General features: G+C 71.0%; 45 protein-coding genes and 1 pseudogene (1 of these 46 cut by a window edge). 29 read left to right on the plus strand and 17 right to left on the minus strand.

Going from position 1 to position 57,671, the window contains the following annotated elements; genetic code table 11:
- Nucleotides 1-142: 142 nt before the first annotated feature.
- Nucleotides 143-727, minus strand: coding sequence for an Rv1733c family protein (locus ABTX60_RS23930; RefSeq protein WP_352099044.1), 585 nt, complete (start codon nt 725-727; stop codon nt 143-145).
- Between the two features lie 212 nt (nt 728-939).
- Here ABTX60_RS23930 and ABTX60_RS23935 point away from each other — a divergent pair, with 212 nt between their 5' ends.
- The 4 genes from ABTX60_RS23935 to ABTX60_RS23950 all read left to right on the plus strand — a co-directional run bounded on the left by ABTX60_RS23935 (nt 940) and on the right by ABTX60_RS23950 (nt 4,903).
- Nucleotides 940-2,097, plus strand: coding sequence for a WD40/YVTN/BNR-like repeat-containing protein (locus ABTX60_RS23935; RefSeq protein ID WP_352099045.1), 1,158 nt, complete (start codon nt 940-942; stop codon nt 2,095-2,097).
- 111 nt (nt 2,098-2,208) lie between these two features.
- Complete coding sequence (locus tag ABTX60_RS23940) at nt 2,209-2,886, plus strand: uracil-DNA glycosylase (RefSeq protein WP_352099046.1); 678 nt, start codon at nt 2,209-2,211, stop codon at nt 2,884-2,886.
- Nucleotides 2,883-3,869 (plus strand): N-acetylglucosamine kinase, encoded by a 987-nt coding sequence (locus ABTX60_RS23945; RefSeq protein ID WP_352099047.1) that lies wholly within the window; start codon nt 2,883-2,885, stop codon nt 3,867-3,869. Before ABTX60_RS23940 ends, ABTX60_RS23945 begins: the two co-directional genes overlap by 4 nt.
- A 110-nt stretch (nt 3,870-3,979) precedes the next feature.
- Entirely contained in the window at nt 3,980-4,903 is a 924-nt protein-coding gene (locus tag ABTX60_RS23950; RefSeq protein WP_352099048.1) for a sirohydrochlorin chelatase, read from the plus strand.
- 102 nt (nt 4,904-5,005) lie between these two features.
- Here the strand turns inward: ABTX60_RS23950 and ABTX60_RS23955 are convergent, their stop codons facing one another.
- Nucleotides 5,006-6,028 carry a lactonase family protein gene (locus ABTX60_RS23955; protein WP_352099049.1) on the minus strand — a complete coding sequence of 341 codons (1,023 nt, stop codon included), beginning with the start codon at nt 6,026-6,028 and terminating at the stop codon, nt 5,006-5,008.
- A gap of 220 nt (nt 6,029-6,248) precedes the next feature.
- A complete protein-coding gene (locus tag ABTX60_RS23960; protein WP_352099050.1) occupies nt 6,249-7,739 on the minus strand; it encodes an FUSC family protein in 1,491 nt (496 codons plus the stop codon).
- Between the two features lie 209 nt (nt 7,740-7,948).
- Here ABTX60_RS23960 and ABTX60_RS23965 point away from each other — a divergent pair, with 209 nt between their 5' ends.
- The 3 genes from ABTX60_RS23965 to ABTX60_RS23975 all read left to right on the plus strand — a co-directional run bounded on the left by ABTX60_RS23965 (nt 7,949) and on the right by ABTX60_RS23975 (nt 10,036).
- On the plus strand, nt 7,949-8,425 hold the full coding sequence (locus ABTX60_RS23965) for an Lrp/AsnC family transcriptional regulator (protein WP_031111300.1): 477 nt from the start codon (nt 7,949-7,951) through the stop codon (nt 8,423-8,425).
- Nucleotides 8,426-8,444: 19 nt separating this feature from the next.
- A complete protein-coding gene (locus ABTX60_RS23970; RefSeq protein ID WP_352099051.1) occupies nt 8,445-9,140 on the plus strand; it encodes an HAD family hydrolase in 696 nt (231 codons plus the stop codon).
- 131 nt (nt 9,141-9,271) lie between these two features.
- Nucleotides 9,272-10,036, plus strand: a complete 765-nt coding sequence (locus ABTX60_RS23975) for a DUF4142 domain-containing protein (RefSeq protein WP_352099052.1) — start codon at nt 9,272-9,274, stop codon at nt 10,034-10,036.
- 297 nt (nt 10,037-10,333) lie between these two features.
- On the opposite strand, the gene ABTX60_RS23980 is transcribed toward ABTX60_RS23975, so the two are convergent.
- Entirely contained in the window at nt 10,334-11,101 is a 768-nt protein-coding gene (locus tag ABTX60_RS23980; protein WP_352099053.1) for a LysR family substrate-binding domain-containing protein, read from the minus strand.
- 58 nt (nt 11,102-11,159) lie between these two features.
- Here ABTX60_RS23980 and ABTX60_RS23985 point away from each other — a divergent pair, with 58 nt between their 5' ends.
- The 7 genes from ABTX60_RS23985 to ABTX60_RS24015 all read left to right on the plus strand — a co-directional run bounded on the left by ABTX60_RS23985 (nt 11,160) and on the right by ABTX60_RS24015 (nt 17,827).
- Complete coding sequence (locus tag ABTX60_RS23985; protein ID WP_352099054.1) at nt 11,160-11,543, plus strand: DUF5997 family protein; 384 nt, start codon at nt 11,160-11,162, stop codon at nt 11,541-11,543.
- Between the two features lie 200 nt (nt 11,544-11,743).
- Entirely contained in the window at nt 11,744-13,072 is a 1,329-nt protein-coding gene (locus ABTX60_RS23990) for a sugar ABC transporter substrate-binding protein (RefSeq protein WP_352099055.1), read from the plus strand.
- Nucleotides 13,069-13,980 (plus strand): carbohydrate ABC transporter permease, encoded by a 912-nt coding sequence (locus ABTX60_RS23995; protein ID WP_352099056.1) that lies wholly within the window; start codon nt 13,069-13,071, stop codon nt 13,978-13,980. The genes ABTX60_RS23990 and ABTX60_RS23995 overlap by 4 nt, the downstream gene beginning before the upstream one ends.
- Entirely contained in the window at nt 13,977-14,921 is a 945-nt protein-coding gene (locus tag ABTX60_RS24000) for a carbohydrate ABC transporter permease (protein WP_351643472.1), read from the plus strand. Before ABTX60_RS23995 ends, ABTX60_RS24000 begins: the two co-directional genes overlap by 4 nt.
- Before the next feature lie 28 nt (nt 14,922-14,949).
- Nucleotides 14,950-15,858 (plus strand): 5-dehydro-4-deoxyglucarate dehydratase, encoded by a 909-nt coding sequence (locus ABTX60_RS24005; protein WP_352099057.1) that lies wholly within the window; start codon nt 14,950-14,952, stop codon nt 15,856-15,858.
- Entirely contained in the window at nt 15,855-17,105 is a 1,251-nt protein-coding gene (locus ABTX60_RS24010; RefSeq protein WP_352099058.1) for a glucarate dehydratase family protein, read from the plus strand. Before ABTX60_RS24005 ends, ABTX60_RS24010 begins: the two co-directional genes overlap by 4 nt.
- A 233-nt stretch (nt 17,106-17,338) precedes the next feature.
- Complete coding sequence (locus ABTX60_RS24015; protein ID WP_352099169.1) at nt 17,339-17,827, plus strand: hypothetical protein; 489 nt, start codon at nt 17,339-17,341, stop codon at nt 17,825-17,827.
- On the opposite strand, the gene ABTX60_RS24020 is transcribed toward ABTX60_RS24015, so the two are convergent.
- Nucleotides 17,793-18,230, minus strand: coding sequence for a hypothetical protein (locus ABTX60_RS24020; RefSeq protein ID WP_352099059.1), 438 nt, complete (start codon nt 18,228-18,230; stop codon nt 17,793-17,795). The genes ABTX60_RS24015 and ABTX60_RS24020 overlap by 35 nt on opposite strands.
- Nucleotides 18,231-18,462: 232 nt before the next feature.
- On the opposite strand from ABTX60_RS24020, the gene ABTX60_RS24025 reads away from it, so the two are divergent.
- Together ABTX60_RS24025 and adh are read left to right on the plus strand one after the other, a co-directional pair.
- Entirely contained in the window at nt 18,463-19,686 is a 1,224-nt protein-coding gene (locus ABTX60_RS24025) for a transcriptional regulator (RefSeq protein WP_352099060.1), read from the plus strand.
- A gap of 100 nt (nt 19,687-19,786) precedes the next feature.
- A complete protein-coding gene (adh, locus tag ABTX60_RS24030) occupies nt 19,787-21,304 on the plus strand; it encodes an aldehyde dehydrogenase (protein ID WP_352099061.1) in 1,518 nt (505 codons plus the stop codon).
- Between the two features lie 222 nt (nt 21,305-21,526).
- On the opposite strand, the gene ABTX60_RS24035 is transcribed toward adh, so the two are convergent.
- Complete coding sequence (locus ABTX60_RS24035; protein ID WP_352099062.1) at nt 21,527-22,015, minus strand: GNAT family N-acetyltransferase; 489 nt, start codon at nt 22,013-22,015, stop codon at nt 21,527-21,529.
- 109 nt (nt 22,016-22,124) lie between these two features.
- A complete protein-coding gene (locus ABTX60_RS24040; protein ID WP_352099170.1) occupies nt 22,125-23,507 on the minus strand; it encodes a DEAD/DEAH box helicase in 1,383 nt (460 codons plus the stop codon).
- A 433-nt stretch (nt 23,508-23,940) separates the two neighbouring features.
- Between ABTX60_RS24040 and ABTX60_RS24045 the strand changes: the two genes are divergently transcribed.
- The 6 genes from ABTX60_RS24045 to ABTX60_RS24070 all read left to right on the plus strand — a co-directional run bounded on the left by ABTX60_RS24045 (nt 23,941) and on the right by ABTX60_RS24070 (nt 30,913).
- The gene (locus ABTX60_RS24045; protein WP_352099063.1) at nt 23,941-25,161 is read left to right on the plus strand and encodes a metallophosphoesterase; all 1,221 of its coding nucleotides are present in this window, start codon (nt 23,941-23,943) and stop codon (nt 25,159-25,161) included.
- A 113-nt stretch (nt 25,162-25,274) separates the two neighbouring features.
- The gene (locus ABTX60_RS24050; RefSeq protein WP_352099064.1) at nt 25,275-26,015 is read left to right on the plus strand and encodes a class I SAM-dependent methyltransferase; all 741 of its coding nucleotides are present in this window, start codon (nt 25,275-25,277) and stop codon (nt 26,013-26,015) included.
- Between the two features lie 324 nt (nt 26,016-26,339).
- The gene (locus ABTX60_RS24055; protein ID WP_352099065.1) at nt 26,340-27,779 is read left to right on the plus strand and encodes a hypothetical protein; all 1,440 of its coding nucleotides are present in this window, start codon (nt 26,340-26,342) and stop codon (nt 27,777-27,779) included.
- Nucleotides 27,776-28,930, plus strand: a complete 1,155-nt coding sequence (locus ABTX60_RS24060; RefSeq protein ID WP_352099066.1) for an ARPP-2 domain-containing protein — start codon at nt 27,776-27,778, stop codon at nt 28,928-28,930. The genes ABTX60_RS24055 and ABTX60_RS24060 overlap by 4 nt, the downstream gene beginning before the upstream one ends.
- A 522-nt stretch (nt 28,931-29,452) precedes the next feature.
- Nucleotides 29,453-29,641 (plus strand): hypothetical protein, encoded by a 189-nt coding sequence (locus ABTX60_RS24065; protein WP_352099067.1) that lies wholly within the window; start codon nt 29,453-29,455, stop codon nt 29,639-29,641.
- Between the two features lie 72 nt (nt 29,642-29,713).
- The gene (locus ABTX60_RS24070) at nt 29,714-30,913 is read left to right on the plus strand and encodes a threonine aldolase family protein (RefSeq protein ID WP_352099068.1); all 1,200 of its coding nucleotides are present in this window, start codon (nt 29,714-29,716) and stop codon (nt 30,911-30,913) included.
- 135 nt (nt 30,914-31,048) lie between these two features.
- Here the strand turns inward: ABTX60_RS24070 and ABTX60_RS24075 are convergent, their stop codons facing one another.
- On the minus strand, nt 31,049-32,476 hold the full coding sequence (locus ABTX60_RS24075; protein ID WP_352099069.1) for an endo-1,4-beta-xylanase: 1,428 nt from the start codon (nt 32,474-32,476) through the stop codon (nt 31,049-31,051).
- A 481-nt stretch (nt 32,477-32,957) separates the two neighbouring features.
- Between ABTX60_RS24075 and ABTX60_RS24080 the strand changes: the two genes are divergently transcribed.
- Complete coding sequence (locus tag ABTX60_RS24080; protein WP_352099070.1) at nt 32,958-34,427, plus strand: non-reducing end alpha-L-arabinofuranosidase family hydrolase; 1,470 nt, start codon at nt 32,958-32,960, stop codon at nt 34,425-34,427.
- An 86-nt stretch (nt 34,428-34,513) separates the two neighbouring features.
- Here ABTX60_RS24080 and ABTX60_RS24085 read toward each other — a convergent pair whose 3' ends face one another.
- From ABTX60_RS24085 to ABTX60_RS24095, 3 genes are all read right to left on the minus strand, one after another.
- Nucleotides 34,514-37,210 (minus strand): RICIN domain-containing protein, encoded by a 2,697-nt coding sequence (locus ABTX60_RS24085; RefSeq protein WP_352099071.1) that lies wholly within the window; start codon nt 37,208-37,210, stop codon nt 34,514-34,516.
- Between the two features lie 379 nt (nt 37,211-37,589).
- The gene (locus tag ABTX60_RS24090) at nt 37,590-40,022 is read right to left on the minus strand and encodes a SpoIIE family protein phosphatase (protein WP_352099072.1); all 2,433 of its coding nucleotides are present in this window, start codon (nt 40,020-40,022) and stop codon (nt 37,590-37,592) included.
- A 277-nt stretch (nt 40,023-40,299) separates the two neighbouring features.
- Entirely contained in the window at nt 40,300-45,516 is a 5,217-nt protein-coding gene (locus tag ABTX60_RS24095) for a family 43 glycosylhydrolase (RefSeq protein WP_352099073.1), read from the minus strand.
- A gap of 273 nt (nt 45,517-45,789) precedes the next feature.
- On the opposite strand from ABTX60_RS24095, the gene ABTX60_RS24100 reads away from it, so the two are divergent.
- Nucleotides 45,790-47,688, plus strand: a complete 1,899-nt coding sequence (locus tag ABTX60_RS24100; RefSeq protein WP_352099074.1) for an SMI1/KNR4 family protein — start codon at nt 45,790-45,792, stop codon at nt 47,686-47,688.
- Between the two features lie 47 nt (nt 47,689-47,735).
- On the opposite strand, the gene ABTX60_RS24105 is transcribed toward ABTX60_RS24100, so the two are convergent.
- On the minus strand, nt 47,736-48,518 hold the full coding sequence (locus ABTX60_RS24105) for a class I SAM-dependent methyltransferase (protein ID WP_352099075.1): 783 nt from the start codon (nt 48,516-48,518) through the stop codon (nt 47,736-47,738).
- 249 nt (nt 48,519-48,767) lie between these two features.
- On the opposite strand from ABTX60_RS24105, the gene ABTX60_RS24110 reads away from it, so the two are divergent.
- Both ABTX60_RS24110 and ABTX60_RS24115 read left to right on the plus strand, forming a co-directional pair.
- A complete protein-coding gene (locus ABTX60_RS24110; protein WP_352099076.1) occupies nt 48,768-48,983 on the plus strand; it encodes a hypothetical protein in 216 nt (71 codons plus the stop codon).
- 113 nt (nt 48,984-49,096) lie between these two features.
- Nucleotides 49,097-50,200, plus strand: coding sequence for an AI-2E family transporter (locus tag ABTX60_RS24115; protein ID WP_352099077.1), 1,104 nt, complete (start codon nt 49,097-49,099; stop codon nt 50,198-50,200).
- A 231-nt stretch (nt 50,201-50,431) separates the two neighbouring features.
- Here ABTX60_RS24115 and ABTX60_RS24120 read toward each other — a convergent pair whose 3' ends face one another.
- Nucleotides 50,432-51,190: a DNA alkylation repair protein gene (locus tag ABTX60_RS24120; RefSeq protein WP_352099078.1), complete on the minus strand. Its 759-nt coding sequence runs from the start codon at nt 51,188-51,190 to the stop codon at nt 50,432-50,434.
- 69 nt (nt 51,191-51,259) lie between these two features.
- Here ABTX60_RS24120 and ABTX60_RS24125 point away from each other — a divergent pair, with 69 nt between their 5' ends.
- Nucleotides 51,260-53,620, plus strand: a complete 2,361-nt coding sequence (locus tag ABTX60_RS24125; RefSeq protein WP_352099079.1) for a helix-turn-helix domain-containing protein — start codon at nt 51,260-51,262, stop codon at nt 53,618-53,620.
- A 6-nt stretch (nt 53,621-53,626) separates the two neighbouring features.
- Here the strand turns inward: ABTX60_RS24125 and ABTX60_RS43250 are convergent.
- The 3 genes and pseudogenes from ABTX60_RS43250 to ABTX60_RS24135 all read right to left on the minus strand — a co-directional run.
- Nucleotides 53,627-53,737: pseudogene (locus tag ABTX60_RS43250) on the minus strand (DUF5701 family protein); the annotation flags it as partial.
- Nucleotides 53,738-53,770: 33 nt separating this feature from the next.
- Nucleotides 53,771-54,799, minus strand: coding sequence for a helix-turn-helix domain-containing protein (locus ABTX60_RS24130; RefSeq protein WP_352099080.1), 1,029 nt, complete (start codon nt 54,797-54,799; stop codon nt 53,771-53,773).
- 115 nt (nt 54,800-54,914) lie between these two features.
- Nucleotides 54,915-55,751, minus strand: coding sequence for an alpha/beta fold hydrolase (locus ABTX60_RS24135; protein WP_352099081.1), 837 nt, complete (start codon nt 55,749-55,751; stop codon nt 54,915-54,917).
- Nucleotides 55,752-55,933: 182 nt separating this feature from the next.
- Between ABTX60_RS24135 and ABTX60_RS24140 the strand changes: the two genes are divergently transcribed.
- Complete coding sequence (locus tag ABTX60_RS24140; protein ID WP_352099082.1) at nt 55,934-56,872, plus strand: aminoglycoside phosphotransferase family protein; 939 nt, start codon at nt 55,934-55,936, stop codon at nt 56,870-56,872.
- Nucleotides 56,873-56,898: 26 nt separating this feature from the next.
- Here ABTX60_RS24140 and ABTX60_RS24145 read toward each other — a convergent pair whose 3' ends face one another.
- Nucleotides 56,899-57,351 (minus strand): Lrp/AsnC family transcriptional regulator, encoded by a 453-nt coding sequence (locus ABTX60_RS24145; RefSeq protein WP_352099083.1) that lies wholly within the window; start codon nt 57,349-57,351, stop codon nt 56,899-56,901.
- A 111-nt stretch (nt 57,352-57,462) separates the two neighbouring features.
- On the opposite strand from ABTX60_RS24145, the gene ABTX60_RS24150 reads away from it, so the two are divergent.
- Nucleotides 57,463-57,671, plus strand: partial view of a LysE family translocator gene (locus tag ABTX60_RS24150; protein ID WP_352099084.1) — the 5' end (the start) only. Its footprint extends 418 nt past the window's final position; 209 of the gene's 627 nt are visible here — the first part of the coding sequence; it begins with the start codon at nt 57,463-57,465; its stop codon lies off the right edge, out of view.

Raw genomic sequence — 57,671 nt, forward strand, 5'->3', positions numbered from 1 at the left:
CGAGTGGGACGCCGACAGGGCCGGAGCCCGCCGATGGGCCCGAGTGGGACGCCGACAGGGCCGGAGCCCGCCGATGGGCCCGAGTGGGACGCCGACAGGGCCGGAGCCCGCCGATGGGCCCGAGTGGGACGCCGACGCGGTCTCACCCCGTCGTACGGCCCCACATCGGGCCGAAGCGGGCCCACTCCGCCTCCCACTGGTCGACGCGTCGACGCTCCAGGCGACCACGAAGGGCACGGCCGGCGACCAGGGGGACGGCGGCGGCGCAGAGGCCTGCCACGCCCCCGATCAGGGAAGCCCGTACACGGGCCTGGGACTCGGTGACGGGCCGGGTGACCTGACGGCCCCCCGAGTCGGTCCACACGGTGACCGGAGCCCCGACTGCGCTGCCCGCCGGCACCCGCAGCTGGCCGGAGTGCTCGGACCCGTCCGCGGCGGTCCACCGCGCCGTCGCCCACACCGTCTCGGCGCGGGACACACGGCCGTTCTCGGAGACCGCCCCGGGGGCGCGCTCGGCGAGCCGTGCCACGAGGGGGCGCCACTCGGCGCGTTCCCGGGCCAGTCCGTCCTCGACGGAACGGTTCACCGCCGTCCCGGCGAGCAGCCCCACGAACACGGTGAGCATCCACACCCCCAGGACGACCCAGGCCTCCACCCGGTCGCCACGGCGCTTGAGCGGATTGCGCCGCCAGCGCCACAGCCACACCTTCGGACCACGTAACGCCATCGAAGGCCTCCTCCTCACGAGCCCACGACCATTCCGCCGCTCTCCCCATACGGACGGCGGCGCCTGGATGCTCACTGCGCCTACCCGGCGCGACGATCTCCACGGTCGCCCCGCCCCGGCGAGCGCCCGGCCGAAGCGACCCGAGAAACCCGCGCCCGCCCGGCCGACACCCCGCTGACCTGGACCGGAACCCGTTTGGGAGGTGACTGTCAGTGGTCGGGTGCAGACTGGCCGGTGTTCGGGACGAGGGCGTCAACGACGACGCCGCGGAGGTGATCGGCATGACCGAGGTACTGCTCGCCGTGGGCACGCGCAAAGGCCTGTTCATCGGGCGCCGGCGAGGTGGCGGGGCCTGGGAGTTCGACGAGAGCCCCTACTTCAACGCGCAGGCCGTGTACTCGGTCGCCCTCGACACCCGGGCCGGGGCCCCGCGGCTGCTGGTCGGCGGCGACAGCGCGCACTGGGGCCCGTCCGTGTTCCACTCCGACGACCTCGGCCGGACCTGGACCGAACCGGCCCGCCCGGCGGTCAAGTTCCCGAAGGACACGGGGGCGTCCCTGGAGCGGGTGTGGCAGCTGCACCCGGCCGCCGCTGAGCCGGACGTGGTGTACGCGGGCACCGAGCCGGCCGCGCTGTACCGCTCGGAGGACCGCGGGGAGACGTTCGAGCTGGTCCGGCCCCTGTGGGAGCACCCCACGCGGTCGAAGTGGGTGCCGGGCGGCGGCGGTGAGGGCCTGCACACCGTGCTCACCGACCGGCGCGACCCCAAAGCGGTGACGGTCGCCGTCTCGACCGCCGGCGTGTTCCGCACAGTGGACGGCGGCGCCAGCTGGTCACCTTCCAACTCCGGCGTCTCCGCGGTGTTCCTGCCCGACCCGAACCCGGAGTTCGGCCAGTGCGTGCACAAGGTCGCGCGGGACGCGGCCCTTCCGGACCGGCTGTACCTGCAGAACCACTGGGGCGTGTACCGCAGCGACGACGCCGGCGCGCACTGGACGGACATCGGCGAGGGCCTGCCGTCCACGTTCGGATTCGCGGCGGTGGCGCATCCGCACCGGGGCGACACGGCGTACGTGTTCCCGATCAACGCCGACGCCGACCGCGTCCCGGCCGACCACCGGTGCCGGGTCTACCGGACTACCGACGCGGGCAAGAGCTGGGAGCCCCTTTCGGCGGGACTGCCCCAGGAGGACCACTACGGCACGGTGCTGCGCGACGCCATGTGCACGGACGACGCCGACCCCGCGGGCATCTACTTCGGCAACCGCAACGGCGAGGTGTTCGCGTCGGCCGACGACGGCGACAGCTGGCAGCAGCTGGCCTCGCACCTGCCGGACGTGCTGTGCGTGCGGGCCGCGCTCGTCGGCTGAGGCAAGGACGAGGGGGAGACGGGGACAGAGGAACAGGCGGGGGACGAGGGTGCACACAGGCATTGGCCACCGGTTGATCGGCGCTGTCCGTACAGCAGTAGGGTGACGCCCGTGGCACCACGACCCTTGCATGAAATCGTCGAAGCGGGCTGGGCGAAGGCCCTGGAACCGGTGGCCGAACGCGTCGCCGCGATGGGGGACTTCCTCCGTGCGGAGATCGCCGCGGGACGCACCTACCTCCCGGCGGGGCCGAACGTACTGCGGGCCTTCCAGCAGCCCTTCGACGACGTACGCGTCCTGATCGTCGGTCAGGACCCGTATCCCACTCCTGGGCACGCGGTGGGGTTGTCGTTCTCGGTGGCGCCGGAGGTGCGGCCGCTGCCCGGCAGCCTCATCAACATCTACCGCGAGCTGAACTCCGACCTGGGGCTTCCCCAGCCGTCCAACGGCGACCTCACGCCGTGGACGCGACAGGGTGTGCTGCTGCTCAACAGGGCGCTGACCACCGCCCCGCGCAAGCCCGCCGCCCACCGGGCCAAGGGCTGGGAGGAGGTCACGGAGCAGGCCATCCGGGCCCTGGCCGGGCGCGGCAAGCCGCTGGTGTCCATCCTGTGGGGCCGTGACGCCCGTAATCTGCGTCCACTCCTCGGTGACCTGCCCTCGGTCGAATCCGCCCATCCCTCCCCGATGTCGGCGGACCGGGGCTTCTTCGGCTCACGCCCGTTCAGCCGGGCCAACGACCTGCTGATCCGCCAGGGCGGCCAACCGGTGGACTGGCGCCTGCCATGACCGGGGCGCCGGAAGGTTCCGGGTTTCTCGCCGTGGACTCCGGCGGCTCCGGGCTCCGGGCCGTGATCGGGACCGCCGAGCGCGGACCGCTGGCCCGCCGGGCGTCCGGTGAGCCGGTGCGCACGGGCGAGCGGGGCATCGATCCCGAGCACTTCATGGCGCAACTCGTGCCGTTGGTGCGTGCCTTGACCGCGGAGGCGGGAGCGGTGGCGCTGACCACCGTCGCCGTGGGCGCGGCCGGGATGGCTTCCCTGGGGGACGGGCTGCGAGCCGAACTGCCCGGCGCCCTGGCCCGGGAGTGGGGGGTGCGCCGGGTCGCGCTGGCCGCCGATGCCGTGACCGCGTACGTGGGTGCGCTCGGGCCGCGCCCCGGTGCCGTGGTCGCCGGCGGTACCGGGCTGGTCGCGGTGGGCACCGACCTGACCGGCTGGCGGCGTGCGGACGGCTGGGGGCATCTGCTCGGCGACTGCGGAGGCGGTGCCTGGATCGGCCGGGCCGGCCTCGAGGCCGCGCTGCGCGCCCACGACGGGCGCCAGGACGGCTCGGCCCGCCTGCTGGCCTGCGCCGAGGAGGAGTTCGGGCCGGTCGCGGGGCTGCCCGGCGCGCTGTATCCCCGTCCCGACCGGCCCGCCGTGCTCGCCTCCTTCGCACCCCGCGTGGCCGCCTGCGCGGACGAGGATCCCGTCGCCGCGGACATCCTGCGTACCGCCGCCCGGCACATGGCGGACTCCGCGGCGGCCGTGTGCCCCTCCGGCGGCGAGCCGCGCGTCGCCGTCACCGGTGGCCTGTTCGAGCTGGGCGATCCGCTACTGGGGCCCCTGGACGGAGAACTGGCCCGGCGGCTCCCCAGGGCGCGGCGGGTTCCGGCCGAGGGCGATCCGCTGCACGGCTCCGTGCGCATCGCGGCCGAACTGGGCGCCGGTTCCCTCACGCTGCCCGGTGACGAGAGGATGCTGTCCGTGACCATCCGTTCGGGTGATTGATCCGATCGCGTCCGATCCGTACGTAACTCAATAGACAAAACGGGACGGATACCGCTCACCTGCACCCTCCCCGAACAGAGGAACCCAGGAAGCCAGTAACATGCGGCGCCATGAGTTCCCCCACTGGGCCCGCGGATGGCCTGCCCGTACGAATGCCGCGCCCCCGCCAGCCCGGACGGCATCGCCGTCCCGAGCCGCTGGTTGCTCCCGAGGGCGCGCCCGCGCTCGTCCTCGCCGTGCCGGGGACGCCCAGTAACACCACGCGCAGCCTCGCCGAAGAGGTCGTGAGCATCGCCCGCTCCGAGCTGCCCGGCCTCGACGCCCGTATCGGATACCTCGACGGGGACAACGCGGAGTTCCCCTCGCTGCAGGCCGTGCTCGTGCACGCGGCCGAGGAGCGCACGGCCCGTTTCGAGCAGGCCCGTGCCGCCGGCATGGACGTCAAGATGCCCGACGGCCCCGTCGCCGTCGTCGTGCCGCTGCTCGCGGGCCCGGACGGTTCGCTGCTGCGCCAGGTCCGCCAGGCCCTCATGGAGAGCCGTGTCGCCGCCGAGCTGACCGACGTCCTCGGGCCGCACCCGCTGCTCGCCGAGGCGCTGCACGTGCGGCTGTCCGAGGCCGGTCTGGCCCGTGCGGACCGCGCCCGGCTGTTCACCGTGGCGACGGCCGCGGACGGCATCATCCTCGCTTCGGTGGGCGGTGACGAGGCCGTGCAGGCGGCGGGCATCACCGGCATGCTGCTCGCCGCGCGTCTCGCCGTTCCGGTGATGGCCGCGGCCCTGGACCAGGAGGGCTCCATCGCGTCCGTCGCCGAGCAGCTGCGCTCCTCGGGCTCGCAGCAGCTGGCGCTCGCGCCGTACCTGATCGGCCCGGAGATCGAGCAGGTCCTGCTCGAGGAGGCCGCGAGGGAGGCCGGATGCTCCGCCGCCGAGCCGCTCGGCCCGTACCCGGCGATCGGCAAGCTGGCCCTGGCCAAGTACACGACGGCGCTCGGTATCGCGCCGCAGCAGGCGCAGAGCGCGCCCGTGCGCTGACACCGGGCGCCGCGCACGACATCGACAAGGCCCGCTCCGGTTCGGAGCGGGCCTTCTCCGTCGGGGGCGTCCGGCACGGTACGGGCGGCCGGCGACTCCCGCTCAGCCGAGGGTCACGTACGAGGCCGCCGTCACCCTGATCGAGCCGCCTCGCCGTGGGAGGCCCGTGAGCGGGTCGACCGCGAACCAGGTCACATCGCCGGAGCGCTCGTTGGCGACGTACAGGAAGCCGCCGTCGGCCGTGAGGGCGCGTGGCCAGTGGCCGCCGCAGGGAACAGTGGTGACGAGGCGCAGGCCCTCGCCCTCGACGGCGAGCACGGACAGGACGTCCTCGCCGCGGGTGGCGGTCCAGACGAAGCGGCCGTCGCGTGAGACGGCGATGCCCGAAGGGTAGGCCTCGCGCGCCGGTGCGCCGGGCAGGACCTGGGTTTCCGACAGCGGCGTGAGGGCGCCTTCCGCCGCGTCCCAGCGGCAGACGGTGACGGAGGGGCTCAGTTCGTTGACGACGAACGCGTGGCGGCCGTCCGGATGGAAGGCCAGGTGGCGCGGCCCCGAGCCGGGACGCAGGGCGGTCTCCCGGTGCAGGGTCAGGGCACCGTCGGTCAGCGCGCACACCCGCACCGAGTCCGTGCCCAGGTCCACGCTGACGGCCCAGCGGCCGCTCGGGTCGGGCTGCACCTGGTGGGCGTGCGGCCCCTGCTGGCGGGGCGTGTGCGGACCGGCACCGCTGTGCCGGAGCACGCGGGACGCGGACCGGGCGAGTGTGCCGTCGGGGCGGAGGGGGATCGCTGTGACGCTGCCGGATCCGTAGTTGGCGGTCAGGACGTGTCCGGCGTACAGGCTGAGGTGGGTCGGACCGCTGCCGTCCACCGGCACCGGCCGCCCGGCCTGCTCGGGTTTGTCCCCGTCCACCCGGTACGCGGCCACCGCGCCCTCGGCGGTCTCACTGACCGCGTACAGCGTCTGCCCGTCCGGCGAGAGCGTCAGGCAGGAGGGGTCCGGGACGGCGTTCACGGTGCTCAGCACGGTCAGCGCGCCGGTGTCGGCGTCGACCTCCGCGGTCACGATGCCGGGGCCGCCGGCCGCCGTGAACGACCCGATGAACGCCCGCCTGCCGTGCGCCACCGCAGTCCCCTCTCGTCCGCGCGGCCGGGTGGACCGCGCAGCCGATCATGCGCGGTCTAGACCAAACGGTCAAGGGTGCGTCGCCCGGTCGGACCCGGGCCCGGCGGAGCGCACATCGGCACCGTGCCGGCCAGGGGCCGCCTACGCCCGCGCGGTCCCGTCAGGCGCCCACCAGCGGTGAGCCCGACGGGGTGCGCCCGCCTACGCCCGCGCGGTCCCGTCAGGCGCCCACCAGCGGTGAGCCCGACGGGGTGCGCAGGGGGCGGGCCAGATCGGCCAGGGCTCGCTCCAGGCCGTGCAGATGGGCCAGAGCCGGTTCCGCGTGGGGCAGGCCGTCCGCGTGGACCGCGATGTCCCTGCCCTCGGTGAGGGCCTCCACAGCGGCCTCCACCCGCCCGCACGCCGTGGCGAGACGGGCGTCGTGGGAGGCCTCCGGGTCCGCCGCGACGGCGACCAGGCCACGGATCTCGCGGGCGCAGTCGTCGAGGAGGGCCAGCACGTGCCGGGCGCGCCTCTTGCGGCCGAGCATCGGGTTCAGCGGGTGCACGAGCGGGGCGACGGAGAGCCGTACCCGGGCGAGGAGCTGCTCCAGCTCCGCCACCCGCGGGGCCGGGTCGGCGTCCGCCGCGCCCGCCAGGCGCCGGGCGGTCTCCACGGCACAGGCGTGCACACAGCGCAGGGCCCGCCGGATCCAGGCGTCGGTGATGCTGTGGGTGGTCACGGGCAGGACGAGGATCACGGCCAGGGCGGCGCCGAGTGCCCCGACGCCGGTCTCGGCGAGCCGCAGGGCGAGCAGGCCGGGGCCGAGCACGCCGAGGAGGCCGTAGAGCAGTCCGGCGAGGAGGGTGACCCAGAGCATCATCCAGGTGTAGGACACGGCGGCGGTGTAGAAGATGCCGAACACGCAGACGGCGGCCAGCGCGGCCGTGAGGGCCGGGTCGCCGTGCACGGGCATGGCCACGAGCAGGCCGAGGGCGATGCCGATGACCGTGCCGAGCAGCCGCCGGAAGCCGCGGACCAGGGTCTCGCCGCGCGAGGTGGTGTTGACGAAGATCCACCAGGTGGCGCCGACGGCCCAGTACCAGCGCTGCCCGGACACCAGCTGCCCCACGACGAGGGCGAAGCCGGCCCCGGCGGTCGCCTGGATCGCCTGGCGGGTGGTCACCCGGGCCAGACCGGTGCCGCCCGGCGGGACGGGCACGGCCGGCGGGGGCAGACGGCGCTCGTAGCACCAGAGGCCGAAGCGCACCGCGCCGGCGGCGAGGACCGACAGCAGGACGGCGGCGTACAGCTGGGGCAGCTGGCCGGTCGTGGCGTGCAGGAACTGCGCCACGAAGAAGGTCATGAACGCGAACACGCCGAGGCTGTGCCCGCGCGGGCCCCAGCGGCGCGCGTACACGCCCGCGCCGACGACGGCGAGGAAGCCGAGGTCCCTGGCCACCGGGTGGTCGTGCAGCCCGGCCGCGGCAGTGAGTACGGGCAGACCGACGGCGGGCAGCAGAGCGGTCGTGACGGCCTGGCCGCGGACCGTGGCGTCGGTGACGGTGAAGAGGGCGAGCAGGGCGGCGAGACCGCCGGTGACGGCACCCGCGAGAGAATGCCGGGCGAGGCCGCACACGGCGACCGCGAGCGCGATGCCGAGCACGGCCCGCGTAGCGAACCGCAGCCGCGTCCGCCCCGGATCCGGAGCCATGAACACCCTTTTCAGCACCGCTTACCGCCCCTCTCGCAACACCGGCCATGAGCACGCATGAAGCACGCATGAAAAAGGCGCCGCGGGGTCCGCAGCGCCATCGACGCGTCCATATCAGCATCCCGATGGCCAGTGGCTCAACCGGCACCTTCTAGACTGGGCCATCGGTACAGCCCGAGCGGCCGGTGAACGGCCATGACAGAGCCAACGGACGAGGAGGAGGCGCCATGCCCGTGGACGAGCTCGACACCCGCATCCTGCGATTGCTGCTGGAGCAGCCGCGAACGAGCGTGCGCGAGTACGCCCGGATCCTCGGCGTCGCCCGGGGCACCCTGCAGGCCCGGCTCGACCGGCTGGAGCGCGACGGTGTGATCACCGGCACGGCACCGGCCCTCTCCCCCGCCGCGCTCGGGCATCCCGTGCTCGCGTTCGTCCACATCGAGGTCACCCAGGGGCATCTCGACGAGGTGGGGGACGCGCTGGCGGCGGTGCCGGAGATCGTGGAGGCGTTCTCGATCACGGGTGGCGGGGATCTGCTGGCCCGGGTGGTGGCCCGGGACAACGCGCACCTGGAGGACGTCGTCCAGAAGCTGATCAGCATGCCCGGGGTGGTGCGCACTCGTACCGAGGTCGCCCTGCGCGAGCGCGTGTCCCACCGGATGCTGCCGTTGGTGGAGTCGATCGGGCGGTCGGCCCGCGGGTGATCTTTGAGAGCATGGCGGCATGAGCAGGCTCCGCGGAATGTCAGTCATTTTCGATCTCGACGGAACACTCGTGGACAGCGAGCCGAACTACTACGAGGCGGGCCGCCGGACGCTCGCCGAGTACGGCATCGCGCACTTCACCTGGGCGGACCACGAGCGGTACATCGGCATCAGCACGCAGGAGACGGTCGCGGACTGGAAGGACCGCTACGGTCTGCCCGCCTCGGTCGAGGAACTGCTCGCCGTGAAGAACCGCCACTACCTGGAGCTGGCCCGCAGCGCCACGCGCGCCTACCCGGAGATGCGCGCGTTCGTCGAACTGCTGGCCACCGAAGGGGTTCCCATGGCCGTGGCCTCGGGATCGTCGCCGGAGGCCATCGCGGCGGTGCTGACCGGAACCGGGCTGGACACGCGGCTGCACACCGTGGTCTCCGCCGACGAGGTCGAGCACGGCAAGCCGGCTCCGGACGTCTTCCTGGAGGCGGCCCGCCGGCTCGGCGCGGCCCCGTCCGACTGTGTCGTGCTGGAGGACGCCGCTCCGGGCGCCGCCGCCGCGCACGCGGCCGGCATGCGCTGCATCGCGATCCCGTACGTCCCGGCCCAGGCGGACGCACCGGAGTTCGCGACCGCGGGACTGCTCCTGCCGGGGGGTCAGGGGCAGTTCACGGCACGGTCGGCGTACGACTGGCTCGCCGGCTCGGCCGACCTGTCCTGATCTGGCCTCTCCCGTCCCGTACATGAACCATGACGGGCGGGTGCTGCGAACTTTTTTGCGGCAGGGGTGATTGTTTCGCCCCCGGCGTCCGTACCTCTTGGTGTTGGGCCGTTCATATCCCAGGAGGCACGATGCGCATCTCGCGCAGCACGGCAGGAACCGCGTTCGTGGGCGGTGCGTTGATCCTTACGCTCACCGCGCTCGCCTACCCGAGCATGCTGGGCGTGCAGAACGCGGCTTCCGGCCAGGACCGCATCATCGCCAACACCCAGTGGGGTCCGCTGACCGAGGCGGACCGCGACTTCGTGGTGCGCGTGCGCGCGGCCGGACTGTGGGAGTACCCGCTGGGGCAGCTGATCAAGCAGCGGAGCACGTCGCCGGAGATGCAGGAAGTCTCCAAGCATCTGCTCGTGGGGCACGGCCGGCTCGACGCGGGCTGCCGCAAGATCTCCACGGACCTGGGCATCACCCTGCCGAACGAGCCCTCGCCTCAGCAGCAGCAGTTCGTGGCGACGGCCGAAGGCAGCACCGGCAAGGAGTTCGAGTCCACGGCCGTGACCATCATGCGTGTCGCACACGGGGGCATCTTCCCGACGATCGCCAAGATCCGGGCGACCACCCGGAACAGCCTCGTGCGGGAGCTCGCCGACACGACCAACGACACCGTTCTCGACCACATCACGGTGCTGGAGAAGACCGGCCTGATCAACCAGGAGCAGGTCAGCTTCCAGATCACCGCCCCGCCCAAGCTGCCCCAGGACCAGACGACACCGCCGCCGCCGCAGCAGGGTGCGCCGGTCCGCGTGCTGCCGATCCCCGAAGACCTGAAGGACTTCCAGACGGTCGCCCCCAATCCGTCCTACGGGGCGCCGGCGCCTTCTCCGTCGGCAGGCTGAGCAGGTACGGGTACGCGTCCGGGGCCGCGGTCCGTCCGCCGGCCCCGCACCGCTGACCACGGCCGGCCCGGCATCACGAACGACGGCCCGCAGCGACGGACGCGGCGGTTGTCGGCCCGTCATCGCCGGGCAGCGCATCGGGGACCACGACCGGACGGCCTGCGCGGGGACCACGACCGACGGCATGCCCGAGAACACAACGACGGCCGGGCACGGGCACGATGAACGACGGCGAGCCCCGGACACCACGAACCACGGCCGGTTCGGGCGCCACCGACAACGGGGCGAGCCCCGGTTCTACGAACGGCGGCGGGGCTTGCCGCGTCGGTTGCCCTTGGGAGCGCCGGTTCCGCTCTTGCCCGTACGCTTCGCCCCCGCCGACTTGCCGGGCACCGGCTTCCGCCGGGTGCCGCTCCGGGCCGCGTCCGTGGACTGGCCCCGCGCCGGGGGCTGCTGACGGCCCCGGGTGCTGTTGACCGTGCGGCCGCGGACGATGCCGATGAAGTCCTCGACCTGATCCGTCTTCTCGTCCTCGGGCCAGGAGAGGGCCACGCTCGACTCGGGCGCGCCCTTGAGGGGCCGGTGGGTGAGGTCCTTGCGGTGGTGCAGCCGGGCGAGCGACAGCGGGACCACGAGGACGCCGATGCCCGCAGCGACCAGTTCGACGGCGTCGGCGGTGGTGGCGGGCCGTTCGAGGGCGGGACGCCCGGGCAGAGTCTCCCAGTCGAGGACGTCGTCGAGCGGGTGCAGCACGATCTCGTCGGCCAGGTCTTCCGGCGCCACCTCGTCGACGGCCGTGACCAGGTGATCCTTGGGCACCACGACGACCGTCTGCTCGGTGTAGAGGGGAATCGCGCTGAAGACCGTCCGGTCCACCGGCGTGCGGACGAGGCCCGCGTCGGCGTCCCCGCCCAGCAGCCGCCCGGCCGCCTCCCCGGCGGGGACCTGCGTGAGGATCAGCGGGACATCGGGCTGCCGCTCGTTCCAGATGCGCACCCACTTGTCGGGCATCACCCCGGGGACGTAGGCGAGCCGGAACGAGGGGGTTTCATCCGAGCCTGTCACCTCGCCAGGTTACCGGGCGTGGTCAGCGGTCGCGCACACGCTCGATACCCTGGGAGCCATGACGTCGCACCAGAGCACCCAGACGATGAAGCCCGCGACCGCGGCGAAGAAGCTGGGTGTGTACCTCGAGGCCACACCCGCCGAGTTCCGGGAGGGTGTCGTCTCGCGCGCCGAGCTGAACGAGCTCCAGGCGAACCCGCCGCAGTGGCTGCAGGACCTGCGGCGCAACGGCCCGCACCCCCGCCCGGTGGTCGCCGCCAAGCTCGGCGTCTCCATCGCCGGTCTCGCCCGCGCGGGCGTCACCGAGCCCCTCACCACCGAGCAGATCGAGGCGTTGAAGCAGGAAGGCCCCGAGTGGCTGGAGCGGGAGCGCACCACCCAGGCGGAGGTCCGCAAGGAAACGGAACGGATCAAGAAGAAGAACGCCGAGCGCCAGGCCTGACCTCAGTACCCCTCGTTTTCGGACGGCCCCCACCGGATGACCCGGTGGGGGCCGTCGCTGTTTTCTCGGCGTTCCCGGGCGCCGTGTGGCATCGGTGAAATCTTTCGGCCATGTCTTGACATGGCGAGGAAGCGATCCGTAGCTTGGCCGATCATTTAGATTCGTGAAGCGGGTTCACGAATATGAACGGAGAACCACCCATGCGGGATCGCCGACGAAGTCTCCGCCTGGCTGCCACGCTCGCCGTCTCGGGGCTCCTGTTCGGAACGGCCGGCTGCGGCTCCGGTTCCGGCAGCGCCCGGGCCGGCGACCCGAACACCCTGGAGGTGTGGACCCGGAGCGATCCGGAGTCCGCCAAGACCTACGACCGGGTGTTCGCCGCCTTCACCGAGAAGACCGGCATCAAGGTCGACTACCAGCCGGTCATGAACTTCGACCAGCAGTTGCAGAGCCGCGCATCCGTCAAAGATCTGCCGGATGTCATGATCAACGACACGGCCCTGATGGGCAGTTACCAGTCCCAGGGCCTGCTCAAGCCCATCGCCCCGGCCTCGATATCCGGACATGACGAGATCACCGCCAAGTCCTGGTCGTCCACCGTGGGCCGCGACGGCAGGCACTACGGCATCCCGTACTCCCGCCAGGCCATGACGCTGTTCGTCCGCAAGGACTGGCGCGAGAAACTCGGCCTGCCGCAGCCGAAGACCTGGCAGGACACGCTGGCCCTCGCCAAGGCGTTCGCCACCCGCGACCCGGACGGGGACGGCAAGAAGGACACCTACGGCATGGTCGTCCCGGGCAGCGCGCAGAACGGCTACGTCGCCTGGTGGGGCGCCAGCTATCTCTGGCAGGGCGGTGTGCAGATCCTCCGGAAGGAGGGGTCGGGCTACCGGCCCGCCATGGACTCGGCGGCCGCCGTGCGCACCGTCACCTGGATGAAGAAGAACCTCTTCTGCGGCGACAGCGGTGTCATCCAGCCCAGCGCCCTCACCTCCGTCACCGCGAACACCACCAACTTCCAGGACGGCAACGCCGGGATGTACCTCACCGGCCCGTACAACATGTCCACGTTCGACAAGGCGCTCGGCAAGGACAAGTACGAGGTGCTGCCGGCGCCCACCGGCCCGGCGGGCAACAACAACGTCCTCGCCGACGGCGAGAACATCTACTTCGGCGCCCGGACCGGCAAGGCGAAGCAGGAGCGGACGCTCGCCGCGTTCCTCGTCTCCCCCGAGGGCCAGGAGCTCGCCATGACCGGCGACCACCAGCCCGTCGTGCGCATTCCCGTCAACTCCACCCTCGACGCGGCGAAGGTGCGCGACGACCCCCGCTGGAGCGTGGTGCAGAAGGCGTACGAGACCGCCTCCGTGCAGTTCCCCAACGCGCCGAACTTCGCCCCGATCAAGCAGGACACCGCCGACGCGCTCAACGCGATCTTCACCTACTGCGGCAGCGACGTCCGTGCCCGCCTGAAGGAACTCGACGACACCCTCGCCGGTGACCTCAAGGACCAGGAGCTGTTGAAATGACCGCGACCGCGACGACGCCCGGGCCGCGCAGATCCCGGGCCATCGGCAAGAAGGCCGTACTGCCCTGGCTGTTCCTCGCCCCGGCTCTGCTGCTGGCACTCGTCTTCAAGTTCCTGCCGATGGGCAAGGGCGTCTGGCTCAGCTTCTTCGACGTACGGCCCTTCCTCGGTGACAAGTGGGTCGGCCTCGACAACTACACGCGGGTCCTGACCGACCACCGCTTCCAGGACGCCATCGGCCACACCCTGGTCCTCGGCATCGGCATGTCCCTCGGCGGGATCGTCGTCGGCTCCGCGCTGGCGCTGCTGCTGGAGGGTCAGGCCCGCTCACTGAAGATCATCCGTACCGCCGTGTTCCTGCCCGTCGTCACCGCCACCGCCGTGGTCGGCGAGATGTGGCGGCTGATGTACTACCCGACGTCCGACGGCCTGATCAACAGCGGTCTCGGGCTGTTCGGGCTGGGACCGGTGCCCTATCTGGACAATCCCGACACGGCGTTGTGGGCCACGATGGCCATGGGCATCTGGATGCTCGCCCCGTACAACATGGTGATCATCCTCGCGGGCCTCGCGGGCGTGGACCGCTCGCTGTACGAGGCCGCCGCGATGGACGGCGTCTCGCTGTGGCAGCGCCTGCGCCACATCACACTGCCCGCCATCCGGCCCGCCCTCGGCATCGTCCTCACCCTCGCCGCCATCCGCGGACTGCGCGTCTTCACCGAGGTGTACGTCCTCACCGGCGGCGGCCCGGCCGGCTCCACCGACGTGTGGATGACCCGCGCCTACACCCTCGGCTTCACCCGTAACGACATCGGCGGCGCCTCGGCCGCCTCCGTGGTCCTGCTCTGCGTGACGCTGCTGCTCACCGTCACGGTCAACTACCTCCGCAAGAGGGGAGACGTGAAATGAGCGCCCCTGCCATCGAGCCCGTCCGGACCCCGGTGACCGCCTCCCCCACACGGAAGTCCGCCGGGAGGCAGCGCACCACCCCCGCCCGTTTCGACACCGCCCTCGGCTGGAGCGACCGGCCGGGACCCGCCTGGGTGCTGCGCGTCCTGCTCTGTCTGCTCGCCCTGGGGGTCTTCGCGGCACCGTTCCTGACGATCTTCTCCGGTTCCTTCAGCGAGAAGGCCAGCGGTTCGTCGCTGTCGTTCCTCCCCCACCATCCGACCCTGCTGAACTTCGAGGTCGCGGGCGAGCGCGGCATCTGGGACTACTTCGGCAACTCGCTGGTCATCGCGGGCGGCGGGCTGCTGCTCCAGCTCGCCGTGTGCACACTGGCCGCCTACGCGCTGGCCCGGCACAGGTTCCGGGGGCAGGCGCTGATCCTGACCCTGTTCATGCTGACGATGATGCTCCCCGAAGAGGTCATCGCCATCCCGTTGTCGCTGGTCCTCGGGCATGTGCCCGTGCTCGGCGTCGACCTCAAGGGCACGGTCTGGGGCGTGATCCTGCCGCTCGGTGCCTGGGGCTTCTCGGTGATGCTGCTGACGGAGTTCATGAAGGACATCCCGACCGAGATCGAGGAGGCCGCCCGCATCGACGGCGTCGGCGAGCTGCGGATGCTGTGGCAGGTCATCCTGCCGCTGTGCAAGCCCGCACTCGGTGTGGCCGGGGTGCTCGGCTTCATCATGATCTGGGACCAGTACCTGCTGCCCCTGATCGCCGCCAAGGACCCCACCGACTACACGGTCACCGTCGCCCTGTCCATCCTGCGCACCGACCCCGAGGTCGGCTCCGGGGTGGTGCTGGCCGGTGCGGTCATCGCCCTGATCCCCAGCCTGATCGTCTATCTGCTCCTGCAGCGCTCGCTGGTCACCGGCATCGCCGCCGGTGCCACCAAGGGCTGACACCCGACCCCCCAAGTTTGAGGGAGACATGAAGTTCCACGGAGTGCTGTTCTTCCCGGTCACGCCGTTCGCGGCGGACGGTTCACTGGACGAGGAACGGCTGGCCCAGCACATCGAGTCGGGTGTCGCCGCGGGCGCGGGAGGTGTGTTCGTCGCCTGCGGCACCGGTGAGTTCCACGCGTTGTCGGCCGAGGAGATCGAGCGGGCCACCCGGGTCGCCGTCGAGACCACGGCCGGACGTGTGCCGGTCCTCGCCGCGGCCGGCGGCCCCACCCCGGTCGCCCGCGACCAGGCCGCCCGCGTCGAACGCGCCGGCGCCGACGGCATCCTGCTGCTGCCGCCCTACCTCGTCAGCGCCCCGCAGCAGGGCCTGGTGCGCTACGTCGAGGAGGTCATCGCGGCCACGGACCTGCCGGTGGTCTTCTACCAGCGGGGCACCGCCCGGCTCACCGCCCGGACGGCCGCCGAGATCGCCGCCCTGCCCGGGATCGTAGGGCTCAAGGACGGCATCGGCGACATCGAGCGGATGCACCGCATCGTCCGCGCGGTGCGCGCCGTGCCGGGCACGGAGGATTTCCAGTTCTTCAACGGGCTGCCGACTGCCGAGATGACCGCGCCCGCCTACCAGGGCATCGGCGTGGAGCTGTACTCCTCGGCGGTGTTCGCCTTCGCCCCGGAGATCGCCCTGGCCTTCCACCGGGCTCTCGCCGAGGGCGACGACGCCCTCGTCTCGCGGCTCCTCGACGAGTTCTACGGCCCGCTGGTCGTCCTGCGCGACGAGGTCCCCGGGTACGCCGTGTCGCTGGTCAAGGCCGGTGTGACCCTGCGCGGCCTGGATGTCGGCGGCGTCCGGGCGCCGCTGCTCGACGCGACGCCGGAGCACATCGCCCGGCTCGCGAAACTCCTCGACCACGGCTTGGAGGTGGCCGCCGCATGAGTGCCACGCGTATCCGTGAACTGATCGTCACCCCGATCGCCTTCGGCGACCCGCCACTGCTCAACTCCAACGGCGTGCACGAGCCGCTCGCCCTGCGGATCATCCTCCAACTGGTCCTGGAGGACGGCACGGTGGGGATCGGAGAGTCCCCGGGTGGGGCGGCCCGCCTGGAGCGGCTGAACGCCGCCGCGAAGGTCGTCGTCGGCATGGACGTCTTCGACACCACCGCCGTGTCCGCCGCGATCGACGCGGCCCTGCTGCCGAACGTGCCGAGCTCTCACGAGCGCGGCTGGACCACCTCGGCGGTCGAGGTGGCCTGCCTGGACGCACAGGGCAGGCTGCTCGGCCGTCCGGTCAGCGACCTGCTCGGCGGGAAGGTACGTGACGCGGTGCCGTTCGCCGCCTACCTCTTCTACAAGTGGGCCGAGCACCCCGCGCTCGACGGCCGTGCGGCGATCGGCGACGACTGGGGCGAGGCCCTCGACCCGGCCGGCATCGTCGAGCAGGCCCGGCTGATGCAGGAGCGCTACGGGTTCCGGTCGTTCAAGCTCAAGGGCGGTGTCTTCCCGCCCGACGAGGAGATCGCCGCGATGCGGGCCCTCGCGGAAGCGTTCCCCGGGCAGCCGCTGCGGCTGGACCCGAACGTGGCCTGGACGGTCGAGACGTCGAAGTACGTCGCCCGTGAACTCGACGGCGTGCTGGAGTACTTGGAGGATCCGACCCGGGGCATTCCCGGGATGGCGGAGGTGGCGAAGGACTCCCCCATGCCGCTCGCGACCAACATGTGCGTGATCGCCTGGGAACATCTGAAGCCGGCCGTCGAGCAGGACGCGATCCAGGTGCTGCTCACCGACCACCACTACTGGGGCGGGCTGCGCCGCACCCGTGAACTGGCCGCCGTGTGCGAGGCGTTCGGGCTCACCCTGTCGATGCACTCCAACTCGCACCTGGGCATCAGCCTCGCCGCGATGACCCATGTCGCCGCCGCCATCCCCAACCTCGACCACTCCTGCGACACGCACTACCCGTGGAACTCCGCGGACGACGTGATCGTGCCCGGCGTGCTGGAGCTGCGCGACGGTCAGGTCGAGGTGCCCACCGGACCGGGACTGGGAGTCGAACTCGACCACGACCAGCTGGAGCGACTGCACCGGCGGTACGTCGACTCGGGGAAGCGCAGCCGGGACGACACCGGTTACATGCGGAGGTTCCGGCCGGAGTACGAACTCAAGCTCCCCCGCTGGTGACAACCGTGCGTGGCGCGCACGAAGTTGAACGCGATTGTCCGGAATCGCCTGCCCACTGCCCTCGTTCGACCGGGACCGGCCCGCCCCAAACGCCACACCGCGCCACCCCTTCCGACGCATAGAAATATCTACCAGCATGGCTACGGCCGGGCGGCACGCGGAACCCCGCGGGCCCTCGGCCCGTGTCCAGCGCGCGCCCGACCGCGGCGCCACCGACAGTGCCTGGGGTGGCCATGCAGAGCGTCATGTGGAAGCAAGCCGTCGAGTGGCTCGCCGCGGCCGCCACGGACCCCAAGGAATGCAAGCGGGAATGGGACTACGGTGCGGGGACCATGCTCGTGGAGGCCGGGCGGTACTGGGACGTGCTGAGCGTCCCCGACCGGCTCGGCCTGCTCGCGCTGGACATCCTGTGGCGCGATCCGCTGAAGGTGCCCGGCCCCACCCTGGTGGACTGCGCCGCACGCAGAGTGGGGTTCTTCCTGCCACCCGATCCGGTCAGCGAGTGGATCGGCTTCGGCGTACGGCACGTCGGCCGGGGCTCCTGGGTCGCCGTGCCGCCGCCGTACCGGCCGGCCGGACGGCTGGAGTGGCTCGTACCACCGGACGGAACCGGCACCCTGCACACCCCCGGCCCGCTCGAATCGGCCCTGCGGGAGGCCAGCGGAACCCTCGCGGTGCTGGCACCGGTCAGCGCGGAGCCGGTGGCGACGGACGGCTGGTGAGGCGGGCACCGGACGACGGTCCGGCCGCCCCCGGATGCCTGCCGGAGGAAGGACGGGTGCCTGCGGGTACGGCCGGGCCCGGGTGCCGGCCGGCCGCCGGGTGGGGGGTGGCGGCCGGGTGGCGGGCGGCGGCCGGATGGGGGGTGACGGCGACGACCGGGCCCATGTGCCGGCCGGCGGTCCACGAGGGGATGGCGGTCCAGGTCTCGCTGTCGGCCGGCGCGGCGAAGGAGACCCACTGTCCGTCGCGGTGCTCCGGTACCGCGTGGCCCCGGGCCTCCCACTCGGCGACCAGAGCCGCGTAGATCGGCGGATGTCCCGCGTATCCGCTGGTGAGTTCGGCGTACGAGTGGGGCACCGCGTCGTTCCCCGGACGGCGCCGCGCCGTCTCCGTGCTGTCCATGCCAGGGGAACGCGCCGCCGCGCACCGGTGGTACGCGGGCCGGACCCCGTCCGTCGGGTCGAGTGAACCCGTCACCCGGACGGCGGTACGGGGACACCGGACAAACATCCAGTCAGGCGGTCGCCCGTTCAGAACATCTCCCCCCGGGGCGGACGGAGTTCTCGACCGGGGCCGACGCGTCCGGTAACACTGACCTCACCCCGAGATACCGGTACGACGGCAGGGAGAGGCCATGTCACAGCGCCCTGACCTCACGCGGCGCAGGGCCGTGCTGGAGCACGAGTGGTCCCGCTGGGTGCCCCGGCTGAGCGTCCCGGGTACGCGGCCCGGTGGCTCCGCGGCACTGCGCCACGAGGTCAGCGAGTCCTGGGCGCGTTCGCTGGGCAGCGTCGACCCGGGCCGCGACAGCGCCCCCGTCACCGACGACGGCCGGGTGTACCAGCGCTGGACGTCGTCACCGCTGTACGGACCGGTCTCCGCTCTCGCCGGGGAGCTGCACAGCATCGCCGACGACGCCGGGTTCGTCACCGCGGTCACCGACGAGTCCGGCACCATCCTGTGGACCTGCGGCGGCCCGACCATGCGCCGCAGGGCCGAGCGGGTCAACTTCGCGCCGGGCGGCCGCTGGGACGAGCAGGCCATGGGCACCAACGCGCTGTCCCTCGCCCTGCGCACCGGCCGCCCCAGCTCCGTCTTCTCGGCCGAGCATCTGGTGTCGGCCCTGCACGGCTGGGTCTGCTACTGCGCGCCCGTGCACGGCAGGGACGGCAGCGTCCTCGGCGTACTGGACCTGTCCACGACCTGGGACCGCTCGCACCCCCTGGCCATGTCCACCGTCCGCACCCTGGTGTCGACGATCGAGGCCCGTCTGACCACGGAGACACCCGGCCCGGCCGGACTGCGGCTCACGTGCCTGGGCACCGAGCGAGCCGTTCACGAGGGACGGTCACTCCCCTTGCGTCCCCGGCAGTTGGAGATCCTCACCCTGCTCGCGCTCGAACCCGGCGGCTTCTCCCCGGAACGGCTGCGCGCGGCCCTGTACGGTGACCGGCCGGTCACGTCGTCCACCTTCAAGGCAGAGATCTCCCACCTGCGCCGGGCGCTGGGCGGCGCGATATCCCCCCGCCACTACGCCCTCACCGCTCCCGTGTCCTGCGACGCCGCCGACGTCCTGCGCGCGCTGCAGCAGGGCGACACGGACACGGCCCTGGGCCACTACGGCGGCCCGCTCCTGCCCCGCTCCGAGGCCCCCGGCATCGAGGAGTGGCGCACCCGGCTCGAAGTGGCGGTACGGGAGGCCGTCCTGGCGAGCACCCGACCGGAACACGCTCTGCGCTACGGCGAACGGGCCCCGTACGACGCGGAGATCCACGAGCACGCGCTGCGGCTGCTCGGCGCCGAAGACACCCGCCGCGCGATCGCGCGGGGCCGGCTGACGACGGCCCTGCGCGACTGACATCCGCCGCCCCGGGGCGCCAACCTCGCACCAACCTCCCGGAAGCACAGTGAGGGACGTGGCAACCGTCCCGCACCGCCCTTCACCGAGGAGAACCGCCATGGTGTACGCGCAGCCAGGAACCGAGGGAAGCATCGTCTCCTTCGCCCGCCGCTACGACAACTTCATCGACGGCGACTGGACCGCGCCGGTCGAGGGCCGCTACTTCGAGAACCCGACGCCGGTGACCGGCAAGGTCTTCTGCGAGGTCGCCCGTTCCACCGCGGCCGACGTCGACCTGGCCCTGGACGCCGCGCACCGGGCGGCCGACGGGTGGGGCCGCACGTCCACGGCGGAACGCGCGAACGTCCTCAACAGGATCGCGGACCGCATCGAGGAGAACCTGGAGAAGATCGCGGTCGCCGAGACGTGGGAGAACGGCAAGCCGGTCCGCGAGACCCTGGCGGCCGACATCCCGCTGGCCGTGGACCACTTCCGGTACTTCGCCGGAGTCGTCCGCGCGCAGGAGGGCAGCATCGCGGAGATCGACGCCGACACCGTCGCGTACCACTTCCATGAGCCCTTGGGCGTGGTCGGGCAGATCATTCCGTGGAACTTCCCGATCCTCATGGCCACATGGAAGCTCGCGCCCGCGCTGGCCGCCGGCAACTGCGTGGTCATCAAGCCGGCGGAGCAGACCCCGGTCAGCCTGCTCTACGTCATGGACCTGATCGCCGACCTGCTCCCGCCGGGGGTGGTCAACATCGTCAATGGCTTCGGCGTGGAGGCGGGCAAGCCGCTGGCGTCCAGCCCGCGGGTGGCGAAGGTGGCGTTCACCGGCGAGACGACGACCGGCCGTCTGATCATGCAGTACGCGAGCGAGAACATCATCCCCGTCACGCTGGAACTGGGCGGCAAGAGCCCGAACATCTTCCTGCCCGACGTCATGGCCGCCGACGACGACTTCCTGGACAAGGCGGTCGAGGGCTTCGTGATGTTCGCCCTCAACCAGGGCGAGGTCTGCACCTGCCCGTCCCGCGCCCTGATCCCCTCCTCCATCTACGACGACTTCATGGCCCGCTGTGTGGAACGCACCGAGGCGATCGTCGGGGGCGACCCGCTGGACCCGGCCACGATGATCGGCGCGCAGGCGAGCAACGACCAGTACGAGAAGATCCTCTCCTATTTCGACATCGGCAGGAAGGAGGGCGCCGAGGTCGTCACGGGTGGCAGGCCCCGCGCGGTGCCCGGCCTCGAGGGCGGGCACTACATCGAGCCGACCATCTTCCGCGGCACCAACGACATGCGGATCTTCCAGGAGGAGATCTTCGGTCCGGTCGTGTCGGTCACGACGTACGACTCGGTCGACGAGGCACTGAAGATCGCCAACGACACGCTGTACGGCCTCGGCGCGGGCGTCTGGACCCGCGACGGCAACACGGCCTACCGCCTGGGCCGCGAGATCAAGGCGGGCCGCGTCTGGACCAACTGCTACCACGCGTACCCGGCGCACGCGGCGTTCGGCGGCTACAAGAAGTCGGGCATCGGGCGCGAGACGCACAAGATGATGCTCGACCACTACCAGCAGACGAAGAACATCCTTTGCTCCTACAGCCCGAAGAAGCTGGGGTTCTTCTGATGCCGGACGGGCGGGGGCGGCGGCAGGAGGTTGCGTCCTTCCGCCGCCGGAGGACGAATGACCCGCAGGTCGATCGGGTTCGGCCTCCGTGAGTGTGCCGGCAGCACGAGTGACGACACAGGACCCGGGCCTCTGAGGAGGTCCGGGTCCCTGGGAGGGCCGTGTCACGCGGTGGCACTGCGCGCCGGCGCACGGGCTTGGCCGCCCGACCGGCACACCGCGTCATTCCGGAGGAATGCGAAACTCGAATTCGGGACGGTCCCACGGCACGGCGGGCGGGTTCGCGAACGCGGTCCCGGTCCGCACCGCACCGACGCGGTGGTAGAAGTCCTCGGCGGGAAGATGCGACACGACCTTGACACGGTCGAGCCCGGCGGCACGGGCCTCGGACTGCATGTGCGCCACGAGCAGCCGTCCGATACCCCGCCCTTGCGCTTCGTCGGCGACGAACAGCAGGTCGAGCTCCGGAGGAGCGAGGACGAGCGAATAGAACCCGAGGACCCGGCCTCCGGGCTCGTCGGCGCCGACGGCCACAAAGGCGCGGTGCGCCTCGATGTAATCAGGACCGACCCGGTAGCCCGCGACCGCGGCTGCGTACTTGCCCTCGTAGGCGCCCGAGCCACGCACGAGCCGTGTGAGCCGTTTGGCATCCCGCGCGACGGCCCTCCGTATCGTGATCGACCGGCTGATCGGAGAAGGGCGTGGACTCATCGGGAGAGTATTTCGCACCGGGAGCACCATCCGACGGCGGGTCTCCGGTCCCGCGTATCCGTCCAGCGGCGTAGGCGAGGACACCGCCCGGCAGTCCTGGAAGCCGGTCTCAGCCGCCGCGCCGCACTCGGGCCGCCTTGCGGGCCTCCGCGAGCTTGCGGGCCTCGCTGCTCTTGCGGGACGACGACCTGCCACCGGAACCGCTCTTCGCGTCCTTGGTGCTGCCCAGGCCGCCGAACGGGACGTTGTGGTTCCTGGGGCGCGGTACGGCCGGCCCGCCGTCGAGGGGCTTTCCGGAGGGGGCCTTGGCGCCGGTGATCCGGCTCAGCTCCGCCTCGCCGGACCGCACCTTGGTGACCTTGGGGGCGACGTCGGCGTCCGCCATGATGTGGCTCGTCTCGCGGCGCTGTCCCGACAGGACGAGTGTCACGACGGTGCCGGAGCGGCCGGCCCGGGCCGTGCGGCCCGCGCGGTGCAGATAGTCCTTCGGGTCGTCGGCCGGGTCGACGTTGACCACGAGGTCGAGGTCGTCGACGTGCAGGCCGCGTGCGGCGACGTTCGTCGCCACCAGCGCGGTGATCTGCCCGTTCTTGAACTGGGCCAGAGTCCGGGTGCGCTGCGGCTGGGACTTCCCGCTGTGCAGGGCGGCGGCTGCCACGCCGCTGGCCCGCAGATGACGCGTGAGCTGGTCGACGCCGTGCTTGGTGTCCAGGAACAGCAGGACTCGGCCGTCCCGAGCGGCGATCTCCGTGGTCACGGCGTACCGGTCCGGGCCGTGCACGACGAAGACGTGGTGCTCGATCGCGGAGACGGCGCTGGAGGAAGGGTCCACCGAGTGGACGGCGGGGTCGCGCAGGTAGCGCTGCACCAGCTGGTCGACGTCGCCGTCGAGGGTGGCGGAGAACAGCATCCGCTGCCCGTCGGGACGCACCTGGTCCAGGATCCCGGTGACCTGCGGCAGGAACCCCATGTCGCACATCTGGTCGGCCTCGTCCAGGACCGCGATGCGCACCCGTCCCAGTCGGCAGTCCTTGCGCTCGATGAGGTCGTGCAGCCGACCGGGCGTGGCGACGACGATCTCGGCGCCCTCCCTCAGCACGGCGGCCTGCCGTCCGATGGACACGCCGCCCACCACGGTCGCGAGCCGCAGCCGCAGCACCTGGGCGTACGGGGTGAGCGCCTCACCGACCTGCTGCGCCAGCTCCCTGGTGGGCACCAGAACGAGCGCCAGCGGCTCTTTCGGCTGCGCGCGCTGCCCGGCCGTCCGGGCGAGCATCCCCAGGCCGAAGGCGAGCGTCTTGCCGGATCCTGTGCGGCCCCGGCCCAGGACGTCCCGTCCCGCGAGCACATTCGGCAGCGCTGCCGCCTGGATGGGGGAGGGCACAGTCACACCCTGCTCATCGAGCGCCCGCAGAACCTCGGCCGGCAACCCCAGCTGGGCGAAGGACGCTGCCGTGGGCACTGCCGAAAGGGCACCCGACGCCTCGGACACATCGCCCTGCTGCCGGGCATCGGCACGTGTTGATTCGCTCACAGAGAGCCTTCCTCCGAAGGGACCGTACCGAGGAAGGCGCGGCACAGACGCGGCCGCCGATCAGAGACGCCCAACGGAGCACCAACACAGCGACACAGCAAAAGCGCAACGTTAGCACGGGGCACACCGTCCGGGCCTCCCGTACCGCGCCGCTCAGTCGAGGAACGGCAGCCGGGCCTGCCGGTGCGGAGCCAGGTGGTGCCCCGGGCACTCCCGACATCGACGCCGGCGCCCTGATCGCGGCCCATGCCAAGGGAGGCGTCTATGGCGAAGTCTTGCCACTCGCAGAGAACCCTCCGCCCTTGCGGGCCGCGCCCATGAACGCCGGTCGGCCGGGCCGAGCCGACCGGATACAGTGCGTGAGAAGGCAGTCCGGGCAGGGAGGGCAAGCGTGACCGACACCAGTGGCACCCGGCCTGCAGAGGGTGAAGCGCAAGCACCGCGGCAGAGCCGGCTGCACCGCCTGATGCGCTACCTCCCCCTGATCGCTCCCCTCCTGCTGTGGGCCGTGCCCTGCTGGGTGCTCCTGCACACCGGCCAGCATTGGCCGCTGCCTGTCACGCTGGTCGGCACCTCCCTGTTCGCCCTCGGCCTCATATGTATGCCGCTCGCGATGGTGCGCGGCCACGGCCGGCGCCAGCAGGACCGGGCGGCGATCACCGGTGACACCCTGCTGGGCACCGGCTGGGTTCTGTTCACCTGGTCCGTCCTGCTCGGCGTCCTCCTTCGGCTCGCCCTGACCCTGGCCGGCGTCGGCGAGAGCCAGGACCGGGCCCGAATCGTCACCTGGGCCGTCCTCGGCACAACCGCCGTACTGCTCGGCTGGGGGTACGCCGAGGCGCGCCGTGTGCCGCGGGTGCGCCGACTCGACGTGCAACTCCCGCGGCTGGGTCCCGGGTTGGACGGCCTCCGCGTCGTCCTCATCACCGACACCCACTACGGCCCGCTCGACCGCGCCCGCTGGTCGGCACGGGTGTGCGAGACGGTGAACACGTTGGATGCCGACCTCGTCTGCCACACCGGCGACATCGCGGACGGCACGGCCGAACGCCGCCGCGCCCAGGCCGCCCCACTCGGTACCGTGCGAGCCACCCGGGCCCGGGTGTACGTCAACGGCAACCACGAGTACTACAGCGAGGCCCAGGGCTGGGTCGACCTGATGGACGAGCTGGGCTGGGAACCGCTGCGCAACCGCCATCTGCTGCTCGAACGCGGAGGCGACACCCTCGTGGTCGCCAGCGTGGATGACGTCACCGCCGAGTCCTCCGGCCTGGCAGGCCACCGCGCTCACCTCGCCGGAGCCTTGAACAGCACCAACCCCGAGCTGCCCGTCCTGCTCCTGGCACACCAGCCCAAGTTCGTCGACCGGGCGGCAGCAGCCGGCATCGACCTCCAGCTTTCCGGCCACACCCATGGCGGCCAGATCTGGCCTTTCCACCACCTGGTCCGCATCGACCAGCCCGTCGTGGCGGGCCTGAGCCGACACGGCGCCCGCACCCTCCTTTACACCAGCCGCGGCACCGGCTTCTGGGGCCCGCCGTTCCGCGTCTTCGCCCCCAGCGAGATCACCCTGCTCGTGCTCCGCTCCCCGCACCTGCCCACCTCGCCGTAGCACCAGGGCTCGTCCGGCGGATCACGGGCCGAGCCAGGGCCGGACCGAGGCGAGAGCCGGCCAGTGCCGCCATCGTGTTGACCGCCCCCGGCCGGCAGTGCTGGAGTCGGCACGTGGACAGCATCCCCGCCAACCGGCGGCTCTGGAACCGGATCAGCAGCGCCTACCAGCACGAGCACGACCCGCAGATCGGCGCCGCGCCCCGGCTGTGGGGCATGTACTCCATCCCCGACGCGCACCTGCATGCCCTGGGCGACGTCACCGGCAAGCGCGTCCTCGAACTCGGCTGCGGCGCCGGCCAGTGGTCCAGGGCGCTCGCCGCCGAGGGCGCCACCGTGGTCGGGCTCGACCTGTCCGAAGCCCAACTCGCCGCAGCAGCCCGCGCGATGGGAGCGGCCCGCTACCCGCTGGTGCAAGGCGCCGCCGAACGACTCCCCTTCGCCGCCGACAGTTTCGACCTGGTGTTCTGCGACTTCGGCGGGCTCAGCTGGGCGCCCCCGCACCTGGCCGTCCCGGAGGCCGCACGCGTCCTGCGCCGAGGCGGGCGCCTGGTGTTCAACGTCGCCAGCCCATGGTTCGAAGCTTGCTACGACGAAGCCGCCAGCCGCGTGACCACCACGCTGCAGCAGGACTACTTCGGGCTGAACACCATCGCCGAAGACGACGGCGCGACCAGCTATCAGCTCACCTACGGCGGCTGGGTCAAGGTCCTGCGCGGCGCGGGTCTCCTCATCGACGACCTCATCGAGCCGCGGCCCGAACTCGGCACACCCAACGGCTACAACGAAACCGACCCACCCGACTGGGCACACCGCTGGCCGGCGGAACTGCTCTGGGTCACCCACAAGCCGTAGGTTCCGCCGCGCCGAGACGTGAAGGCATCCCCTCGCCCGACAGGCCCCAAGGTGTGCCACAGCCGGCCTGGCATGACCTCGTTCCCGTGCGCCCGACGCACCGCCGCCCAGGAGCAGTAGGTGACGCCCGGCTTGCCCTCTCCGGCGCTGCGCAAGGTGCCCGGCAGTGACGGAAGTCGGTGGAGGCCTTGTCGCCCGCTCTGTTACGGTCCTGAGGCCGGCCGCGGGACTTCGGTGCGACTTCCGGAACCTGCCTCTGAAGCAATGATTCGCAGCTCGTGCCCCCACTCCCCGGCCGGCATCGCACCCATGAGGATGATTCGGATGGACTCGTACGGGGACCTCATCGCGACTGACGATGTGCTGCTCTTCGTCAACGCGGCGATCACCTCGACCGGCCAGCGTGAGTTTCACAGCGACGCGGGCGAGCAGCGACTGTCCCTGGACTTCCTCCACGCGTACATGCTGGGCAACTACCGTGACCTCTACGCCGGAGTCCTTGCCCTCGACATCAACGACCACAACGCGGTCCTCATCATCCGCCGTCTGCTGGAGACCACCCGTGAGGCCACCGCCGACCAGCGTCGCAGCGAGGGACGTCTGATCGCGTGCCGTCTGGCGATGCTGCCGCCGCAACGCGTGTACGGGCTGTTCGACGCGCTGCGCCGGGCCAGGGTGAACAACCGCCGCACCCGCGCGATCATGCGTGACTGGCTGTCCGCCCGCCCGGACCTGGCGTTCGATGCCGTGAAGTACCGCAGCGGACTCAAGCGTGCGCTTCGCCACGCGCACCTCGCCCCCGCCGGCGAAGAGCTGGGACCGTTCGTCTTCGCGCCGCTGACCCGCAAGCGCTATGCGACACCCCTCCTGGAGACATGGCGCCGCGCACACTACGAGAAGGCTGCGCTGTACGAGCTGCCCTTCACGGCTGCCGAGGGCTTCGCCGCCCAGCACGGCATACCCCGGGACGTCTTCCTGCAGCGCATGGCTCCACGTATGACCCGCCTGGAGACCCTGCGGCTGCAGGAGTCCGCGCACCGGCGCGGGGCCACGGCTGTACAGGCCGACCTGACCCGAATGCCCCTGACCAGGCTGGCCGCCTATGTGCTGGCGCTGCCGGTCGAAGACCGCCTGCGCCGACGCCATGAGCTGACCCGCGCCCTGGAATCGGCCGCAGGCCGGGTGGCCGGCTCGCACAGGGGGAGCTGGGGCAAGGTCACCGCCGTCCTGGACGACAGTTTCTCCGCCTTCGGCTCGGCCCACAAGCGTCGTCGGCCGCTGGCCGTGGCCCTTGCCTGCCACTACCTGCTCGCAGCCCTCGCCGGCGACTACACCGGGTTGTGGACGTCGGGGCGGACCGACGCTCTGCTGAGCTATCCGTACGGGCCGACGCCGCTGGGGCGGCGGATCGTCGACGCGCTGGACACCGCCCCGTCCAGGCTGGTGATCGTCTCCGACGGATGGGACAACGCGCCCCCCGGCCTGGCGGCCGAAGTACTGCGCGTCTGGCGGACCCGGCTCGACACCGAGCGTCGCACCAGCATCGTGCACGTCAACCCCGTCTACGACGCGGCCGACTTCGACGTGCGCCGACTGTCCGCGACGGTGCCCACCGCGGGCATCCGTGACGCCGAGGACCTTCCCCCACTGGTGGAACTCGCCCAGTTCGCGGAAGGCCGGACGGGCCTGGCCGAACTGATCACTTACATGGACACCCGTGCGGCCCGCATACTGAGCGGCCACAACCACGAGCAGGCGCGATGACCACGCTGGACCTGACCGGACTGGCCACCCGCCCCTCCCAGGTCTGGGGCGCCGTCCGTCTGGTACCGCTCGTGCGTGACGAACCCGTCGACGATCTCCGTCTGCGACCCGAGCTCTACGGCGACGCGGCAGGTCTGGTCCAGGTCGGACCCCGCCATGCCTACGTCTCCTACGTCCCGCACGGATTCGTCGCCACATGGACCGATGACAGGACGCCGGCAGCGGCCTACGGCACCCAGATGTCCGCCGACGACAATGCGGCTCCCGCTGCCACGATGGGTTTGCGCTTCCACCACAGAATGGCCCGTCGCCAGGCCAAGGACCGGCTGCGGTTCCTGCCCATGCACCTGGCGCTGGAAGGCTACCTGGCACTGCACTTCGGCGGCCCCTCGATCGCCTGGGAAGAGTGGTCGCAGCGTGCTGTCCGCCAAGGGCTCTCCCCTCGCGTCGAAGAGGCGTACGTGGGCACCGCAGTACACGGGCTCGGCGACGCACTGCGCATCTTCGAGATCCATCCCGACCAGTGTGGCGTGATGCTCTACGTAGCCGACGCACTCGCGGCCGTGTTCGCCGTGCCGCATCCCGACGACTACCGCGCGCTCCACCCGACCCTGCTGCATGATCTGTACGGCGAACTGATCCACCACTACGCCACGCTCATGCCGCCGGTGCAGGAGTTCCGGGCGCGCCTTCCTGACGCGCAGATCCACTCCCTGGCCCACCTGCGCACGGCAATCGCCGACCAGGAACGCGCCTGGACGCATTGTCACGACACGACCATGGCCACTGGCCTGCTGGAGCACACGTACACCTGGCAGACGGTCTACCGGATGGAACGCTTCACTCTCTCCCGCTTCCTGCCGACGTTCCGTCCCAAGCAGGAGAACCACATCGGTGAGGCCATCACCGACGACAGGGGCAGGATCGCCTACCTCAAGACGTTTCGGCTGTCGGAGAACCAGGTCCGTCGCGGCCACCTTCTCAGCCGGCTGTCGGCCAAGGACTGGCATCTGGAGGACGCCGCAGCCGAGTTGGGCATCGACGAGGCTCAACTGGGCCTGCGGCTGGAGTCTGCGGGCTTCGGCTTCCTGCTCCGCCAGGATGTCCTGGACGCATACCGCAAGCAGGAGCGAACCCGGGATCAACGGTGAGTGAGCGCGCGGTCCCCGCGGTGCCCAGATCCCTCGCGGGTATCCGGCCAGATCGCTTCCCGGAGCCGAACAGGCGCCGACAGGGGCCCTCGTTCCGGGAAATGTGCGGCTCAGGTTCGCTCTCGCAGAAAAGTTTGCGGTGATCCATTGACCGGGACCGAGGCGCCCGGATAAAAAGATCACCTTCAGGATCGCGGCCGCGAGTCCGGTCCCTGCAGCTCTGCCCGGGGGATTTCGCCTGCTGGTCCTGGACACCGTCCTGGTGCTGCTGTTCCAGGTCACGGTCAGCAAGGGCGCGCGTACCCCGGCGGGAGCGGCACGTATGCTGCGCTGGGCGGGGTGGGCGCTGGGGGCTTCCTGCCTGGTCTTCGCGGTGAGCGGGGGGCACGGCGCGCTCCTGGACAGCGCGGCCCTGCTGGGCGGCGCGCTGGTGCTCGTCCTGGGCGAGCTGTACCAGGCGTCGGCGAGCTGGGCCTGTCCTTCGGACTCGCCCCGGCGGGCCGGCAGGGGGAATGTCAGGCGGTGTTCTCCCTGGGGCGCGGGTTCCAGCAGTTCGCCGGGCCGTGGCTGATGACCTCGCTGGTCGTCGGCGCGGCAGGGACCGGCCGGCTGCTCCTCGCGGCGCTCTTCGCCCTGCTCGGGCTCGCAGCGCCGCCGTTGGTGCGCGACCTGGAGAAGGCCCGCGCGCGGACGGAGCCGGCACCGGCCTGAACGGACCGGCCGGGCCCCGTCCGGACCAGATGTGTCACACCCGTCCGACCGAGACAAGTAAGCGAGCGCACCATGACCGTACAGCGACGACACGACCCGGACGAGCGCGGCTTCGCCAGCGACAACTACGCGGGCGTGCACCCCGAGATCCTTGCGGCGATCGCCCTGGCCAACGGCGGCCACCAGGTCAGCTACGGCGCCGACGTCTACACCGAGCGCCTCCAGGAAGTGGTGCGCGGCCACTTCGGCCCCACCGCACACACGTACCCGGTCTTCAACGGCACCGGCGCGAACGTGGTCGCCCTGCAGACCATGCTCGACCGCTGGGACGCCGTGGTCTGCGCCGAGTCGGCCCACGTCAACGTCGACGAGGGCGGGGCGCCCGAGAAGGTCGCCGGGATCAAACTCCTGACGGTGCCCACATGGGACGGCAAGCTCACCCCTGAGCTGATCGACCGTCAGGCACGGGGCTTCGAGGACGAGCACCGGGCCCGGCCCAGGGTCGTCTCGATCGCTCAGTCCACCGAGCTCGGCACCTGCTACACGCCGGACGAGATCCGTGCGATCTGCGACCACGCGCACGGCCTCGGCATGCTCGTCTACCTGGACGGCGCCCGGCTCGCCAACGCCGCTGCCACCCTCGGCGTGTCCCTGCGTGAGATGACCGCCGACGCCGGCGTGGACGTCCTCTCGCTCGGCGGCACCAAGAACGGGCTGCTCTTCGGCGAGGCGGTGATCGTGCTCAACGAGGCCGCGGTGCGCGGCATGGCCCACCTGCGCAAGACGAGCATGCAGCTGGGCTCCAAGATGCGTTTCATGTCGGTGCAGTTCGAGGCGCTGCTGGGCAGCGACCTCTGGCTGCGCTCGGCGGCCCGCTCCAACGCGATGACACAGCGGCTCTACGAGGCGGTGCGCGACCTGCCGGGCCTGGAGATCGCCCGCCCGGTGCAGGCCAACCAGATCTTCGCCGTCCTCCCGCCGGCCGTCACCGAGCGCCTACAGAAGCGTTTCCGCTTCTATACCTGGGACGAGCAGGCCGGCGAGGTCCGCTGGATGACCTCCTTCGACACCACCGAGGGCGACGTGGACGCCTTCGCGGCGGCGATCGCGGAGGAGCTGGCGGCGGAACGAGGCCAAGGGCCGGTGGGCGCGCTCACCACGGCCGAGCGCGAGGAACTGGTGCGACTGCGCCGTAAGGTCCGCGAAATGGAGGAGACGCTCGAAGCGCTGGGGAAAGAGCCCGCCTTCTCCGCGAACCGCAGGACGAAGTAGCCGGCGGTCAAAGCCCGGGAGGCCGGGCGAGCGCTCCGCCCCCCGGGCAGGAGAAGCACGGAGCTGGGCTTCTCCTGCACCGGGAAGTCGGGTTGCCCGGCGGCACGGTGGTGGGCCGGGCAACCCCAGGCCTGGTCAGGTGCGGGTCCAGCGCTGGTTGCCGGCGTTCGAGCAGGAGGAGAGCTGGATCAGGGTGCCGTTGGCGGTGCCGCCTGCGGTGGTGTCGAGGCAGAGGCCGGACTGGACGCCGGCGATGGATCCGTCGGAGTTGAGGCGCCATTTCTGGTTGTCGCCGCCCCAGCAGCCGTAGATCTGGACCTTGGTGCCGTTGCCGGTGCCGGCGGCGTCCAGGCACTTGTTGCCGTAGACCCTGAGCTCGCCGGCGGCGGTGTGCGTCCACTGCTGGTTGGTGCCGCTGTGGCAGTCCCACAGCTGGAGCTGGGTGCCGTCGGTGGTACTGGTGCCGGGCACGTCCAGGCAGCGGCCCGAACCGACGCCCTTGATCGTGCCGGAGTTCGAAGGGGGCGTGGAGGTACCGCCGTTGAGTGTGTTGAGGACGGCGGTGTAGGCGGGCTTCTTGCTTCCGTTGCCGTTGAACAGCAGCGGCGTTTGCTCCGATCGCCAGGAGTCGGTGTCGCGCACACCCCAGACGGTGATGCCGAGGCAGCGCGGGACGGCCAGGCAGTCGTTGGTCACGTTGGCGTACGTCGTGGCCGAGGCGCCCTGGATGTCGAGTTCGGTGATCGCCACGTCGACGCCGAGGGCCGCGAAGCTCTGCAGGGTGGTGCGGAAGTTGCTGTTGTAGGGGCTGTCGTTGTTGAAGTGCGACTGGAAGCCGACGCAGTCGATCGGCACACCGCGCTGCTTGAAGTCCCGGACCATGGCGTACATGGCCTGGGTCTTGGCCCAGGTCCAGTTCTCGACGTTGTAGTCGTTGTAGCAGAGCTTGGCGGCCGGGTCGGCGGCGCGCGCGGTGCGGAAGGCCACCTCGATCCAGTCGTTGCCGGTGCGCTGCAGGTTGGAGTCGCGCCGGGCTCCCGAACTGCCGTCGGCGAAGGCCTCGTTCACGACGTCCCACTGGGCGATCTTGCCCTTGTAGTGGGCCATCACGCTGTTGATGTGATTGATCATCGCCTGGCGCAGGGCGCCGCCGCTGAGGCTCTGCATCCAGCCGGGCTGCTGGGAATGCCAGGCCAGGGTGTGGCCGCGCACCTGCTTGCCGTTCTGCACCGCCCAGTTGTAGACGCGGTCACCGGCGGTGAAGTTGAACTGGCCCCGCTGCGGTTCGGTGGCGTCGATCTTCATCTCGTTCTCGGCCGTCACCGAGTTGAACTCACGGCCCGCGATCGTCGTGTACGCGGAGTCGCCCAGTCTGCCCGAGGCGATGGCGGTGCCGAAGTAGCGGCCGCTCTGCGCCGCCGCGGCGCCGAGCGTGCTCTCGGCGGCGTGCGCGGCCGGCGGCGTGACCAGTGCGGCGACCACACCGAGGCCGACGGCCAGCGCCGGGAGCAGGCCGCGGGCCTTCCGGCGAACAACGGTTCTGGGAAAGGGATACGAGCCCATGACTGTGCCTCCAGGGTGGGCATCACGGAAGGACTGAAGCGCAGCACGGTTCACCGGGCACCAACGGTCGGGGGACCGGGACGATCTCGACCGGAACGGACGGCACCCGGCCGGTCGTCGGGTGCCGTGACGGCGAGCGAAGGTGACGGGGTGGCGCAGGCTTGGTGCGCGGATCTGTCGTGCGGCACGGAAGTTCGACATCTCGAACGATGACCGGCCCCTTAGGCCAGGATGATTGAGGTATTGACGATGGATCGTCAATACACCTCGCAGAGGAAGATGCCGTGGAAGCTGAAGGGAAGGCGCTGTTTGTGGACAGATCGGCGACAGGCCTTGACCCGAGGGCTCCGCATTCCTAGCTTGTGCCTTCGAAGCTTGCGGGATTTCTTCGAATGTTTCGAGATTGCCCTCCCCCTCCCGGCACGCCCGCTCCGCGGTTCATCGGGGTCACCTCACCCCCACCCCCGAAGGAGGCCCTCTGATGTCGTTTCGCCACCCGTCCCCGGTCCGCCCGAGACGATTACTCGCCGTCCTCGCGCCCCTGTTGCTCGTGGCCGCCTTTCTCGGTGCCCAGCCCGCCGGCGCGGCGACCGTAGACCCCAACGCCTCGTATGTGCTGGTCAACCGCAACAGCGGCAAGGCCCTGGACGTCCACAACATGGCGACCGGTGACGGCGCCCGCATCACCCAGTGGTCCAGGAACGATCAGAACCAGCAGCAGTGGCAGTTCGTCGATTCCGGGGACGGCTACTACCGCGTCAAGTCCCGTCACTCGGGCAAGGTCCTGGACGTCCACAACCGGTCCACCGCGAACGGGGGCTCCATCGTCCAGTGGGCCGACCTGAACGGCACCAACCAGCAGTGGCGGCTGGCCGACAGCTCGGACGGCTACGTGAGGCTCATCGCGCGCCACAGCAACAAGGCCCTCGAAGTGCAAGGCGCCTCCACCGCCGACAACGCCAACGTCGTCCAGTACGACGACTGGGGCGGCAGCAACCAGCAGTGGCAGCTCGTCAAGGTCGGCGGCGGCAGTACCGGCCCGTGCGATCTTCCGTCGACGTACCGCTGGACGTCGACGGGCGCGCTGGCGCAGCCCAAGCCGGGGTGGGTCTCGCTCAAGGACTTCACCGTCGCCCCCTACAACGGCAGGCAACTCGTCTACGCGACGACGCACGACACGGGGACGCGCTGGGGTTCGATGAACTTCGGCCTGTTCGGCAACTGGTCGGAGATGGCTTCGGCGAGCCAGAACACGATGTCGACCTCGACCGTCGCGCCCACGCTCTTCTATTTCGCGCCGAAGAACATCTGGGTGCTCGCCTACCAGTGGGGCGGGACCGCCTTCTCCTACCGGACGTCGAGCGACCCCACCAACCCGAACGGCTGGTCGTCCCAGCAGGTGCTCTTCTCCGGCAGCATCGGCGAATCCGGAACAGGACCCATCGACCAGACGCTCATCGGTGACGGGACGAACATGTACCTGTTCTTCGCCGGTGACAACGGCAAGATCTACCGGGCCGGCATGCCGATCGGGAACTTCCCGGGCAGCTTCGGCTCGACCTCGACCGTGGTGATGAGCGATACGAAGAACAACCTGTTCGAAGCCCCGCAGGTCTACAAGCTGCAGGGCCAGAACCGCTACCTCATGATCGTCGAGGCGATCGGTGCGCAGGGGCACCGCTACTTCCGCTCCTTCACGGCCACCAGCCTGAACGGCTCGTGGACGCCCCAGGCCGCCACCGAGAGCAATCCCTTCGCCGGCAAGGCCAACAGTGGCGCCACCTGGACCAACGACATCAGCCATGGCGAACTGCTCCGCACCAGCCCGGATCAGACCATGACCGTCGACCCCTGCCGGCTGCAGTTGCTCTACCAGGGGCGCAGCCCCAACTCCGGCGGCGACTACGGCCTCCTGCCCTATCGTCCGGGTCTGCTGACACTGCAGCGCTGACGGCCCGGGAAACAGTGTCAGGCCGGGAAGCGGGCGACGCTTCCCGGCCTCACCGTGTGCTGCCCCCTACGTGCGGGAGCGTCTCGTCACTGGATCGTCCACGCCTGGTTGGACTGGTTCAGAGCCATCCACTGGTTGATGCCGGCCCCGTTGGCCGTCGAGTTGCCTCCGACCTCCAGGACCTGCCTGGACTCGAAGTTGCGGATGACGTATCCACCGCTGGTCGGCTCGAAGTACCACAGCTGGTTGTTGCCGCCGTTGTAGGTGTACTGCTGGAGGTTCGCCCCCTTGCTGTGACTCGAGTCGGCGATGCCCAGGACCTTCCCGCTGTTCCTGTTGACGATCTTGTAGAGCTGACCGCTGACCTTCACGATGTTCCACTGCTGGTTGGTGCCGCTGTTGCTCGGCCACTGGACGACGTTCGCACCGTCGGCGGTGGAGGCCTGATACACGTCCGCCAGCTGCCCGCTGTTGACGTTCTTGATCGTGTAGTACGTCGTCGGGTTGACGTTCGGTGTACCCGTCGCGTCCTCCAGGGCGCCCCCGGCCTGCTGCACGCTGAAGTCCGAGAAGAAGAAGTACGCGCCGTCGGTCTTGGCGATCCGCACGTAGCGGAACTTCTGGCGGACGTCGATGTTGCCCGTGAGCGTCGACGCCATCGGCAGGGTGGTGGCGTCCTGGCGTCCCAGCACGGTGTAGCTCGCGAACGACGGGTCGTTGGAGGCGCGGATCTCGAAGTCGCTGCGTGTCTCGGGCTGGTCGATGTCCTGGCGCATCGTCAGTGAGTACTGGCCGAGCTGGTATGCCTGGCCGAGGTCGACCTGCCACCAGGCGGAGGTGTCGGTACCGGTGGGTGACCAGCCGGTGGAGCTGTCGTTGTCGTCGGCTTTGGACGCCTCGTTGCCGGCACCGTACACCGATGAGGCAGAGGCCGGCTTGTTGTAAGCGAGGTTGAGCTTCGCCGACAGGGCCCGGTAGGCGGGTTCGAGACCGGATGCCTGGGTCACCGAGGTGCCGGTGGTCGAGTTGCCGGACAGCGTCACGTTGCTGCCGTTGTTGTTCTGGAAGACGAAGCCGTAGCCGTCGGTGCGTGACACGTTGTTCGAGACGGTCATGTTGTTCGACCCCTCGTCCAGGTAGATGCCCACCACCGCGGAACCGCAGGCGGCCGGGGACCGGACCACATCGTGTATGTAGTTGTTGTTGATCACCGTGCCCGGGTCGTTGGAGAGGTGGTAGATGCCGGCGGTGTCGCACAGCCGGTTCACGACATTGCCGATCCGGTTGTAGCTGACGCTGTTGTTGCCCAAGGCGTTGGCCGCGGACTGCCAGCCCCAGCCGAGCGAGATGCCGGCCCACGGAGTGTCGCTGATGTCGTTGTGGTTGATGGTGGTGCTGTTGACGAAGCCCGCGTTGATGCCGGCGGTGCCCAGGTAGTCCTCGCCGATCCGCGTGATCAGGTTGTTGTTGACCGTGACGTTCTTGACGACCTCGCGGGCGTCCTCACCGGCCGGGGACGTGGGCGGGTTGTAGATGGTGTGGTACTCCACGGTGGGGTCGGAGAACTTGCCCACCATGATCCCGTTGCCCGCGATGTCGTAGACGACGTTGCCGGTCACGTTGCTGCCGTGGACACCGTGGTGCAAATCGAGCGCGGTGGCCCCCATCTGCGTGAAGGTGTTGCCGGTGAAGGAGACACGATCGGCGTCCACCACATGGACCCCGGCCGGCGGACGGTCGACGTACTGGTGGTTGGAGGTGTCGGCCGAGAGGTTGAAGTTGCCGCCCTGGCCGTTGAGCAGACCGTTGCTGGTCGCTTCCATCCAGGTGGTCTGCGCGAAGGTGATACCCGAGAAGCGCAGGTCGTGGACCGGGGCATCCAGGCTGGCGCCCTTGACCTCCACGAGCGTCGGCAGGGTGGGAGCCTGCACGGTGGCGGTGGACATGTCCTCACCGGAGCGCGGTTTGTAGTAGACGGTCTGCGCGGCCGTGTCGACGTAGAACTCGCCCGGCTCGTTGAGGAATTCGTGGGCGTTCTCGAAGTGCAGCGGGGCGCCGTTGGCCAGGATCGGGTAGGGCCGCTGGAAGAGGATGCCCGCCTCGTGGTCCTGGATGGACACGTTGGCGGTGCCGCCCGCGGTGGTGAACGACTTCAACCGCAGGTAGTTCTCCGCCCACTGCAGTTCCAGGTTCATCTCGACCTGGCTGAGGTTGTTCCAGTTGGAGATCTGCGAACCGAGCACTTGGAGCAGCTTGTTGGTCTTGTCGTTGCCCTGGAGCTGGAAGTCCGAGCCGAGGTCGGGGTACCGGGCGCGGGTGGCGCGCACTCCGTTGACGTACAGCTGCCGGAAGTTGAGGCTGCCCACGGAGGCCTTGTACTCGCCGTTGCCGACGGCGGTCCAGCCGCTGATCTTCTTACCGCTGCCGATCACCGGCGTCTCGCCGTTGTACGCCTGGTAGACGACCGTGTGGCCGTTCGTGCCGGAGTCGCTCGTGCCGAGAGTGATCGGGCTGGTGAGTGAGTAGGTGCCGCCGCGCAGGTTCACGGCGATGTCGTCGGACATGTTGGAGTTGACGGCACGTACCGCGGACTGGGCCGCCTGGATGGTCTTGAAGGCAGCGGTGGGGCTCGTTCCCGAGTTGCTGTCACTGCCGTTGACGGGATCTACGTAGAAGTTCGCCGTGGCCGCGTGCGCGGTCTGGGCCGGCAGCACGGTCGCGCAGACGACGACGGTGGCCGCGAGTGCTTTGCTCAACCCCGCACTGATGCGTAGGGGTCTCATGTGTGGTGTCCCTCCTGGGATCCCCGTTGCGCCATGAGTTGCATTTATCGACGGAAGTCGGGGTCAGCGTCAAGACGATAGGCATGCCTATTTTTCGCTCAAGCAACACCAGTGACATGCGCCCGTGTCTCAGCCGGGTCGCCCGCCCCCTGCCCTACGAGGAAAAACAGCAGGTCAATCGACATGCCGCTGCGACAACTGACGCGTGCAGTCCAGTGAACCGGCCGCCCGCTCGACACCGCCGCCCGAAAAGAGTTCCATCGCGACTTCCGGAAGCGGAAAAATGAGTCGTACTCATTTACCCGTCCCTCGGCACGAGTTCCACGGAGGCGACAGCGACAGGGGACGCAGCCCCGCCGGACGACCCCCGCCGGGACCGTCAGTCCGGCAGGGGCTGTTCGGCCCAGATCGTCTTGCCCTCCGCGGTGTGTCGGCTGCCCCATCGCTCGGCGACCTGGGCGACGAGCAGGAGTCCGCGGCCCCCCTCGTCGAAGACCCGGGCGCGGCGCAGGAGCGGGGCGGTGCTGCTGCCGTCGGAGACCTCGCAGACGAGGACGTCGGAGCGGATGAGGCGCAGCTCGATGGGGGTGTTGCCGTAGCGGATGGCGTTGGTGACCAGCTCGCTGACGATCAGTTCCGTGGGGAACTCGAGCTCGTCCAGCCCCCAGGCGGCCAGTTGCTCGCTCGCCATGCGGCGGGCTCCGGCGACGGCCGCGGGATCCACGGGCAGGCTCCAGACGCGTACCCGGTCGCTGCCGAGACCGCGGATCCGCGCCAGGAGCAGAACGATGTCGTCGGCGGCGGGCTCGGCCCGCACCTTGCGCAGCACCTCCTCGCAGGTTTCCTCCAGGCCCGCGACGGGACGCCGCAGCGCCTCGCTCAGCAGCTCCAGTCCGACGTCGACGTCCCGGCCGGGGGTCTCGACCAGGCCGTCGGTGTAGAAGGCGAGCAGAGTGCCCTCGCTCACCTCGATCCGGGCGGCCTCGAAGGGCATGCCGCCCAGGCCGAGCGGGGGCCCGGCAGGCAGGTCCAGGACCTGCGTGGTCCCGTCGGGGTTCACCAGGACGGGCGGCGGGTGCCCGGCCCGGGCCATGTCGCACCGTCCGGCGACGGGGTCGTAGACGGCGTAGAGGCAGGTGGCCCCGACCTCTGCCGACGCCCCCTCCCCCGGCCCGCGGGTGTCCGGGCCCTCCTCCCGGTCGAGGCGGATGACCAAATCGTCCAGGCGGGTGAGCAGCTCCTCGGGCGCGAAGTCGGCGTCGGCGAGCGTGCGGACCGCGGTGCGCAGGCGGCCCATCGCGGCCGAGGCGTGCACCCCTTGGCCCACGACGTCACCCACCACCAGTGCGACCCGGCCACCGGACAGTGCGATGACGTCGAACCAGTCGCCGCCGATCTCGTCACCCGATCCGGCGGGAAAGTAGCGGTGGGCGAGTTCCAGCGCCGGCGCCCGGGGCGGCCCGGGCGGCAGAAGACTGCGCTGGAGAGTGATCGCGGTGTGGCGCTCGCGTGTGTAGCGGCGGGCGTTGTCGACGCTCACCGCCGCCCGTGCGGCGATCTCCTCGGCCAGGAGCAGGTCGTCCTCGGTGAAGGCGTCCGCGGTGCGGTGCCGCACCAGGTGCATCACACCCAGGGTGACGCCCCGGGCGCGCAGCGGCACCATCATCACCGCGTGGACTCCGAACCTCCGCACACTCTCGGCGCGGGCCGGGTGGGCCGTCGACCAGTCGCCCAGCAGCGGATCACCCATCCGGTACACGGCGCCCCGGCCCGTGATCAGCGCCCGAGCGGGTGGCGAGCCGGGCGGGCAGATGTCGATCCCACCCTCCGGGACCACGGATTCCGGGCACCCCGGCAGCACCGACCGCTGCGCGGTACGGCGGAAGACGACCTGGGTGCCGGCTGGTATCGGTTGCGGTTCATGGCCTCGGGCGACCGCCTCCAGCAGGTCGACGGTGACGAAGTCGGCGAACCCGTCCACCGCCACCTCGGCCAGCTCCTCGGCCGTCCGGGTCACGTCCAGGGTGCTGCCGATCCGCGTACTGGCGTCGTTGAGCACCGCCAGGCGGCGCCGGGCCCAGTACTGCTCGGTGATGTCGATCACCAGCGCGGACATGCCCAGCGTCTCCCCCGCCCCGTTCTTCAGCGGGGAGAGGAAGACCGACCACGCGTGATCGCGGATCTCGCCGGAGGCCCGGAAGGGCTGTTCCTCGCGGACGATCATCTCGCCGGTGCGCACCACCTCTCGTTGGAGGCGGTCGATCTCGTCCAGGGGCGGGGTGGGGTAGATCTCCCACAGGGTCTTGCCCCTCATCTCGTCCGTGGTGAGCCCCATGGCACGGCTCATCACCTGGTTGCAGGTCACGAACCGCGCCTCACGGTCATAGACGGCCACCGGCAGCGGAAGTTGCGCGAGCGTGAGGTCCCACAGCTCCGTGGGCTCCTCCTCGGTCGGCCCGGCGGGGTAGGTCACGGCGGCCGGGGTGACGACCCAGGCGGTCCTGCCGCGCGCGTCCACCAGCGGGGCGCCCCTGAGCTGCGCCTTGACGCGGCCTCCGTCCCGCTTCCGCAGTCCCACGTCACTCGTCCACGGTTCACCCGCGGCGAGGTGGCGCCGCATCGCCAGGGGCAGTTTCGCGGAGAGCAGGTGGGCGGCCGGACGGCCCACGACCTCCTCCGGCTCGTATCCGAGCATCCTCCCGGCTCCCGCGCTCCACACCAGCACGGCACCACGAGCGTCGATGACTACGGCGGCGTCCTCGGGCGCCGCCGCGCCCCCTTCTCCTGTGTTCGTGTCGGGTCGGTTGTCCATGGGGTGTCCCGACTTCGTTCCTGCCGCGCCCGGCACGGCCTGTGCCACCCGTCACGGGCGGTGCCTTCAGCATCCCGCCGCGGCCCGCCTCGCTCAACCGGCGGCGCCGGCTCCCGTCCGCGCCCCGGGCACGGACCGGTGCCGAGCCGTCCAGGGGGGCCGGGCCGGGCTCTGCCGGCGGCGGTGGCGCCTCGTGCGTCGCCATCGGAGCCGGCGCGCAGCACAAGGGCGCCTGACCAGGTCTGATTCCTGTCAGGCGCCCTTGTGCCCGGTCGGCCTAGCGCCGGTGGTTTCCGACGGTGATGACTCCCTTCGTCCCGGCACCGGTTCCGTTGTCGTAGAGGACGTCGCCGGTGGACTTCTTCCAGATCTTGATGCGGAAGGTGTCCGGGCCATCGGTGACGGTGGCCCGGAAGGTGTAGCCGCTCTTGCCGCCCACCGTGCCAGTGCCCTGGTAGACGGCCCGGGAGCCGTTCACCACGAGCCAGTCGGAGCCGGTCGAGCGGAAGGTGAGCCGCGCGGAGCCGAGGACGAACGTGGCCTTGCCGGTGGGGGTGGTGGCTCCCTTGCGGTACCGGACGCCCAAGGTGAACGCTGCCTTGCCGGTGAGCCGGGGCTCGGCGGGATAGGCACCGGCCGGCGAGGTGATCATGCCGGCGCCGGCAGCCGGCCCGGCGGCACGGTCGTAGACGATCAGCTCCGCGAGCGTGGTGGAGTCGGTGCCCTTGTCGTCATCGGTGACCGTGACGACGGGCCGGTGGATGCCCGCGTCGTCGTAGACGTGTGCGGCGCGGCAGCCGGAGCCGGTGACCGTGCCGGTCGTCGGCCGGCTGCCGTCCTTCCAGTCGACCGTGCAGGTGTGGCGGTCGCTCGTGCCCGGGTCGTCGAAGGACGCGGTGACGACGGCGGCCTTGCCCACCGAGACGGGCGAGCCGGGGCCCTTGGCGGAGGTGATCGACGGGGCCGCGTTGGAGACCTTGACGCTCGCGGTGTCGCTGCCGCGCCCGCCGGTCAGGGTGACCTGGAAGGTGCCGTCGTCGGTGCAGGTGAGGGTCGTGCGGGCCGCGGCGGGGTCCTCGACCGCGCACGGGGCGCCGTCCCGGACGGTCCACTTCGGCGTGCCCGCCCCGGAGACGGTGCCGGCGAGCGTGATCGCCTCGCCCTCCGTGCCCGTCGCGTCCGGCCCGGCGTGGACGACGGTGACCGGTTCGATGCCGCCGAGCGTCGGGACGACTTTCTCGATCAGGCCGTCGGGGCCGAACTCCAGCTTGTCGATGGTCGTTTCACGGTGGGTGCCGTCTCCACCGGGGATGGCGAAGCGGTGGTAGGCGATGTACCAGTCGTCGGTGTTGGGGACGTGGACGACGGAGTGGTGACCCGGGCCCTTGATGCCCAGGGACAGGTCCTTCTCCAGGATGACGCCCTGCTTGGTCCACGGGCCGGTGGGTGAGGGGCCGGTCGCGTAGGCGACGCGGTAGTTCTCGTCCCTGGTGTCGTTCTCCGACCACATGAAGTAGTAGGTGCCTTTGCGCTTGGCGACGAAGGTGCCCTCGTTGTAGCCGGTCGGGGTGATGTCCTCGACCTTCGAGGTGTCGAGGGAGGTCATGTCGTCGCCGAGCGGGACGACGTAGGCGCGCCCGTTGCCCCAGTAGAGGTACTGCTTGCCGTCGTCGTCGGTGAAGACCGCCGGGTCGATCATCTGGCCCCGGAAGTCACCTGCCTTGAGCAGCGGCTTGCCCAGGGCGTCCTTGAACGGCCCTGTGGGCGAGTCGGACACGGCGACGCCGATGTTCGCGTCGGCGCAGAAGTAGAAGTAGTACTTTCCGTCCTTCTCCGTCATCGCCGGCGCCCAGGCCCGGCTGTCGGCCCAGCTGACGTCGGGACCGAGGTCGAGGATGACGCCGTGGTCCTTCCAGTGGACCAGGTCCGTGGAGGAGTAGGCCTTGAACTGCGTGCCGCTCCAGCCCTCGAAGCCGTCGGTGGTCGGGTAGATGTAGAAGGTGTCGCCGAAGCGCACGATGTTCGGGTCGGCGTTCAGGCCCGGCAGGACCGGGGTCTTCATGACGAGCGCCGAGACCTTCCAGGTGCGCTTCTTGCCGTCCGCCCCGGTGACCTCGTACGTCACCGGCTTGGTGAAGTCACGCACGCTGCCGGAGGCGGGGCTGATCGTCGCGCCTCGGGCGAGGGTGAACTCCGGTGCCAGGGCGGTGAGATCGGTACCCGCCTTCATCGGCAGGGTGATCGTGCCGGCCGCGTTGTCGACGAGCGCGTCGACCTTGAGCGCCGGATGTGTCGCCTTGGCGATGCCCGCCGTGTTGCCGCCGAGCTCCATGACCTCGGCGCCCGAGAGGGCACGGTCGTAGATGCGGAAGTCGTCGACCTCGCCGCCGAAGGAGGGGTCGGCCGAGTACAGGGACTTGCCGATGTAGCCGCTGTAGTCCTTGGCCGCGTCGTACAGCTCGGACGGTTTGATGGTGGTCGTCGTGCGGGCCGCCTCGACACCGTCGGCGTAGAGGATCATCGTGCCGGTGGTGCCGTCCAGCGTCACCGTGACGTGCCGCCACTGGCCGGGTGTGAGCTGTGAGCCGGCCGTCAGCTTCGACTCGGCCGACCAACTCGCCTTGGTGATGGCCGAGTAGAGGCTGGAGCCGCCGTTGGACGGAGTGGCGAACAGGTACTTGTCGCTGTCGGGTCCGAGTCCGAACAGCCACTGGAAGCTGCTGCCGCCCTTCCACTTGGCGTACGTCGACACCGTCACGCTGCCGGCGCCCTTCAGCACGCCGTTGGGGATCTTCACGTACGGCGAGTCCGAGCCGCCGGACATCTTGAACGAGCCGCCCTCGACACCGGCGCCGAAGTCGGGGGTCCGCACATAGGTGCCGTGGTGTCCGTGCCCGCTGGAGTCACGGGCGATGCTGCCGCCGGTCTCGTCGAAGTCGTAGTGCAGCAGCAGGTCCGCCGGGACGTCCGGCCCCTCCTCGGACACGGTGACCTCGGCGTGAACCGGGATCGCGGCGCCGCCCGGCAGGCTGCCGGTGACGGTGAAGGTGCCGGCCTGGGCGTACTTCGAGGCCGGGACGTCGTCCCAGTCGACGGAGACGGGCCGCTTGACGCCGTCGGCGTACTCGGCGATCACCGTGGCCGGCAGGACCGGGGCGTCACCGACCCGGGTCTTCACCGACACGTCCTCGACGCTCTTCACGATCTGGTCGGGCTGGTAGGCGCGCAGCAGCCGGTCGTACTCGGCCTGGGTGACCGGCAGCACCGTGCCGTGACGGGGCTTGGCGGGCAGGTCGTAGCCGGTGGAGGGGGTCCAGGTGCCGGAGTCGAGGTCGGTCGTCTCGAACGGGATGTAGCCGCGGCCGCCGAACTCGTCGAGGAACGCGTACCACTTCTCCTCGGTGTTGGACTTGAACACCAGCGGTCCCTCGGCGGCGTTCATCGCGCCCTTGCCGATGCCCTCGGCGACCGGCGTCCAGGATGGGTTCAGGATCGAGTCGCTCTTCTCCTGGAAGACGAACTTGCTGTTGGGGGTGGAGGAGCTGCTGTTCCGCTCGTCCTTGGACAGGCGGTAGTACGTGCCGTCGTGCCGGATCATCGTGGAGTCGATGACCGAGTAGCCGCGGTCGATCCAGACCTTGGGCTCGCTGAAGGTGTAGAAGTCGCGGGTGGTGGCGTACATCATGCGGTTGTACGTGTCGCCGGAGTGGTCGGCGTCGTCGTACAGCTTCGACGCCCAGAAGACGACGTACTCACCGCGCTCGGCGTCGTAGAACGCCTCCGGCGCCCAGGTGTTGCCCGCGCTGTCGGGCGAGACCCTGACCAGGCGCTGGTTGGTCCAGTGGACCAGGTCGGTGGACTCCCAGACCATGATGGACTTGCTGCCGGTGCGCTGGGAGGCGTCCCAGTCGCCGTTGCCGTAGATCCTGAGGTCGGTGGCGATCTGGTAGAACTTGTCGCCCTCCGGGGAGCGGATGATGAACGGGTCGCGCAGGCCCTTCTCGCCGAGCGTGGAGGTGAGGACCGGCTTGCCGTCGTTGAGCTCCCGCCAGTGCAGGGGGTCGTTGCCCTTGCTGAGGGCGGCGTAGAGCTGCTCGCCGTCGGAGGTGCCCTCGCCGGTGAAGTAGCTGAACATGTAGCCCTTGAGGGGCGCCGCGGCGGGCAGTTCGGGGACCTTGGCCGTCATCACGCGCGTCGCTCGGGCCTCGCCCTTGGTGACGGTGGCCGTCAGTTCGACGGTGGCGGCGCCGTCGCCGTGCGCGGGGCGGTGAACCGCGCCGTCGGCGGAGACGACGTCCGGCTTCGCGGAGGACCAGGTGACGGCCGTGCCGTAGGTGCCGCTCTCGGGCAGGGTGAGGTTGCCGCGCGCGTCGTCGAGGTTGTGGACCGTGAGATCCTCGGCGGCCTGCCGGGTGGCGGCGTCGTCGTCGAGTGCCGGGCGGACCGTGACGTCGAAGGTCTTGGTGGCGGTCACGGTGCCCTTCCTCAGGGTCGCCGTGAGCGTGGCGCGGCCGTCCGGTGAGCCTGCCGCGGGGCGGGTCACCTTGCCGGTGGCGGACACCACGGACGGGTTGTCGCTGGTCCAGCCGATGGCGGAGCCGCCGGCCGCGCCCGTCCTGGGCAGGTCCAGGTCGGACGTGACGCCGCTGATGTCGCCGAGGCTCAGGGCCTCCTTGTCGGCGGCGACGCCCTGCGTGGCGACGGGGAGGGAGAGCTGCTCGACCTCCGAGCCGTCCAGGGCCCGGTCGTACACGCGGAAGTCGCGGATCCGGCCCTTGAAGAGCTTGTCGCCGTCGTAGACGGACTTGCCGATGTAGTTGGCCTTGGTGGTGCCGGATCCGATGGCGCCGGGCGTCGTGGTGACCGACGTGTTGCGGCCCACCTCGACGCCGTCCTCGTAGAGCACGCCCGTGGAGCCGGTCTGGGCGTAGGTGACGTGCTTCCACACGCCGCGGGTGAGGCTGTGGGAGTCGGAGGGCTTGGTGGTCTGCTCGGTCGACCAGTTGCCCGTCGCGACGGAGGTGCGGAAGGAGTTGCCCGTGGCGAACAGGTAGCCGTTGCCGCTGCCCGCGCTGGTGTTGCCGAAGCCGTAGAGGAAGTAGGGCGTGCTCTGGGCGGAGTCGATCAGCACGTCCAGGGAGACGGTGATCGAGTCCATGCCCTTCATGACGTCGTCCGGCACCTTGATGTAGGTGTCCGACCCGTTGAAGGCGAGGCCCTGACCGGATGCCGGGAAGTCGGCGGTGCCGCTGACCGTGCCGTCGCGGCCGTTGCCGGAGGCGTCGGTCACGGTGGCGCCGGTGCCGGCGTCGAGCTTGTACCACAGGGCCAGGCCCTCGGTGAGGTCCGCCGCTTCGGGCGCGGGTGCCTCCGGGGCCGCCTGCGCGGAGACGGTGGGGCCGGCGAGTGCGAGCAGCATCGACGCGGCGGTCAGTCCGGCGAGAGGACCCGCCCAACGTCTCGCGCGGCTGCGAAGTCGTGCGACGTGCGTCATGTCTTGTGGGGTCCTCTGCTGAGGCATGGCCGATGACGGGCAGGGCGGAGCGGTAGGTGCGTGCGGGGATGACGAGGCGACGGCAACTCCTGGCCGCGGGCCTCGTGTTACGTGCAGGTGAACGCGTGTTGCGAGAGTCTCGGCCGACGGCCGGGGCAGCGTCAAGAGGTTCCGAACAATGTCCGATGGGTCGAACAACTCTCCCCGGGGCGTCCGCCTTCGGCCAGGGCAGTCGGCGGAGCGTTGTCAGTGGCGGGTGGCAGCATCGGGCCCATGACGGACACCACGGCATTCGACTGGCGGTCCTTCCTGCTCAGGTGGAGTGGGGAGTGGGCGGATTCCCTGCCGGAGGACGAGACGCGGGGAGCGGACGACGAGGCCGCGCTTCAGGCACGGTGGCTGGGGTTCCCACCCGCGTCCGAGGAGCGGATAGCGGCCATGGAGGAGCGTCTGGGCCGGCGGATGCCCCCGTCGTACCGGCAGTTCCTCGCGGTCACCGACGGGTGGCGGCACGCGGGCGGGTTCGTGTGGCTGCTGGCGGGGACCGAGTCCGCGCGCTGGCACGCCAACGCGTCCGGGCTTTCGTACATGTTCGAGGAGCACCTGGACGAGGACGCCGGGCCCGAGGAGCGGCGGGAGGCGGACATCTGGCGGCGCGGGCTGCAGCTCGACGTCGAGTCCGACGCCACCTACGTCCTCATGGACCCCGAGGACGTGGACGAGGACGGCGAATGGGCCGTGTACACGTGGGCGAGCTGGCGTGCCGCGTCGCCCGAGCGACACGCGAGCTTCGCCGCCTTCATGCTCGAGGTGTACCGGGAGTTCCACAGCCTGCGGTCGCACGGGGGCGCGGAGGCGCCGGTGTTCGTGAACGACACGACACGCGCGCTGGACGCGCAGCTGGAGGAGGCCCGAATCGAGGCGCTGCGCGGCGGCTGGGAGCGGGCTCTGGAGGCGCTGGACGAGGCCAAGGGGTACGGCAGACCGCGGGCCGCCGGGCTGGGTGACCAGATCCGCCGCCTGCTCGGACAGACCCATATGGTGCACTTCGACGACCTGGTGACGAATCAGCGGTACGCGTCCGAGCTGCTGCCGGCGCTGGTCGCCGAGCACGCGGCGCACTCGTACCAGGACGATTCCAGCCTGATGTTCCATCTGCGCGGAGCCGACGAGGACTTGGTGTCATGGGCTCACGCGACGCTGGGTCAGATGCGCAGCGGCTCGTACCGGTACACGGCGGCCGGACCGTTCGGGGAGGCGGTCGAGCGGGCCCGGGAGTCGGCGCGCTGGGGCGACACCGACGGGGCGTGGCGGACACTGATCGACGCCGTGCCCCTGTGGGAGCCGCTGGGACCGGATCACCTGGCGCCCCTCGGCTGGCTGGCCGACCCCGTGCTCGGGCCGCTGCTGACCCCGGATCGGGGCCGGGAGCTGCTGTCCAGACCGAGGGGCGGGCAGTCGGGTGACACGCCGAGTCCGTCGGCCGGGCTCGACCCGGGCGGCCTGGCGTGGCTCGCAGAGCCCGACCCAGGCGACAACCGCACGTCCTACCGGTTCGTCCTGGTGGAGGGGGTGGAGCCGGAGGAGTTGGCCGGGCGCCTCGCGGACGGGGACGGGGACAGTAGCGCGCTGAGCGCACCCATGACCCGTTGGGAGGCGCGCAAGACGCGGCTGCGCGGCCGCAGGGAGTTCTCCTCCTACGACGACAGGGCTCTCATGGCGGTCGGCCGGGCCGGCGCCGGCTGGAGCTTCGCCTTCGACGGCGATCCGGCCCCGTTCGACCACCGGCGGTTCGTCTCCCCGGCCGCGTCCGCCGCCGCGGGAACCCGTGCCGTGGTGGTGTGGAGCGGTCTGAGGGCACGGCACGGGGAGCCGTTCTTCCACCTTTCGGTGGCGCGGGACGGTGCCGAGCAGTACTCCTTCACGTACGCGGACAGAGAGGTCCGGCCGAGCGGGGAGATACCGGGAGCGCTCGACCCGAGCCGGTTCTTCGGTGACCCGGAAGGCGGAGCCGGAGTGGAGCGGTCGCTGCTGGAGGCGGTGGCCGAGGAGTTCGGCGTCCGTCTGCCGCGTCATGCCCTCGTGAACGGGCGGCTGCACACGTTCGTCGCCCGTTCATGGACGCGCCCGCCCGGGGACGGAGAGACGTACATGGTGATCCGGGTGGGCTGAGGAGGCCCCTCCTGGCAGCCGAGGAGCCGGTGTCCCGCTGAGCGTGCTCAGCCGTCGCCCCTCGTGGCGACAACCGCCCAGGTACGGTGCGGGACTTGAATCACGTCGCCGGGGAAACGCTCGCGCAGCACCCGGCCGAGGGCGTCGTCGAAGCGTTCCACCTCGTCCGGCGGCAGGCAGGCGCCGACCCCGGCACTGGCCCGGATCCGGCCGCGCCACGCCTCGGGCGGGTACGGCACGGCCAGATCGAAGGAGAAGGTCTCGATGCCGGTGAAGCCCGCGGTGGCCAGGTCGGTCAGCCAGCGCGGGTACAGGCCGGTGCCGCCGCCCAACGTCCAGGCCGGGTTGAAGGAGAGGATCAACTCCTCGGTCGCCTCGACCACGTTGCCCGGCAGGGGCAGCCAGTCGAAGTGGGCGATGACCGCCCGGCCACCGGGACGCAGCAGCCGCGTGATCTCGGCCGCGGCCTTCGGCGCGTCGAACCAGTGCCAGCACTGGCCGGCCGCCACCAGGTCGTACGACGCGTCCGGCAGCCCCGTCGACTCCGCCGTGCCCACCCGGTAGTCGGTCCGCACCCCGGCTTCCCGGTCGAGCTTCCGGGCCTGTTCGAGCAGGGGTGCCGCCGGGTCCACACCGGTCACCCGCGCCCCCGCCCGCGCGAACAGCCGGGCCAGGGCACCGGTGCCGGTACCGAGGTCGAGTACGTCCTTGCCGGGGAAGGCGATGCCGTGCCGGTACAGGTGCGTGACGATCTGCGGTGGGAATCCGGCGCGGTGGCGGCCGTAGTCCTGCGCGGTGAGCCCGAAGTCAGGACGGAAGCTGCTGGTCATGTCGGGCTCCTGGGGGCTGTGCGTCGACGGGCACGGTCCACCCTGTCATCCGTGACCGGCGATCGCGAAGAAGAACGATCCGCTCCTCCCGGAAGGTCGCCGCACGCGTGCGCCCTCTGACCTGCCCGAAGCGCGCGGGTGGGCGAAGGGGCCAACGCGGTGTTCCCCGGCTGTGTCGAGCCGCCGGGGCGCGGCGGTTCGGCCATGCTGGGGCAGATCGCTCCCCTTCTCCTCGACAAGGAGCCCCGTATGCCGACGGACCAGCTCGGACGATTCCTGGCAGCTCTGGACCCGGAGCACCGCGAAGCGGTCGGTGCCAGGCCACGCCAGGAGCAGGAACGCCTCGCGGCGGCCTGGGAACGGGAACTGGAAGCGGACGACGAGCTCGACACCCTCGACGAACTGTCGCCCGCGGCTGCGGAGGCGGAGGCAGCCCGCCGCGTCCTGGAACGCGGCAGCGACTAGAGCGCACACGTACGGGCCCACACGACCGCCCTCTCTTCGGGCCGGTACCGGCCTTCGGGGGAATTCCGGGTCCGCTCCGCGGTTCGGCGGCCGGCGGGTGGTACGGGCATGAGATGCCGACGCCCTCCGATCCACCCGACTCGGCGCCGCCGCCGCGCCTGGACGACGCCGAGTCGCGCGTGCCGGGCGTGCTGCGGACCGCGGCCGCGTACGCGTGGCGGCTCATCGCGGTCGGCATCGTCGTCCGGGTCGCCTTCTCCGTGCTCGGGCAGTTCCACCGGGTCGCCGTCGCCGTCTTCCTCGGTCTGGTCGTCACGGCGGTGCTCCGTCCCGTGGCCGGTCTGCTGGCCCGTTTCGTGCCCCGGCCGCTCGCGGTGGCCGCCGCGCTCATCGGCGGCATCGTCCTCGTCCTCGGGGCGCTCGCCCTGGTGGGTGAGACCGTCGCGGACCAGCGGACCGGGCTGGAGAAGGAGTTCGTGGCGGGGATCGACCGGATCGAACGGAAGCTGGAGGAGCCGCCCTTCCGGCTTCCCGCGGACGCGTTCGACGATCTCCAGTCCCGCATCGGCAAGCTCCTGTCGGACCACCGTTCCACCGTCGTCAGTACGGCGCTCAGCGGCGCGAGCCGGCTGGTCGAGGTGCTGACCGTGCTCGCGCTGGCCCTGTTCTGCGCGGTCTTCTTCACGCACTCCGGCGACAAGCAGTGGCGGTGGCTGTGCGACCAGCTCCCCGAGCGGGCCCGGCAGCGGTTCGCGGTCGGGGCCGACGCCGCCTGGCGGACCTTCACCGGCTACACGCGCGGCATCCTGCTGGTGGCGGCGACCAACGCGGTCCTCGTGGGCATCGCGCTGTTCGCCCTCGGGGTGCCGCTCGCCGTGCCGTTGGCCCTGCTGGAGTTCCTGGCGGCGTTCATCCCGCTGATCGGCTCGCCCATCGCCCTGGCGATCGCGGCGGTCGTCGCGCTGGCGTCGAAGGGGCCGCTCATCGCCCTGGTGGTCGTGGCGCTGGTCGTGGTCATCGGCCAGATCGAGGGCCACGTGCTGCACCCCGTCGTGATGAGCTGGGCCGTGCGACTGCACCCGGTGGTGGTCGCCCTGGCGGTGGTCGGCGGGGCGGTCGCGGCCGGGGTGATCGGCGCGGTGGTGGCCGTACCGCTGGTGGCCGTGACGTGGTCCGTGTACCAGGCGCTGCGGGACCGTACCGGCGAGGCCGCCTGACTGCCTCGCGGGTGCCGCCGCTCGTGTCACCGAGCTCTGCCACGCCACCCCGAAGGGAGCGGCAGAGGCTCAGGCAGGGCCCGGGAGCCGCCGCGTCGGACGGTGTTCCTCCTACGCGAGTTCACGCACCGTCATCGCCGGGGACGTGCCGGCGGCCCGCCGCGGCCCCGGCGGCCCCGGCGGCCCCGGCGGCCCCGGCGGCCCCGGCGGCCCCGGCGGCCCCGGCCGACATCACCTGCGGGTCTCCTTGCCCAGCGCCATCAGGGAAGCCCGCGTTTCCGGATCCATCTTCTCGATCGCGTACCGGAAGGTGTCGCGGGCCATCCGGGTGTGCCACGTGCGCAGGAATGCGGCCACTTCGTCCTGATGGACCTCGGCGGTGACCTTGAGCAGCCATCCACAGCCCTTCCGCACGTAGACGTCCTCGTCGTGCATGAGCCGGACGCAGTTGTCGAAGACGTGCGACAGGGGCAGTTCGAACACCGTCCGCCCCACGGCTCTCCGGACGAACTTCACGACGGCCACGTTCGCGGCGCGTCTCGCCCAGGGCGACCGGGACGCGACCCAGCGCCGCGTCCGCGGGATCCGGTCGAGGTGCCCGCGGAAGAACGGGTACAGCAGCTTCAGGCACAGGTCGTCGCACTGCGCCCAGTTGGAGACATACGTTTCGAGCCAGTCCTCACAGCGGTCGAGGAGTTCGTCGCCCAGCCCGGCCCTCGCGACCTTGTGCAGCAGCGCGAAACCCAGCAGGACCTCTTCGTGGTGCGAAGCGCGTGACAGCACCTCCTCCGCGAGGGCCAGACGCGTCGCCGGGGGGATGTCCGGCCGCTCACGGAAGCAGTCGTTCGCGAGCTCGACGACGGAGGCGTTGCTCACGCCCAGGGCGCGGATCTCCTGCGGGAAGTACCGCTGCGTTCCGGCCGCGAAATCCGCGTCGCCCCGCTCTGCCAGGGACGCCAGGAGGTCCCCGGCGGCGGCTGTCACATCCATTACCTCGATCCCTCCGTCATGCCGGTCCCTCGGCCGCGTGACCGCCGGTCGTCCCCGTATCATCGCGCGGTGGGCACTGGGGTGGGGATCACGGCGCCGTTCGGCCGGCTGCTGCGCACGCTGCGGCAGAGTCGCCGGCTGACGATCGAGGAACTGGCCGAGGCGTCGGGAATCTCGGGGCGGGCCATCGGCGACATGGAGCGGGGCCGGAGCCGGCGTCCGCACCGGGGCACCATCACGGCGCTCGCCCAGGGACTGGACCTGGACGAGTCGGCGCACGCCGGCCTCCTCGCCGCCGCCCGCGCGGCCCGGCCCGGGGCGCGGTCCGCCGAGCCGGTCAGGGCCTCCCTCCACACGCTGCCACGAGGCGTGCGGGACTTCGTCGGCCGGCAGGCGGAACTCACCGAGCTGCGCGCGCTCGCGCGGGAGGCCGCAGAGGGCGCCGTGGTCGCTCCCCCGGTGGCCGTGGTGTCCGGCCCGCCCGGAAGCGGCAAGACCTCGCTGGCGGTTCGGCTGGCCGAGGAACCGTCGTCACCCTGCCCCGACGGGGCGTTCCTGGTGGACATGCGGGGTCTGGACGAGCGGCCGCTGTCCGCGGAACAGGCAGTGGCCGGTCTGCTGGGCGCGTGGGGCGTGGGGGACGCCGAGCTGGCCCGGCTGACCGCCGAAGAGCGGCTGGCCCGCTACCACGACGTCGCCGCAGGGCTGCGCGCCGTCCTGGTGCTGGACAACGCGGGCGGTGAGGCCCAGGTGAGGCCGCTGCTGCCGCGTGCGGGGCGGCTGCTCGTGGTGGTGACGAGCCGACGCACACTCGCCGGCCTGGAGGGCGTTCGACGCGTCGCGCTCGGGGCGCTGAGCCCGCGGGAGTCCGCCGCCCTGCTGCGTGTTGTCGTGGGCGCCGGGCGGGTGGACGCGGAGCCGGGGGCCGCGGACGTCGTGACCGAGCTGTGCGGGCATCTGCCGCTGGCGCTGCGGGTGGCCGCGAACTGGGCGGCCACCCGCACCAACTGGAGCCTCGAGCGGCTCGCCGGCCGGCTCGCGGACGAGGACCGCCGGCTCGACGCGCTCAGCGCGGGCGACCTGAAGGTCAACTCCGCCTTCGCGTTGTCCTGCTCCCGTCTCGCCCCCGAGGCCGCCCGGATGTTCCGGCTGCTGTCGCTGCTGCCGGGCGGGGACTTCAGCGCCGCCCCGACCGCCGTGCTCGCGGACGTTCCCCTGGCCGACGCCGAGGACCTCCTGGAGGAACTGCTGGAGGCGGGGCTGCTCATGACGTCTCGTCAGGGCCGTTACCGCCTGCATGACCTGCTGCGCCTGTACGCGGCTGCGCGCCGCCGCTCGGAGGACGGGCCGGCGGACGGCTCGGCGGACGGGGAGGCGGACGGGGAGGAGAGGTCGCTCGCCGCGCGGTCCCGGCTGCGGCACTGGCTGCTGGACACGGCCGTCCTCGCCGGCCGCTGGTACGAGCCGGACTACGGGATGCCGCCCGCGGACCCCGGCCGGCTGGTCGCGCTGGAGGACCGCGAGCAGGCGGCGCGCTGGATCAGGGCAGAGGGTGACACCTGGCTCGCCGCGTACCGTGAGGCCGCGGCGCACGGCGAGCACCGGCGGGTGGTCGAGGTCGCGGAGGCCATGCACTGGTTCTCCGACCACTGGGTGTCCTGGGGTCACTGGGTCGAGGTGTACGAGCGGGCCGCCGCTGCCGGGGCGGCCCTCCAGGACGCCGCGCTGGAGGCGACCCACCGCAACTACCTCGCCTGGGCGTACTGGGCCTGCGCACGCCGGCACGACGAGGCGGTGGAGGCGGCCACGAGCGCGCTGCGTCTCGCCCGGGCGGCCGGGGACGTCCTCCAGCACGCATGGGCCCACGCGTATCTCGGCTGGCTGCGGGACGCCGCCGACGACCTGTCGCTCGCGGCCGACCACTATCTGCGCGCCGCGGAACTGTTCACGGCGGCGGACGACGTCAACGGGTACCTCCAGGTCTCCTGCGGGATGATCCGGGTCCTGCGCGGGGCGGGACGCGCACAGGCGGCCGTGGAGACCTGTGGGGACATCATGGACGCGCTCGCGGACCCCCGCCACCGGGACCGGATTCCGCCCAACGTGAGGGAGTTCACCGTCCTGACCGCCCTCTACGCGGTGTCCTTCGTCCATCTCGACGAGGAGCGGTGGGAGGAGGCCGCCGAAGCGCTGCGGTCCATCCGTGGGCAGTTCGACGCCCGCGGATGGCACAAGCAGGCGGGCAAGGTCCACCTGCACCTGGCGCATGCGCTGGCCCGTCTCGGCGAGCGGGCCGAGGCCGCCGCAGAGTACCGTGCCGTGCTCGCGATGGAGGGCCAGGCTCCGGCGGACGTGCGGGACGACGCGTTCGCGGGGCTCGCCGAACTGGCCGCGGGCCGGCCGGCGCCGCTCACCCGGTTCGCGCAGTGACGGACCTCAGCCGCTGCGGCCCGTCGTGGAGGCGAAGCCAGCCAGGTGTGCCGGTCGTTCCCCCTCGGGGGCGTTGCGGCGCTCACGGCCGTCCCCGCCGGTGCCGTTGCTCATCCAACCGGACCCGGGCGAAACCGGACCCGGGCGAACTCATGGGCAACGAGCCGGTCCGCCAGGACGTTCCCGCCCCGCCGCGTCCGGCGACCCGTCGTCGCCCGCCCCTTCGCCGGACAGGCCGTGGAGCTGCCACTCGCGGGGCGTCGTCCCGTAGGCCGCGCGGAAGGCCCGGCTGAAGTGGCTGGGGCTCGTGAAGCCCCAGCGTCTGGCGACGGTCGCGACCCCGTGCCCCGGGGCCGGGGAGCGCAGGAGATCGCGGCGGCACCGCTCCAGCCGCTGCGTCCGGATCCACTCCCCCACCGTCACGCCCTCCGACTGGAACAGCTTGTGCAGGTAGCGGACCGACATGAAGTGCGCCGCGGCGATCCCGGGCGGTGCCAGGCCGGGGTCGGCGAGGTGGCGCGAGATGTGGTCCTTGACGCGTACGAGGGTGGCGGCGGTGGTCTCCGGGGCCCGGGGGACGAAGCGGCCACTGCGCTCGTCGATCAGCAGCGCCAGCAGGTCGAGGGCCGTGGCGGCGAACTGTCGCCCGGCGAAGGCGTCGAGATGCGCCGCTTCGCGTGCCAGCCGCGCGAAGTAGGTCCCCACCAGGGCGGCGCTGCCCTCCCGGGCGGAGAACGCCGTGGCGGTCAGCGCCCGCAGGTCCTCGTCACGCACCCGGAGATCCTCGCGGGGGAAGTGGAAGGAGGTGAAGCAGAACGCGTTCTGCACCTTCTTGCGGAACATCCGGGAGGAGTCGGAGAGGGAGAAGTCCCCCGGCCCGATGCGGGCCTCCCGCCCGTCCTGCTCCTTGAGGGCGCTGCCCCGCCGCTGCAGGGTGAGGATGAGGAACTCCTTGCCGTCCTGCGCGATGAGCCGCCTGCTGCGGGTCACGACCTGCGGGCCCGCCTGCACCTGCGAGACCCCTAAGGAGCCCAGCCGGTGGCTGACGATGCTGCCGGGCGACGGATCGTCCTCGAGGAGTCGCACGTCGAGCGGGATGAAGGTCCGGGACACCGCGTGGTGCCAGCGCTCCCCCCGGTCGGCCGCAGGCAGTGACGCGGTGGACAGGACGACGGACACCTGGATTTCCCCCCTGGACATCATCGAAGGCCGGCAGGCGGAATCCGCTGCCGGCCTTGACGATGTCACCACGCCGCCCCGGGGCGGTCCAGGAAGAATCGGAGGAAGAATCCGGTCACTTGGCCAGGAAGGCGAGCAGCGCCGAGTTGACTTCCTCGGCGTGGGTCCAGAGCAGACCGTGCGGTGCGTCCTCGATCTCCACGTAGTCCGCGGCCGGAAGCGCCTTGCGGAACGGGCGCGCGGTCCCCTCCACGGGCAGGATGCGGTCGCCCGTGCCGTGCAGGATCAGGGCCGGCACGTCGATCGCCGGGATGTCGGCGCGGAAGTCTGTGTACCAGGTGGCGGGCGCGGCGGCCGCGGCGAAGAAGCCGCCGCTCGCGGCGACGTCCCAGCTGTGCCGGACGGCCTCCTCGCTGATCCGCGTGCCGAGGTTCTCGTCGAGGTTGTAGAAGTCCTTGTAGAAGTCCGTGTAGTAGGCGTAGCGGTCGGCCTTCACCGCGGCGACGACCCCGTCGAAGAACTCCTTCGGAGCGACGCCGTCGGGGTTGTCGTCGGACTTGAGCAGGCAGGGCTCCAGGGAGGCGAGGAAGGCGACCTTGGCGACCCGGTCCGTGCCGTAGCGGGACACGTACCGGGCGACCTCGCCGGTGCCCATCGAGAAGCCGACGAGAACGGCGTCCCGCAGGTCGAGGGTCTCCATCACGGTGTTCAGGTCGGCCGCGAAGGTGTCGTAGTCGTAGCCGGTGGTCGGCTGGGCGGACTGCCCGAAACCGCGCCGGTCGTAGGTGATCACGCGGTAGCCGGCGTCGAGCAGGACGGCGCTCTGCCGCTCCCAGGAGTGCCCGTCGAGCGGGAAACCGTGGATGAGGACGACCGGCTGACCGGAACCGTGGTCCTCGTAGTACAGGTCGATGGCGGTGGAGTTCTCCTGGCCCACGGTGATGTACGGCATGTGCTGCTTCCTCGTTTCCGAGCGGCTGGTGCAAGGGACACGGCCACGCTAGGCCGGGCGCGGACGCTCCGATTGCCTTGCAGCGCACCGGAGTTTGACCTGACGCGCACACACGGGCCGTGCACCATATCCGGGTGCCCTTCCGGGGCCGGCGTGACACCATCGGCGCCATGGAAGGGTTCATGACACCTGATCAGATGTCCGTCCGTACGTCCCGTGCCCTCGCCGCCGCCGTCGCCGCGGGGGGAGATCTGGGGCTCGACGTGGGTGACGCGAAGGTGATCTACGACGTGTTCTCCGTCGTGGTGCACCTGGCTCCGTCACCGGTGGTGGTCAGGGTGCCGACCGTCCTGCCGTCGTACGCCGACGCCGACTCCCAGGCCGCGCGGCAGCGGCAGGAGCTGGACGTGGTGGGGTGGCTCGCGGATCAGGGGCATCCGGTGATTCCGCCGAGTCCGCTCGTGCCGCGGGAGCCCGTGCGGCACGACGGGTTCTCGATGACGTTCTGGCAGTTCGTCGAGCTGGACCAGAGCTCCGAGCCCGATTACGCGCACCACGCCGGGCTGGTCGCCGACCTGCACGCCGCGCTGCGCGCCTACCCCGGCGAACTGCCGTTTCTCACAGCGGCCGAACCGCGGTTCGTCACCGACGGTCTTGCCGCGCTGGAGGGGCGCCCCGACCTTCTCGACCCGGCCGATCTCGACCGGGCCCGGCGCGAGTGGGAGGTGCTGGAGCCGGTGGTCGCCTCACGTGCGGGCTTCGAGGCGGTGTTCCCCGGGATCGAGTTCCAGCCGATCCACGGTGACGCCCCGGCCGCCAACATCGTCTCCGGCCCGGGCGGCGTGCTGTACTCCGACTTCGAACTGACCACCCTCGGACCGGTCGAGTGGGACCTGTCTGCCTTCGGACCCGATTGCGAGGCCGCGTACGACGCCGCCGCCGGGCGTCTCGGTCTGCGGCGGCTGGACCAGGATGTGCTGCGGGTCGTCAACGCGGTGGGCATGTCCCGCGCGGTGGCCTGTCTCGCGCTCGCGCCGCAATTGCCCCTGCTGGTCGACGCCCTGAAGCCGGCCGTCGAGCAGTGGCGGTCGATGCCGTTCGCCGGAGGTCTGGGCGGCTGAGGCCGGCGGCCCGCAGGGGTGTTCCCTCACGCGGGCAGCGGGCGGTCGTCGACGACGTGCTTCATGACGAGGGTGGAGTTGAGGCGCTGTACGCCCGGGAGCCGGGCGAGCTGCTGGTCGTAGAGCTGCTGGAAGGCGGTCAGGTCGGTGGCGGCGACGCGCAGGAGGTAGTCGGGATCGCCGAACAGGCGCTGGGCCTGGAGCACGTGCGGGACGGCGGCCACCGCCTCTTCGAACGCGGAGACCGTGTCGGCGTCCTCCAGGCGCATGGTGACGAAGACGAGTGCTTCGAAGTTCAGGCCGACGGCTGCCGGGTCCACCACCGCGCGGTAGCCGCGGATCGCACCGTCGCGTTCGAGGTCGCGCAGCCTGCGGTGGCAGGGCGAGACGCTCAGTCGCACGCGCGCCGCCAGCTCGGTGACCGTGAGACGGCCGTCCAGCTGCAGCTCGGTAAGAATTTTCCGGTCCATGGCATCCATGGAGAAGATTCTGCCCCAGATCACGTGATCAAGGAGAAAAGAAAGGAACAATTTCGGGCGGATCCGGCCTAGCCTTCCTCTCGCACCACAGCACGTGAGAGGGAACGATCGATGGACACGACCACGCTGGCGGCTTTTCTGGCAGTGGATCTCCTGCTGGTGTTCACCCCCGGCGCGGACTGGGCCTACGCGATCACTGCCGGTCTGCGGGACCGCTCGGTGGTGCCGGCCGTCGCCGGGCTGGTCGCCGGATACGCGGGTTACACATTGCTCGCCGTGGCGGGACTGGTGGTGATCGTGGCGAGCTCGGGGACGCTGCT

The sequence above is a fragment of the Streptomyces sp. NPDC126510 genome (genome assembly GCF_040302345.1).
Taxonomy (GTDB): domain Bacteria; phylum Actinomycetota; class Actinomycetes; order Streptomycetales; family Streptomycetaceae; genus Streptomyces.

Bases quoted from the DNA above. Each gene is read 5' to 3' on its own strand.
- ABTX60_RS23930 (WP_352099044.1), bottom strand. From the start codon at position 727: ATGGCGTTACGTGGTCCGAAGGTGTGGCTGTGGCGCTGGCGGCGCAAT.
- ABTX60_RS23945 (WP_352099047.1), top strand. From the start codon at position 2,883: ATGACCGGGGCGCCGGAAGGTTCCGGGTTTCTCGCCGTGGACTCCGGC.
- ABTX60_RS23950 (WP_352099048.1), top strand. From the start codon at position 3,980: ATGAGTTCCCCCACTGGGCCCGCGGATGGCCTGCCCGTACGAATGCCG.
- ABTX60_RS23965 (WP_031111300.1), top strand. From the start codon at position 7,949: ATGCCCGTGGACGAGCTCGACACCCGCATCCTGCGATTGCTGCTGGAG.
- ABTX60_RS23970 (WP_352099051.1), top strand. From the start codon at position 8,445: ATGAGCAGGCTCCGCGGAATGTCAGTCATTTTCGATCTCGACGGAACA.
- ABTX60_RS23975 (WP_352099052.1), top strand. From the start codon at position 9,272: ATGCGCATCTCGCGCAGCACGGCAGGAACCGCGTTCGTGGGCGGTGCG.
- ABTX60_RS23985 (WP_352099054.1), top strand. From the start codon at position 11,160: ATGACGTCGCACCAGAGCACCCAGACGATGAAGCCCGCGACCGCGGCG.
- ABTX60_RS23990 (WP_352099055.1), top strand. From the start codon at position 11,744: ATGCGGGATCGCCGACGAAGTCTCCGCCTGGCTGCCACGCTCGCCGTC.
- ABTX60_RS23995 (WP_352099056.1), top strand. From the start codon at position 13,069: ATGACCGCGACCGCGACGACGCCCGGGCCGCGCAGATCCCGGGCCATC.
- ABTX60_RS24000 (WP_351643472.1), top strand. From the start codon at position 13,977: ATGAGCGCCCCTGCCATCGAGCCCGTCCGGACCCCGGTGACCGCCTCC.
- ABTX60_RS24005 (WP_352099057.1), top strand. From the start codon at position 14,950: ATGAAGTTCCACGGAGTGCTGTTCTTCCCGGTCACGCCGTTCGCGGCG.
- ABTX60_RS24010 (WP_352099058.1), top strand. From the start codon at position 15,855: ATGAGTGCCACGCGTATCCGTGAACTGATCGTCACCCCGATCGCCTTC.
- ABTX60_RS24015 (WP_352099169.1), top strand. From the start codon at position 17,339: ATGCAGAGCGTCATGTGGAAGCAAGCCGTCGAGTGGCTCGCCGCGGCC.
- ABTX60_RS24020 (WP_352099059.1), bottom strand. From the start codon at position 18,230: ATGGACAGCACGGAGACGGCGCGGCGCCGTCCGGGGAACGACGCGGTG.
- ABTX60_RS24025 (WP_352099060.1), top strand. From the start codon at position 18,463: ATGTCACAGCGCCCTGACCTCACGCGGCGCAGGGCCGTGCTGGAGCAC.
- adh (WP_352099061.1), top strand. From the start codon at position 19,787: ATGGTGTACGCGCAGCCAGGAACCGAGGGAAGCATCGTCTCCTTCGCC.
- ABTX60_RS24035 (WP_352099062.1), bottom strand. From the start codon at position 22,015: ATGAGTCCACGCCCTTCTCCGATCAGCCGGTCGATCACGATACGGAGG.
- ABTX60_RS24055 (WP_352099065.1), top strand. From the start codon at position 26,340: ATGGACTCGTACGGGGACCTCATCGCGACTGACGATGTGCTGCTCTTC.
- ABTX60_RS24060 (WP_352099066.1), top strand. From the start codon at position 27,776: ATGACCACGCTGGACCTGACCGGACTGGCCACCCGCCCCTCCCAGGTC.
- ABTX60_RS24070 (WP_352099068.1), top strand. From the start codon at position 29,714: ATGACCGTACAGCGACGACACGACCCGGACGAGCGCGGCTTCGCCAGC.
- ABTX60_RS24075 (WP_352099069.1), bottom strand. From the start codon at position 32,476: ATGGGCTCGTATCCCTTTCCCAGAACCGTTGTTCGCCGGAAGGCCCGC.
- ABTX60_RS24080 (WP_352099070.1), top strand. From the start codon at position 32,958: ATGTCGTTTCGCCACCCGTCCCCGGTCCGCCCGAGACGATTACTCGCC.
- ABTX60_RS24085 (WP_352099071.1), bottom strand. From the start codon at position 37,210: ATGAGACCCCTACGCATCAGTGCGGGGTTGAGCAAAGCACTCGCGGCC.
- ABTX60_RS24090 (WP_352099072.1), bottom strand. From the start codon at position 40,022: ATGGACAACCGACCCGACACGAACACAGGAGAAGGGGGCGCGGCGGCG.
- ABTX60_RS24095 (WP_352099073.1), bottom strand. From the start codon at position 45,516: ATGACGCACGTCGCACGACTTCGCAGCCGCGCGAGACGTTGGGCGGGT.
- ABTX60_RS24100 (WP_352099074.1), top strand. From the start codon at position 45,790: ATGACGGACACCACGGCATTCGACTGGCGGTCCTTCCTGCTCAGGTGG.
- ABTX60_RS24105 (WP_352099075.1), bottom strand. From the start codon at position 48,518: ATGACCAGCAGCTTCCGTCCTGACTTCGGGCTCACCGCGCAGGACTAC.
- ABTX60_RS24110 (WP_352099076.1), top strand. From the start codon at position 48,768: ATGCCGACGGACCAGCTCGGACGATTCCTGGCAGCTCTGGACCCGGAG.
- ABTX60_RS24115 (WP_352099077.1), top strand. From the start codon at position 49,097: ATGCCGACGCCCTCCGATCCACCCGACTCGGCGCCGCCGCCGCGCCTG.
- ABTX60_RS24120 (WP_352099078.1), bottom strand. From the start codon at position 51,190: ATGGATGTGACAGCCGCCGCCGGGGACCTCCTGGCGTCCCTGGCAGAG.
- ABTX60_RS24135 (WP_352099081.1), bottom strand. From the start codon at position 55,751: ATGCCGTACATCACCGTGGGCCAGGAGAACTCCACCGCCATCGACCTG.
- ABTX60_RS24140 (WP_352099082.1), top strand. From the start codon at position 55,934: ATGACACCTGATCAGATGTCCGTCCGTACGTCCCGTGCCCTCGCCGCC.
- ABTX60_RS24145 (WP_352099083.1), bottom strand. From the start codon at position 57,351: ATGGATGCCATGGACCGGAAAATTCTTACCGAGCTGCAGCTGGACGGC.